We start from the raw sequence: 57,671 nt of genomic DNA on the forward strand, positions 1-57,671 counted from the left end.
CTTGATTTAATTTTGTTAAATATAGATGAAGTCGCTATTGAATTGAATTCTTCTTCTTTTGACGATTTTATAAAAGAATTACAGCCAAATCTGGTTGTTTTTGATCGTTTTATGATGGAAGAACAATTCGGTTGGCGTGTTGCTGAAAATTGTCCACAGGCTATTCGGATTTTAGATACAGAGGATTTACATTCTCTGAGAAAAACAAGACAAGATAAGCTTAAAAAAGGATTAGATTTTAAAGTCGATAATTTGTTGGCTTCCGATATTACTAAACGAGAAATAGCTTCAATTTTACGTTGTGATGTAAGTTTAATTATCTCATCTTTTGAAATGGATTTACTCAAAAATTTGTTTAAAGTTGATGAAAGCCTGTTGTTACATCTTCCTTTTTTATTAAATAAAATTGATGATAAGCAAACAAAAAATTGGCTTCCGTTTGAAGATCGAGAACATTTTGTATTTGTAGGAAACTTTCTTCATGCTCCCAATGTAGATGCTGTTTTACAGTTAAAGCTGATATGGAAATTGATTCGAAAACAACTTCCCAAAATTGAAGTTCATATTTACGGAGCTTATGCAACGCAGCAAATTAATCAGTTACAAAATGAAAAAGAAGGATTTATAGTAAAAGGATTTGTTGAAAATATAGAGGAAGTTATTCGAAAAGCAAAAGTGGTAATAGCACCACTACAATTTGGTGCAGGTATCAAAGGGAAACTTACCGAAGCCATGATTTGTGGAACTCCAAGTATAACGACATCTATTGGTTCTGAAGGAATGCATTACGACTTTCCCTGGAATGGAGTAGTTGAAGATAATTATAATGAGTTTGCAGCAAAAGCTGTTGAATTATATTCTAATAAAACGCTTTGGGTAAACTCTCAAAAAAATGGGATAGAGATTATTAATAAACTATACGATAAAGAAAGATTAGGGAAAACTTTTATTAAAAGAATTGAATCAACACAACAAAACCTAACTGAACATAGAAAACAAAACTTCCTCGGTAGTTTGTTACAACATCAAACATTACAAGCTACAAAATATATGAGTAAGTGGATTGAAGAGAAGAATAAAAGTTAATTTTTAACTGGTTGATAATCCAAAGGAAGCATATTAGCAAAGGATTCAAAACCCCAATAACCTTCGTTGAATAATGAGTTTGGTTTTGCTGGTACTCCTGATTCGTCAATAACTACTTTTCCATTAATTAATACAATATTTGATGTTTGTACTCCTGTGGCCTTTTTATGCTTTCCGAACATACCTACTAAATAATTATTTTCTTCAGGTTCTTTGGTGTAAATAACAGAAAGATGATTTTCAAAGTCTAATAAAAGGTTTTTTCCTTGAGATTTCATCATCTCTTTATATTCAACATTAGTTTTATACAAATAGTCACGATATTTCGGCGCATTACTTTTTTGAATAATAACGATGGCGCTATCTAATGGTGTTATAGGAAGCGATATGTTTTTAGAGAGGTCTATAGGGGTATTATAATTGTGTAATTGAATCAATTCACGAGCCAATTTTATTTTTTCATTGGATGGTCTGTCAGGATTTAAGACTCGTTTAAATTGATTTACAATGAATCCATCATCTTTTAAGCTTTTATTTCTTAAACTACGTAAAAAGTGCATTTGAGAACCGTTGTAAGCTTCTAATCTATTTTTCTTCCATTTGCTTTTGATTGATTTTTTTAGGTTTTCATATCTAGCATAGCCACTAAAAAACAATTTATTTTGGACGAGTGTAAAATCAAGGAGATCGTAGGTTATTAAATAGCCCAAGCTTTTATGTTTTATCTTTAAAGGTTCTTTTGTAGTTGCCGTTAATGCTTGAGTTTTGAAATTATAATTAAAATGAAGTGTTTTTTCATTTAAAATAATACAATCATTCGCTAATTTTGATCTTCCTAAAAAAGCTTGTTTAAAACGAGATAAATTGTATTTCCAATCCTCGTCATATTTTGTTTTTTCAATGACTACTTCATTTAAAAGATTAGTTTCTGGAAGTAATTTAATAACTAAAAACTTGCTTTTTTCACTGGTATTTATTTTAATCTGTTGGGTTTTGAATCCAAGATAAGAAACCACTAAAACGTAATTTCCTTCTTTAATTTTCAATTGAAACTCACCTTTTTCATCAGAAATAGTTCCGAATGTAGTATTGTTTAAAAATACGGAAGCCCCCTCTAGAATTTCACTTTTGGCAGAAATTATTTTTCCTTTAATATTAGTTTGAGCAATTATTTTTCCGAAAGAAAACAAGAAAAGGGGAATAAAAAAATAGACTTTCATTTTCAATTGATTTTGGTTAAAAATAACTACAAAAATGGTTTTAAAAGAATATTAAAAGTTAATGTTAACAAAAAAATGCTTCCTATAAAGAAAGCATTTCGTATTTATATCAACCCAGCACGTTTTAATAGCGCATCTGGTTTTGGTTCTCTTCCTCTAAAACGTTTATAAAGTTCCATAGGTTCTTCAGTCCCACCTTTTGATAAGACGTTCTCTTTAAATTTAGTGGCAACTTCTTTGTTGAAAATTCCTTCTTCTTGAAAGTATTCAAAAGCATCAGCATCTAAAACTTCTGCCCATTTGTATGAGTAATATCCTGCAGAATATCCTCCTTGAAAAATATGAGAAAATGCTGTACTCATACAATTTTCTGCAACATCAGGATATAATTGTGTGTTAGCAAAAGCTTTGGTTTCAAACTCTTTTACATTTTTAATATCTGTGGGATTCCCACCATGCCAAGACATGTCTAATAAACCAAAACTTAACTGGCGTAAAGTTTGCATTCCCTCATGGAAATTAGCTGACTCTTTAATCTTTTCAATATATTCTATCGGAATTGTTTCTCCAGTTTCGTAATGTTTAGCAAACAACTCTAATGCTTCTTTTTCGTAACACCAATTCTCTAAAACCTGACTTGGTAACTCTACAAAATCCCAATACACAGAAGTTCCTGATAGACTTTGATAGGTAGTGTTGGCGAGCATTCCGTGTAAAGCATGACCAAATTCGTGGAATAGGGTGGTAACTTCATTAAACGTTAATAGTGAAGGCTTAGTTTTGGTAGACTTGGTAAAATTACAAACGATAGAAACGTGCGGACGATCGTTTTCACCATCTTTAATTTGTTGGGGCTTATAAGATGTCATCCACGCACCGTTACGTTTTCCTTCTCTCGGATGAAAATCTGCATAGAAATACGATACAAAATTCCCATTTTTGTCGGTTACACTATAGGTTTTTACTTCTTCGTGGTATTTATCAATATTTGAAATCTCTTTAAATTTCAAGTCAAACAATCTACTAGAAACCTCAAATACTCCGTCAATTACATTTTCTAGTTTGAAATATGGCTTTAATAACTCCTGATCTAAATTAAATAACTCTTTCTTTAATTTTTCAGAATAATAAGCACCGTCCCATTTTTGCAACTGATCGATATTATCTAATTTCTTTGCATAACTTTCTAAATTCTTAAATTCACGTTCGGCAGCAGGTTTGGCCTTGGCTAATAAATTATTAGAAAATTCTAACACCTTTTCAGGAGTTTCCGCCATTCGCTCTTCTAAAACAAAATCAGCATGCGATTTGTAACCTAATAATTGCGCTCTTTTGTAACGAAGATTTACAATATCTAAAACAATTTGCTCGTTATTGAATTCGTTTTGTTGAAACCCTTTTTTCCCAAAAGCAATCGATAATTTTTTACGTAACTCTCGATTACTGGCATACGTCATAAACGGAATGTAACTTGGATAGTCTAATGTAAATAACCAACCTTCTTTACCTTTTTGTTTTGCTAATTCTTTTGCAGCTTCTTTGGTGTTTTCTGGTAAACCATCCAAATCTTTTTCATCAGTCAATAACATTTCAAAGTTGTTGGTTTCAGCCAACACATGCTCTCCAAATTGCAATGATAATTTGGCTAACTCAGTATCAATTTTACGTAATTCAGATTTTTTCTCTTCGGATAAATTAGCACCGTTTCGTGAAAAACTTTTGTAGTTTTGATCCAATAACATTGCTTGTTCTGGTGATAAATCTAGATTGTCTTTTTGTTGATAAACTGACTTCACTTTTTCGAACAATTCTTTGTTCAGTGTTATATCATTTTTAAATTCACTTAACCAAGGAGAAATATCTTTTGCGATAGATTGGATTTCTTTATTGGTTTCTGCAGAATTTAAATTGAAAAAAATACTGGTGATTCTCGCTAATTTTTCCCCAGCGTGATCTAATGCAACAATTGTATTTTCGAATGTTGTCGTTTCAGGGTTTGAAACAATTGCATTTATTTCTTTTTTCGCTAATTCGATAGCTTCTTTAATTGCTGGTTTATAGTGCTCTTCCTTAATCTCTGAAAAAGGAGCGGTATTAAAATCTTGTAATAACGGATTCATATTCAATTTAAAAATTTGATAATGAGTTAATTTTTTGTTCGAGTCTATCTGCTTCGAAAATTATTTTTCACACCCTCTGAAGCCTTTTCAACCTTCAGTTTTAACCCTTCTTTGTAGGCTATTATTTTATCTAACACGCATTTATCAGAAGCTCCAATAATTTGCGCTGCTAATATACCTGCATTTTTAGCTCCGTCTAAAGCAACTGTGGCAACAGGAACACCACCTGGCATTTGTAAAATAGACAATACAGAATCCCAACCATCAATAGAATTTCTGCTCTTTACAGGAACCCCAATTACAGGCAATGGACTCATAGAAGCTACCATTCCTGGTAAATGAGCTGCACCACCAGCACCGGCAATAATTACCTGAATGCCTCTTTTATGTGCGTTGTTAGCGTAATCAAATAATTTTTCAGGAGTTCTGTGTGCTGAAACAATATCAACTTCGAGTTGAATATCAAAACTTTCTAAAATATCAATCGCTTCTTGCATGATTGGAAGATCAGAGTCACTTCCCATTATTATTCCTACCATAGTTTATTTACTAATTACTTTAACGGTTTCTTTTACTTTTTGCGCGATCTCTCTTGCTGTACTTATATTTTCGTGAACAATGGTTACATGACCCATTTTACGAAAAGGTTTTGTTTGTTTTTTTCCGTAGATGTGAGGGGTAACACCATCAATTTTCATTATTTCTTCAATATTTTCATATACAACATCGCCAGTAAAACCTTCTTCTCCAACCAAATTTACCATAATTCCGGCAACTTTGCTTTCGGTTTTTCCTAATGGAAGGTTTAAAATGCTGCGTAAGTGTTGTTCAAATTGACTGGTATAACTAGCTTCAATACTATAATGACCAGAATTATGCGTTCTCGGAGCTACTTCATTTACTAAGATTTTATCCTCTTGTGTTTGAAACATTTCTACAGCTAATAAACCGACGAAATCAAAAGCATCTGCAACTTTTAAAGCAATTTCTTGTGCTTTTTGAGCTACTTTTTGATCAATTCTGGCAGGGCAAATCACATATTCTACTTGATTTGCTTCTGGGTGAAATTCCATTTCTACTACTGGATAGGTTTTGGTTTCACCACTCGCATTTCTCGCAACAATTACCGCTAATTCATTTTTAAATGGAATTAGTTTTTCGGTAATACATTCTCCTTCAGGTAGTGATTGTAAGTCTTCAAAAGTTCGAACGATTTTCACCCCTGTTCCGTCGTAACCAAAACGAGCAGATTTCCAAACAAAAGGAAAGTCGACAATATTGTTTTGGTAGGAATGTTTTAATTCTTCGAGATAAGCATAATGTAAAAAATCGGCTGTAGGAATAGTATTATCTACATAAAAGTTTTTTTGACGTGCTTTACTTTGAATGATTCTTAACGTAGCAGGTTTGGGATAAATAGTTAATCCTTCGTCTTCTAATTTATCTAAAGCATCAATGTTTACGTTTTCAATTTCAATGGTAAGTAAATCTACTTTTTTACCAAAATTGTATACATCATCAAAATTTAATAAATCGCCAATATGAAATTCGTTGCAAATTTGAGCACAAGGAGCATCTTTAGAACTATCTAGAATAGCAGTGTAAATATCGAATTTCTGAGTTTCGGCGAGGAGCATTCTTCCTAATTGTCCGCCACCTAAAACGCCTAGTTTAAAATCCGAAGAAAAATAATTTTTCACGTTGTATTGTTTGTGTTGTTAGCACAAAAATAACAATCTTATTGGTTGTAAATATGATTTTATCGAGTAATTTGAAGTGTACTTGAGCTTGTGTGTAATACATTGTATTCTAACGCGAAACAACCTTCTCCATCAATTGGGGATCCGTTTAACGAATTATATTCTTTTTGATCACAAGAACATATTAATTTTAAACCATCAAAAGTCATTGGTGATGAACATTCTCCTTCTGGGCATTGTAAATCGAATACTTTATATTCTGATGAAGTTCTACGAATAATAATAATATTTCTTCCTTGTAATACAGTTGTAGCATGACTTCCAGGAACTTGTAAATCGATAAATTCAGGATTGCTCAAATTTATAGTTTCATTTATTGAGATCCCTAAAAAACAATTATTTACTACAGTTTCACTTCCGCAGTTCATTAGTAAAAAACAACTAAAAATAAAAAGGATTTTTTTCATGGTTAAGAGTATCTTGTGTATAAGTAACGAAGCGAATTTACAAATATTTTGTACATTTGTTATTCGATCTCATTCCGTATGGTTTGAGATTTTTAAATTTTAAAAGTTATGAGTAACGTATCATATTACACAGAAGAAGGGTTAAAAAAACTAAAAGATGAGCTTGCGCAGTTAGAGCAAGTTGAAAGACCGCGTGTATCTCAAGAAATTGCAGACGCGCGAGATAAAGGAGATTTAAGTGAAAATGCTGAATACCATGCTGCTAAAGAAGAGCAATCATTATTGGAAACCAAAATTGCAAAATTAAAGAATGTAGTAGCCAATGCTCGTATTATTGATGAAAGCCAGTTAGATACATCAAAAATCTTAATTCATTCGATTGTAAAGTTGAAAAACATGACAAATGGAATGGATTTTACATATACATTAGTAGCTGATAGTGAGAGTGATGTACGTAACGGTAAACTCTCAGTAAATTCTCCGATTGGTAAAGGTTTATTAGGTAAAAAAGTAGGAGAGATTGCAGAAATTCAAGTTCCTAATGGAATTATGAAGTTTGAGATTTTGGAGATTTCTAGATAATGTTATTAAGAGGAAGAATGACGAAGTAATCTTTTCGATTAACAGATTGCTTCATTTTATTCGCAATGACAGAATAACTTAACTCGCGTTGCTATAGCAACGCGTTTTTTATTTACTTTTACTCAATAAAACTCGAAACCATGGCAAGTATTTTTACCAAAATAGTAAATGGAGAAATTCCGTCGTATAAAGTAGCGGAAGATGATAATTATTTAGCTTTTTTAGATGTAAACCCGAATGCAAAAGGACATACGTTGGTAATTCCCAAGCGCGAAGAAAACAAAATTTTTGATTTATCTAAAGAAGAGTATGATGGATTAATGTCTTTCTCTTACCGTGTGGCTAAAGCGATAGAAAAAACAATTGCTTGTAAGCGTGTAGGAATGAGTGTAATTGGGTTAGAAGTGCCACATGTACATGTGCATTTAATCCCTTTAAATAAAATGGCAGATATTCAGTTTGTTGAGAAAGTAAAATTATCGAAGGAAGAGTTTGTAGCGTTGGCAGAGAAAATATCAGCTAATTTTATCTAGCAAAATCTCAAAACTAGTTCCTTTTCCAATTTCTGATTTTTGTACAAATATTTTTCCTTTGTGGTAATCTTTAATGATGCGCTTAGAGAGAGACAAACCCAATCCCCAACCGCGTTTTTTGGTGGTAAAACCAGGTTTAAATACTTGTTTGAATTGAGATTTTGGAATTCCTTTCCCAGTATCTGAAACGGTAATTTTTACTTTTTTATCAATTTCTTTTATAGATAAACTTACCGATCCTTTTCCTTTCATGGCATCAATGGCATTTTTAATTAGATTCTCGATTACCCAACCAAATAATTCATTGTTTAAGTTCACGTTAATTTTATCTTTATTAGTTGAAAACGAAAAAGAAATTTGTTTCGAACTACGAGATTCTAAATAGTCAAAAGCAGTTTTTGTAATCGCTACAATATCTTGTTTTTTCAACTCGGGTAAGGAGCCAATTTTAGAAAAACGATTTGCTATAACATTTAATCGTTTAACATCTTTTTCAATTTCATCTACATAATTTTCACTTACATTTTCTATACGTAAAATAGCAATCCAACCTAAAAGAGAAGATAATGGAGTTCCTATTTGATGTGCAGTTTCTTTAGCCATTCCTGTCCATAACTTATTTTGTTCGGCAACCTTATTGGTGTTAAAAAATAGGTAAACTACGGTTAAAAATAGACCTAAAATAAGTAGTAAAGCGAGTGGATAATAGGTGAGTTTGTATAATAAGTCTGAGTTGCGATAGTAAATAAACTGCTTTTTGTTTTCTAAATAGTTGATTTCAATAGGAGGATTTTGATCCTTCATTAAAACCAATTGCTTTTTTAAATATTCTTTTTTTAAAGATTTGAGACTGTCTAAATTTTGAGCATCTAAAATATTTCCTTCAGCATCTGTTAAAATTAAAGGGATATTGGTAATGTTTTCAAAAACTTTGTTCTCTAAATTAAAGCTAGCGTTTAAATCTTTATTGGTTTCAAATTCTTTTAAAGCAGTAGCAAAGAGTTCCATTTTAGCACGTTCATCTTGTTTAAAACGTTGAAAGAAAATGTAGGTATTCCATAAGATTAAGGATACAATAATGAAAGAAATCAAAATTGCAATTCGTTTGAACCAAAAAGTATTACTCCAAAAACTCATTTGTCAAATATAAACTATTCTGTACTATAACTTAATTTGCAAAAGCGTAGTATATTTACAATGCAAAAATCAAAATAGAATGTTATCAATTAATCCGAAAGAAATTTCAACAGGTAAATTACATGCATATTTATTAGGAGCTGTTGCTCCAAGACCAATCGCATTTGCGAGTACTATAGATGAAAATGGAAATCCAAATTTATCTCCATTTAGCTTTTTTAACGTGTTTGGAGCAAATCCGCCAATCATGATATTTTCTCCTGCACGAAGTGTACGAGATAATACGACAAAGCATACATTAGATAATGCAGAGGCAACAAAAGAAGTGGTGATTAATGTGGTGAATTATAATATAGTACAACAAATGTCGTTAAGTAGTACGATGTATCCGAAAGGAGTTAATGAGTTTGAAAAAGCTGGATTAACTATGCTACCTTCGGATGTTGTAAAACCATTTAGGGTTGCAGAATCGCCTGTGCAGTTTGAATGTAAAGTAATTAATGTAATTCATACAGGAGCAGAAGGCGGGGCAGGAAATTTAATTGTTTGCGAAGTGGTTAAATTACACATAAATGAAGATGTGTTAGACGCAGAGGGACATATTGACCAATATAAAATAGATTTAGTAGCAAGAGCTGGAGGGAGTTATTATTCTCGTGCTAGAGATGGTTTTTTTGAAATTCCGAAACCAATTTCTTCTCTCGGAATAGGAGTAGACCAAATTCCATCAGAAATTAGAAATAGTACAGTTTTAACAGGGAATAATTTAGGGATGTTAGGAAACGTAGATCAGATTCCAACAAGAGAAAATGTTGATAACTTTGCGAAAGAACACCCCGAATTTGTGGGAGTTTCTGAAGAAAAAAAACATACATTTGCACAAGAATTTTTACAAAAAGAGGATGTAGAAAGCGCATGGAAAGTGCTTTTAATTAAATAGATACGAAATGGAAGTAATAGGGAAAATTAAACTAATTAACGAAACACAAACTTTTGGTAGTAACGGATTTAGAAAACGTGATATGGTAGTAACTACCGACGAACAATATCCGCAAATGATTTTAATTGAATTTATTCAAGATAAATGTGATTTATTAAATACTTACCAAGTTGGCCAAGACGTAAAAGTATCGATCAATTTACGTGGTCGTGAGTGGATTAACCCACAGGGTGAAGCAAAATACTTCAACTCTGTTCAAGGATGGAGAATTGAAAGTTTAGCACAAGGGGCACAAGGAAATGTTCCGCCAGCACAATCATTTGAACCAGCTCCAGATTTATCAGAAAATGAACCAGATGATTTACCTTTCTAAAACAGAGGAAAAATAGATATAAAATAAAAGAGCGCAATTTGCGCTCTTTTATTATTTTTTAGGTTGTGGTTTCTTTTCAGGCATTGGTCCTCGCAGGTGAATAATTAATCCATTTAAGAAATTACGTAAAATTTGATCGCCACATTCCATATACTTCGGATGTTCTTCGTTTCTGAAGAAAGCTCCTAATTCTCCTTTAGTAACTTTAAAATCTACCAAAGCACAAATTTCAATAATATCTGTATCACGTAGTTTGTGTGCTACTCGTAATTTTTTAAAAACATCGTTGTTAGTTAATCCTCCCATAATATAAAGATAGTTGATTTTTAATTGACCATTGAAAATATAGCCCAAGCATAAATTGCAAAACGTAAAAAACGAAATAAACCGAAAGTTAACACACCTTTTAGTGGGTATTTAATCATACCAGCAGTCATACAACTGATTGCAAAAGGTAAAGGTAATAAAGCACCTACTAAGATTAAAATACCACCCCATTTGCTAGTGTTTTTTAAATTTTTAGCCATTTTCACTTCTAAATATTCTCTAATAGCATTAATTTTTAGTGAAGCTCTTCCAATAAAATAAGCTGTTATTCCGCCCAAATAAGATAAGGTTGCTAAGATGGATAAGTTTACCAATGGTTCTGAAGTTTTTTTAGACCAGGCAATAAAAATTTCTGGCGGAACCAATCCTAAGATTGTTTCAGAAATAAAAAAGCTTATTAAAATTCCAGCACGCGAAAACGTTTCTGTCATTTTATGCAATCCGTCATTAATATTGTAAACGTATTTATTAAAAAGAATAAGTCCTATAACAGCAAATACAATAGGTAAAAAAGCTTTCTTTAAGCTCTCCCAAATAAACATATAAAAACCCGTACGATGATAGTAATTATGTAAACGCTCGTAGTGTGGCTTAACATTTTTCTTTTTTTTCTTCTTGCTCATCTTCTAGCAGCTTCCTTTTTGAAGCTGCAAAAATACGAGGTAATTAGAAAATAGACTAAGAAATATATGTTAATTATAAAAGAGTTATGGCAGCTTCCGCACAACGTTCACCGTCCATAGCGGCAGAAATAATTCCGCCAGCATAACCACCACCTTCACCACAAGGGAATAAACCTTGTATTTGAGGATGTTCTAAATTTTCTTTTCTGGGAATATTTACAGGTGATGAAGTACGAGATTCTACTCCAATAATATTTGCTTCTGCCGTGTAATATCCGTGCATTTTTTTTCCGAAGGCGGCAAAACCTTTGCGTAAACTACCTCCAATAAGTTTTGGAAGAATAGAGTGTAGCGGAGATGAATTTAACCCTGGTTGGTACGAGGTTTCATTCAAACTATTAGATAATCGCCCTTCCACAAAGTCGGTTAGCCGTTGCGCTGGTGCAACTTGACTTCTTCCGCCAGCATTAAACGCTAATACTTCTAAATCTTTTTGATACTGTAATCCTTTCAAGACTCCGTATTTCTCATATTTAGGTAAATCTTTATCAACATTGATTTCAACAACTATTCCTGAGTTGGCAAACTTGTTGTTTCTTCGAGAAGGAGACATTCCGTTCACGACAACTTCTCCGTTAGCGGTTGCGGCAGGTACAATAAATCCACCAGGACACATACAGAAAGAATACACACCACGGTTATTTACCTGGTGCACTAAACTATAGGCAGCAGCAGGTAATAACTCATCTCTTACACCTTCGCAACTGTATTGAATTTGATCTATAATTTCTTGTGGATGTTCAACTCGAACACCCATTGCAAATGATTTAGCTTTAAGTAGAATATCTTTTTTGTGTAACAACTGATAAATATCTCTAGAAGAATGTCCTGTCGCTAAAATCACACAATTCACGGTCATTTCACTGCCGTTTTGTAAATGAATAGCGTGTATTTTGTTGTTTTTAATCACAAAGTCTGTAACACGACTTTCAAAATGAATTTCTCCTCCATATTTTAAAATCGTTTCGCGAATATTTTCAATAATCTTCGGTAATTTATTGGTTCCGATATGCGGATGTGCATCAATTAAAATTTGCTCAGTTGCCCCATGATAGACTAAGTTTTCAAAAATACGTCGTACGTCGCCACGTTTTAAACTACGGGTATATAGCTTTCCGTCAGAATAGGTTCCTGCACCACCTTCACCAAAACAATAATTAGAATCTTCATTCACATCATGAAATTGGTTAATAGCCCGTAGATCACGTCTACGATCTTGTACATTTTTTCCGCGTTCCAAAACCACAGGCTTGTAGCCTAATTCAATACAACGAAGCGCTGCATACATACCAGCTGGACCAAAACCAATAATATGAATTTCTCTAGCAGATGAGACATCTTTGTATTCAAAAACATAATTGGGAGCAGTTGGTAATGACTCGTTAATGTACACGGCAACTTTATAGTTGAAAATAGTTTGTTTTTTACGAGCATCAATCGATTTTCTCAAAACTTTAACCGCAGTAATTTCAGAAAGATCAACACCTAATTGTTTCGCTGCTTTTCTTTCTAAGATTGAAGATTGACGTTCTTCAACCAAATTAACTCGGAGTTGTACTTCTTTTACCATGTTGCAAAATTATGCAAATTTCAATTGATACGGTTTCTTTATTTTAGCAAACAAATTAAATGCGATTTGTACTGTTGTTTATTTATTAGAATTAATAATTTTCTAAACGTCATTACGAACGAAGGGTGAGTGAAGTAATCTTTTTGTTTAGGATTATGATGTTACAGGCTGCTTCGTACCTCGCAGTGACGATTTTTATAATATATTAAATGATTTGGTTAAGTAAAAAAATAGAATTCCCACCACACGAGACAGCAACAGATGATGGTATTTTAGCGTTAGGAGGAGATTTATCGGTAGAACGATTAACGTTTGCCTATAAAAACGGAATTTTCCCGTGGTTTAACGAAGGAGAGCCAATTGTTTGGTATTCTCCTTGGGAACGAATGGTGTTGTTTCCTGAAGAGTTGAGGATTTCTAAATCGATGAAGCAACTGATGCGAAAAAATCAGTTTGTTATTACTGAAAATAAAGCATTTGAAGAAGTTATTTTTAATTGCAAGCACACAGATAGAAAAGACCAATTAGGTACTTGGATTACTGATGATATGGAGCAAGCCTACATTAATCTACATAAAAGAGACATTGCAAAATCTATTGAAGTTTGGTTTGAAGATGAATTGGTTGGTGGACTCTACGGAATCGATTTACAAAACGGTGTTTTTTGTGGTGAAAGCATGTTTAGTAAAATGAGTAATACCTCAAAATTAGCTTTTATACATTTAATCCAAAACTGTGGATACAAACTCATAGACTGTCAAGTATATAATGAACATTTAGCAAGTTTAGGAGCGAGAGAAATTGAGCGAAAAGAGTTTTTAAGCATATTACAAAAAAACACGAATAATAATTAAATTATTCGTGTTTTGTAAAGTGTTTTAAAAAGGAAGTTGTTAGATATTAATCTTAATAACCTGAGAATCTTTTTTTCTTTTTCCTAATAAAATCACTTCGTTTTTATGATCAGAAACAATACCATTATTTACTTTGTAGTAAACTTTAGAATCTTTCTTGTCAATTAGTTTTTTAATATCATAAGCCCCATCTCCGTCAATTGAAATAGCGTATAAATTTGAGTTTTTAGCAGAAGTTTGCTTAAACTGAATACGATCGTCTCTTAACTTTTTTAGTTTATCTGAACAGTTAATAAAAAAGTAAGTTTTTTCTCCAACAGAAATAGGAGTAAAAGAACTGTTTTGGTAACCAGTTTGCGCTTTATTAATATTTCTAGCCCATTTTAAGTCTCCTTGGTTGTTAAGTCTCAACGAAATAATATCATCATAATGCTGAACAGTAGTGGTGCTCGTTGTTCCATTAGGACCAAAAGTTGTATGAGTAGTAATGTAATCTTCTTCTGCATTGATTACTAGATCTCCATTCGGCATAGCCTCTATACTTCTAAATTTGATAGCTGTTAATCCTTTTTTCTTTTTACGTTTTTTCTTTCCTTCTCTATCTCCATACTTATCTGATAAAAAAGTTTCTGAAAAAGGATTGTATTTTTCAGCATCTAAAGCTAATGAAGTTGGGTTTAAGTTAAACAAACAAGCTCCATTGTATTTACCTTCGTCTTTATTACCGTAAAAGCCAACACAAGAAATTTTACCGTTGTTTTTTACTAAAGATAATGAGCCAATAAACTTATCAGGGTTTTTAAAACTTGCTATTTTTTCACCATTTTTATTTATTTTACTTAGTTCGAAATGATAATTTGCTTTTCCTTTCTTTTTCTTTTTCGTTGAATTGTTTTCGAATGATTTTCCTAAGAAATAAACAGACCCATCTTGGTCATCGACATCAATACTATTATATTTAAATAAGCGGTCTTTAATGTCTTTAACGATTAGCTTGTCGTAAACCATTTCTAAATTGTCGTTAAACACAAAAATTTTATGAGTTTCTTTTTCTTTGTCTTTAAAGTCGAAATTAATAGCAAAGAATTTGTTGTTTTTAGACATGATAACTTCACCTAAATGGTCACCATCCATTTGATCTACACCGTTATTAAAGAAAACGGTGAAAAGAGAAAAACCAAAATATGTTTTGATATTATCTTCTGAAATAGACAATAATTCTTTCGATTTAAAATTAAAGTTGTTAATATCTGTACTTAGCGCTCTGTAAACAATTTGATCTTCTTTGCTTAAATTTTCAAATTCAATTAAATGTAATTTTCCATCTTTAACAAAAGCATTTTCAATTCTGCTTTTATCAACTTCGTAGTCGAATTCATTTTTTAGTTTAAGATCTTTATCAAAATGCTCAATGTAATAACCTTTAATTTTTTTGAAAGGAAAGCCTCCTAAGTATCTTCTAACCGTAATTAAACCACCATCTTGGTCGTCTATAGCAAAAGATAAGAAACTATGTTTTTTTTTGTCTTTAAAGATTTCACTTTTGGTAATGTTGAAATCTTGAGCAATTGTTAGGGAGCTAATAAATAATAAAATAAGCAGGGTAGTTTTTTTCATTAGTTTTATTTTTTAATTAGCTTCAAATATATAATAATTGATATAAAGCAAAAATGAAGATTAAAATGTTTTGTTTTTAGATATAAAAACTCATCGATTGCTAAGGTTACACTAAGCATGTAGCTAGTTTACGAGTTAGAGAAATATAAAGAGAAGCGTTCTTAAAGTGATAGTGGTAGGAAGTTTCGCTATCGTTTATGTATAAGAATAGTTGCGGTTTTGTGTGCGAGGATTTTCCGCAGGAAAATCAGACGTAACAAAACAGCAACGACCTTTGGTTAAGCATTAATTTAGCAATTATTTTTATACGGTGTTAGCAATTGTATTTTAATTCTTTTCCTAATAGTTTATTAAAAAAATCTTCTGTCACTTTTAATAAATCGTCAATTAGTAATCTGTTCTTAATTATCAATTTTGGTTCTTCTACTAATTCTCCTTTTGGACTGAAGTCAAAATATTTTAATTTATTATTAAAGTCATTAAACACTTTCCAATCCTTTTCTGTTTTCTTTACAAATCCTTGAGAATGGACTAATTTATTCCTAATTCGCTTTATTTTCAAAATAAATTGCCACTCTTTGTCCAAATTTCGGAAATTCACATTGCAAGATTTTTCCAGAAACTGTTTTGCTTTCTCAATATCATTAGTTCCTTTCAAGTCGTTAATAGAATATTTTGTTTGTTTTTCAATTTCGTAATGTTCACAAATTAATTTCAATTCGTGTTCAATAAAAGTTATTATTTGTATTAAAAAAGATGCTCTGAAATTATGAGGAAATAAGGTTGCAATATCTCCACTTCTATAATAATAATCTTGTGCGATTTGATTATATCTTTTATAATCATCTTGGTCTAATTCCGCCAGACTTTTATTATAAGATTCGTCCAATGACTTTTTCTCTTTGTCTAAAAAACTCTCAATTTCAGTTTGGTATTTTTTAAAATCAACCAAAGAAAATTCAATTCCGAATAATAGAAATTCTGCATAATCAATAATCGGTATTTCTGTTGGTTTGGTCATATAATTGCTAACTTTAATGATATGAGTTCGTTTTAATGACTTATATCAGACGATAGCGAAGTTATTGAAAAACAAGTTAAGAATCAAACCAAATATGGGTACTCAAACTTCAACGTTTTATCTTTTACCGATTTTATTTATAAGTTAGTGAAATCAAAAAACAGTTTTGGTTTAATAATGGTATTCTATTCAATCCATCATCAACTAATTTAGGGAGCAAGGTTTTGTTGCCTTTTAACTAGTAAAAACAACCGTTCATCTATACATTTAATTCAATTCATCGATTGTTGTAGTAATAAACGTATTAAATATCTTTACTTTGTAACTACTTAAGAGACGTCTTAAGTTCTTTTTCATAGCAATTTTCCCGCTCAATTTTTTTTGAGCGGGTTTTTTATTTAAATTTTGTTTCTAATACAACATAACTTTATATATCGCTTTATGTGGTAAATAATTTAAAATTTTAATAATTAAAACCTATCTAATTATCTTATAGTAGAGGTTATTTTAAGGTAGAAAACTCAATTGAACTATCGGTAAATATGGTGTGAGTTTGCGTTTTAAAATCTTTCTCATCTGCTTTGTAGATATTTTCTACATAGGTTTGTGGATTTAAATCAATTAGAGGAAACCATGTACTTTGTATTTGAATTTGTAGTTTATGTCCTTTTTTAAAGGTGTGAAAAACGTCTTGTAACTTAATATTTACATCCGTTTTTTTGTTGGGTGTAAATGGTTCAGGGTTTGAAAAACTATTTCTGAAACGACCACGCATCACTTCGCTACGGACCATTAAATGATAATTGCTCAGTTTTAAATGCGTTTGCATTTCTTTATTGTCATTTTTTAAATCTGCAGGATGCACATCAATCACTTTTACAATCCAATCGGCTGCCGTACCTGTAGTAGCTACTTTTAGTTTTGCTAAAATATCACCTGCAAGTGTAAAATCTTCGGTTAATACATCGGTTTCAAAAACCAACACATCAGGTCTTCGAGCAGCAAAACGTTGATCGTCTGTCATGTATTTTCTTGGTGTAAATACGGTTTTAATATCTTCGGAATAAGGAACAGGGCGTTTTAAATTACTGATGAAATTAATTTTTGTTTCTGATTTTTTATCCGAAGTTAATTCTTGATTTTCTGATAAATAAAAAGATTGTTTTTGTGTATTTTGAGGAGGCCAAACATCGTATGATTTCCATTCTTTTTTACCGGTATCAAAAACATAGGCTTCTGGTAATCCACTGTTTTTAGAACCGTCTCCTTTTAAAAAGTGATTGAAGAATTTAGTTTCTACTTCTTTTTGGAATTTTAGTGAAATAGAATCTCCAAAATAATAATTACCTACAGTGTTTTTAACTTTGTTTCTCGACCATCCACCATGATCCCAAGGACCAAGGACCAATGTGTTATAATTTTCTGGTTGATGTTTTTCAATGCCCTTATAAGTCTCTAACGGACCGTATAAATCTTCTGCATCAAAAAAACCGCCAACAATCATGGTTGCCACTGTTGAAGGAACTTTATTTAAATGCTGAATGATTCCTTTGCTTTGCCAAACAGAATCGTAATTAGGATGCTCTACAATTTCTTTCCAAAAGAAGTCATCAATCCTATTTTTACTTTCCGTAGTTTTTACATCCAATCTGTCGTACTGAAAATATTCGTTCAAGTTTTTTAGCGGACCTTTATCTAAGAAAAACTGATACTGATCTTGCGTCTTCATATCAGGAAAAGAATACCAAGCAGAATCTGTTGGTTGATCTTTGTATGTTCCGAATAGTGAAATTGCTTTGAAGTAGCTTAGTAAAAAAGCTCCGTTGTGATGAAAATCATCAAAGAAGAAATCGCCAATGCATGCTTGTGGTGAAGCTGCTTTTAAAGCAGGATGTGCATCGATAGTAGAAACGGTTGCATAATGCCCCGGATAAGAAATTCCCCAAGTACCCACATTCCCGTTGTTGTTTTCTACATTTTTAACTAACCAATCTATGGTGTCATAAGTGTCTGAAACTTCATCAGATTCATTGGTTTTTTTATTCGGAATGTAGGCACGCATGTTGTCATAAACACCTTCACTCATCCAACGTCCGCGAACATCTTGGTATACAATAATATTCCCTTCTTTCATTAAGTTTAAATTAGGTCCAATTTTTGTTCTGAATTCACTTTCACCGTAAGGCTTACAGCTATAAGGGGTTCGTTGTAATAAAATAGGGTAGGTTTTACTTACGTCTTTTGGGGAGTAGATAGTGGTGTGTAGTTTTACACCATCTCTCATGGTAATTGTTACTTCTTTTTTATTGTAATTATCTTGTGTGTACGTGTCTTTTTTTTCAACTTCTTTTTTTGTTGTTTTGGTACAACTTATAATGAAAAAAAGAGCAATAAATGTTAGTTTATAAAATGACTTCATATTTGGTTTGGTAAAATTGAAGCATAAATATAAGCTATTGAATTTTAAAATTATAATAATAAAAAAAGCTGCCATTTGGCAGCTTTATGTTTGTTAAAAAGGTTGTTTTAGTTTTTTAACCAAGCGTTTCTTAATATTGTTTTTGGATTGTTAGCAGGAAGCTCCTCAATAACTAGATTTGTACTCTTAGCTTTAGGTTGTATATATTTTCCTTCTAATTTTATTAATTTCTGATCTCTTGTTACTTCCATAGAAATTGTATCTCCTTCTTTCCATTGCATCGTTTTCCCTATAACAGGACGAATATTTTGGATTGTAACTTTTTCACCATTCACAGATTCTAAAATATCTCCAGCTTTAACACCTAAAGTTTCTAATCCTGTATTTGTTTTTGGCGTAAAGAATATTTTTCGATCGTCATTTACAGAAATAAACGGACGTCCTTTTTTATTTACAAAGTAAGTAGCGTCTTCAACAACAGTCTCATTTTTGACACCTACTTTTTCAAAATATGTATTGTAATCGATAGGAGTAGCTCCTTCTACATGTGTAGTAAAGAATTCACCAATTTTGGGGTTGGTCATTTTAACAATTTCCGCAATAATTTCATCATCTTTAAATGGTTTATGCTTTCCGTATTTGTTAGATAAGTCTTTCATTAGGTTTCTTAAACCGTATTTCCCCTCAGTTTCTTCTTTTAAAATAATATCTAAACACATTCCTATTAATGCACCTTTCATATACACATTAGAATAGTTTGAAGCATATTCTTTATCTAAAATATTTTTACTCATTTCAGTAAAAGACATATCGTCTTTAAAACGCTTTGAAGTCGCAATTTTACCCTCTATGTTTGTGATGAATTCTTGTTCAGAAATTAAACCTTGATTTACTTGAAATAAATGAGCAAAATATTCTGTAATACCTTCATACATCCATAAATGTTTAGACATATTAGGTTCGTTAAAGTTGAAGTTATGAATTTCTTCAGAATGAACAGATAACGGAGTTACAATATGGAAAAACTCATGGGAAACCACATGATTGATCATATTGTCGATCAATTCTTCTTTTTTAAATGCTTCAGGGTATACAACTGTTGTTGAGGTGTTGTGTTCTAATGCTCCAAATATTTGAAAATCATGTATTTCACGATCAAATAAATAGATTAAAATGTTGTACTCTTTAGTTGTATTAAAACCTTTTAAGAAGTTAGATTGCGCTTGCATCATTTTTTGTAAAGGCTCTTTTAAATCTGCTGCAGAATGTACGTTATTTGGTGAGTAAATTGAAAGGGAAACTGCGATTCCGTCCACATTAAAATTAATGGTATTTTCTGGTGCATACATAATCGGGTTATCAGAAATCTCATCGTAACGAGCTGCATAAAAAACATCTTCCGTTTTATTCTCTTTTATTACATTTTTGTTGATTAAAGAAGTAGTTTCAACTAAGTTTTCTGGGTGTTTAACAGTAATTGTGTATGGAGTTTCTTTTTTACCTTTAAAATACCCAACAAATCCAGGTAAGTTTAGTAAAAAGTTTTTGTTTTTTTCAATATTAGTACCAGCCATCACATAAATACCATGGTTAATTTCAGAGTCAAATGTATCATCAACCAAATAAGAGAGTTTGTCCATTTTGGCAGCGTGATTAATTTGCCATGAATTGGTGTCAAGTTTTTCAACAGTTAACTCGTTTCCATCATAATCATAGGCTTTAAAGTTTGTAACAAACTGACCGAAATTACTGATTGCATACGTTCCAGGAACTATTGCAGGAATATTATATACAATAGTATTTTCTGTAATTTTTTGAGGGTTAATGCTAACTTGAACCTTATCATCAACAACATTTGTAAGGTCTATGGTTGTTTCAATTAGAGCTTTGTTTTTAACAGTGTTTTTTACAGAAGAACAACTAGCAAGTATTGCGATAGCTGATACAGCGACAAATATTTTTCTCATGATAAATTTTTAATAGTTATGATATAAGTATAATTAGTAAACGAAATGTTACAGTTTTTGTAACGAGTTTAACAAAATTTTAGGACAATTAAGCAAGTATTAATTTTTGATTGGATTTACTTAAAACGTTGTACCTTTGCAAAATATGAGAATTAGAAGACTTTCAGACTGGTTACCCACTACAAATAAAGAAGTTAAGCTTCGCGGATGGGAAGAACTAGATGTAATTTTGTTTAGTGGAGATGCCTATGTAGATCATCCTGCATTTGGACCTGCTGTAATCGGTCGTATCCTTGAAAGTTATGGCTTACGAGTAGCGATTGTTCCACAACCTAGTGTGAACGATAATTTACAAGACTTTGAAAAGTTAGGAAAGCCACGTATGTTTTTTGGAGTTACAGGCGGATGTATGGATCCAATGGTTAGTAATTATACGGCAAGTAAACGTCGAAGAGATAAAGATGCCTATACGCCAAACGGAGATAAAGGTTTTAGACCCGATTATGCAACCTCTGTATATTCAAAAATATTAAAAGAAAAGTTTCCAGACGTTCCTGTTTTAATTGGGGGTATTGAAGCTTCGCTTCGTAGAGTTACACACTACGATTATTGGTCGGATAAATTATTGCCAACAATTTTAGAAACCTCTAAGGCAGATATGTTGGTTTACGGAATGGGAGAACAACCTCTTAGAGAAATTGTAGAATTGTTGCAAAAAGGGATTCCTTTTTCGAGTTTACGTACAATAAAACAAACAGCAGTTTTATTACCAAAAGAAGAAGAACTTCCAAAGAATAAAAACTGGGAAGATGTAGAGATTAATTCTCATGAAGCCTGTTTAAAAGATAAGAAAACATTTGCATCAAACTTTAAAGTGATTGAGCAAGAGTCTAATAAATTACAAGCACGACGAATTTTTCAAAAAGTAGGTCAGAAGCAGTTGGTAATCAATCCACCGTTTCCTACAATGACAGAAAAAGAAATTGACGGTTCTTTCGATTTACCATATACGCGTTTACCACATCCAAAATATAATAAACGGGGTCCAATTCCTGCGTTTGAAATGATTAAGTTTTCTATAAATGTGCATCGTGGTTGTTTTGGAGGATGTAGTTTTTGTACGATTTCAGCACATCAAGGTAAATTTATTGCCAGTAGAAGTCAAGAATCTGTTTTGAAAGAAGTAGATGCTGTTACAAAAATGGACGATTTTAAAGGATATTTATCCGATATCGGTGGTCCGTCAGCAAACATGTACAAAATGAAAGGTAAAGTACAATCGATTTGCGACAAGTGTGTTGCTCCGAGTTGTATTTCACCAGTAATTTGTAGTAATTTAGATACCTCGCATAAACCATTAACGGAATTGTATAAAGCAGTTGATGCGCATCCGAAGGTTAAAAAATCATTTATTGGAAGTGGAATTCGTCATGATATGTTGGTGCCAGAATTTAACAAAAATGCAGATCCGAAAGAATTAGATGCTTATACGGAAGAAGTGATGACCAATCATGTTTCTGGTCGATTAAAAGTAGCACCAGAGCATACTTCAGACCCAGTATTAAAATTGATGCGCAAGCCGTCGTTTAAATATTTTCATATGTTCAAAGACCGCTTTGATCGTATTAATATGAAGAAGCGACTAAACTTACAGTTGATTCCGTATTTTATTTCGAGTCATCCAGCTTGTGAAGCGGAAGATATGGCAAATTTAGCGGCAGAAACGAAAGATATGGGTTTTCAATTAGAGCAAGTACAAGGATTTACACCAACACCGATGACAGTAGCTACGGTAATTTATTACAGTGGTTATCACCCATATACATTAAAGCCCACAAAAACGCCAAAAACGGCAAAAGAGAAAGAGGATCAACATCGTTTTTTCTTTTGGTATAAAAAAGAAAACCGCCAGTGGATTAAAGATAAATTGACTTCTGTAGGTCGAACAGATTTATTGGTGAAGTTATTACCAAATGATACTTCTTGGCGAAAAAATAAACCACAAAAAGCAAAGCATACTTTTGATGATACTGTGGTTGCTCCAAAAAAAGAATCGAGAAGAAAAAACAAAGGTTTCAAGAAAAAGAGGAGAAGGTAATATTACGTAAATCGTTGTTATTTTATATTTCAGTATTTTAAATGGAAAAATTAGACATATATAAAACAACAACGGTATTTTTTATCTGGAGTAAAAAAGATTATTTATAAACAGTTTTATCGTTTATGATTATTTGTTTTTGAGTTTCGTTATAAGGTTCGACATTTCGTAGATACTTATTAAACCAGTCTAATATTATTTTTACGGATTCTTTGCGATTATTATTTAAAACATGATCATCACCTTCAAAAGATACAAATTTATATGGGAATTCTAGGCTATCGAGTTTTGTAACCAATTGTTTCGCTTCTTCATAATTAACGTTTTTGTCTTTTGTTCCATGTAAAAGCAACAATGGCATTTTATTTAGTTTCTCAGGCCAATAAACAACGGATCTGTCTTTTAAATTTTCGTCACGATTTTCATAGTAGTTAGGTATCACTTCAGAATAAACAAATTGTTCCATTTCAGGTCTATCTCTAATGCTAATAAATTCGTTAGCAGATCCAGCCATTACAACAGCTGTTTTAAAAATGTTTTTATTTTTAATAGCCTTGTATGTCATTAAGCCTCCTCTACTATGACCAAATATTCCGATTTTAGAAATATCTGCCATTGATGTTTTAGATAAAACAGGAATTAAGTTCATAACATCATTAACATCTGCTCCTCCAAATTCTTCTTTCCCTTCACTACCACTATTTCCTCTATAATTAGAAGCAATTACGACGTATCCTTGATTTGCATAAGGGAGCATATACTTGTCAATTTGCCTAAAATTGAGTCTGCCAGCATCTCTATTACCTCCTCGATTGTATATAATACATGGGTAAATACCTTCTTTTTTTGGAGTTAACATAATCCCTGTTATAATTAACCCATCGCTTTTATAAGCAATAGAGTAAATATCTACATTTTGTAAAAGTTTAAATTTCGGAAAAATAATTCCAGAAGATTCTAAAACCCAGTATTTAAAGCCGTTTAGTTTTTCTTTTTTAATTATTTCTGAATCTTTAAAAGATCCAAATTTTGCTTTTGTTTCAGTAATTGTGTTGGTTTGAATTTCTTTATCTATATATATATAACTATAGATTACAGTACCAGTAATTAAACCAATGAACAAAAATAAAACACCTATAAACTTTGCAATTTGTTTAAATAATTTCATAAAATATTAGTTTATTTATAGTAAGACTTGTTTAATAACTATTTGTTACAAAATGTATTTGGTATTGTGGTTCACAAAATATTATTATGCTTTTGATTATAGGAAATTTTATAAAAAGGTTTGGATAAGAATAGTAAGAAATGATTATGGTGTAAGTTTTAGTTACAAACCTTGCAATTTTCCTTTTCCTGAATTTCACCAATGAGTTTTCCGTTTTCGTTAAGAGTGAATCCACAGCAGTTCATAAAACCTTCTGTTATAAGCTTTCGACCACGTTGTATTTGCGATTTTACAGTAGGTAAGGGCAGGTTTAGTTGTTTGGCAACTTGTTCTTGCTTTAATCCTTTAATATCTGATAAAAAAATAGGGGTACGGTATTTTTCGGGTAAATTTTGTAAAATACCACGCAAGCAATCTTTTTGAGTATGTGTATTTTCTAAAAGTTGAATTTCATTTTTAAAATTAGTAATTTCAAAAGTTTGATTCGTTGTTTTGAAATAATCAAGAATAGAATTTCTTGCAATAGTAAACGCCCAAGGTTTTAATTTGGTAATATCTTTTAAAGTATGGAGTTTCATGTGTATTTTAATGAAAGATTCTTGCAAAATGTCATCAGCAATAGTGGTGTCTTTCACTTTGCTGATGATAAATTGTTTTAGGTCTTTAGCATATTTTATCCAAACTTTCTGTGTAGTCATTGTTTAGCAATTACAGTTATTACAGGTGCAGTTTTCGCATGTACAATTGTTACAACTTCCTGTTTTACATCCTTCACAATTACAAGTACATTCATTTTTAAATTTCATTATATTACGTTTTATGGTTTATTAATTAGACGTAAATTATTTGAAAAAGATGCATAGAATAAATAATAATTTATGATAAAGTTTTACAGGCGAAAAACTTTATGATTCATTTTCAAGACGATTGCGTTTCATTTCAAATGCTTCTGTGGCTTGTTTAATAATATCTAATGTTCCGGAAGCTCTTTGCATTACTTTATCTAATTCTTTGTCTAAATCTTTAGATTGAATATCAAATAATTGAACTTCAACTACCCCAATTTTTTGAATTAAACTTTTTTGAGAGTTTTTAATATCTTCCATTTTTACTAAAACGGAATTCATTATTTTAATTCTTTTTTGCGTTTTTTCATCCATAATTTTATCGTTTTTAACTGTAAAACAATAATATAATGAAAAACAATCCAAAAACAAAATAAGTTTTGAGGGTTAGTATTTTGTGGTTAGTTTACTTTTTCACCATTAACATAGGTAGCTATAACTTTTGTTTTTGGAATTTTGTTTTCTTCAATAGTTATGATGTCGTTTTCAAGTATAATAAAATCAGCCAGTTTACCTACTTCAATACTACCTTTTTCATTTTCTTCAAAATTTGCATAGGCATTCCAAATAGTCATTCCTTTTAAAGTATTTTCTCTTGATAATGCATTATTAGTTTGGTAGCCATTTTCTGGATATCCTTTTAAATCTTTTCTAATACTAGCCGCATAAAAAGTGTATAATGGACTTACGTTTTCTATCGGAAAATCTGTACCTAAAGCTATTTTACCGTATTGGTTCAGCAAATCATTGTAGGCATAAGCTCCTTTTATTCGCTCAGAACCTACTCGGTTTTCAGCCCAATACATATCGGATGTAGCATGGGTTGGTTGTACAGAAGGTAAAATATTTTTAAAAAAATCAAAATCTTTTAAATCAATAATCTGAGCGTGTTCAATTCGCCAACGACGGTTTGTATCATTTTGTAAAACTTTATTATAGGTTTTTAGCATTACGTAATTAGCAGAATCTCCAATAGCATGTGTATTCATTTGATACTCAGAATCAGCAATTCTTTTAGCTAAATCTTGAAGATTACTATACGAATTAACTAAAGCTCCAAAATGCCCTTTTTTATCAGAATACTCTTCTTTTAAAACAGCACCTCTAGAGCCTAAGGCTCCATCTGCATATACTTTTACAGAACGAACATTTAACCTGTTTGTTTTAATAATTCCTTTGTTTAGATAATAATCTAAATTTTCTGGGTTGTTACTAATCATAGCATACATGCGCATTTTTAATTCTCCTGTTTTTTGTAAGCTATCAATTAATTCAATCACATTTTTATCTAAACCAGCATCATCGACGGTTGTTAGTCCTAAATCAAAACAAATTTTTTCAGCATCTTTTAAAGCTTGAATTTGTTCTTTTCGAGTAGGTTCAGGTATTTTGACATACCTCATAGCATTATCAATTAAAACCCCGGTTAATTTTCCGTTTTCTTTAATGAATTCACCACCATTAACTTTACAGGTTGCATTGATGTTAGTTAAATTAATAGCAGCTTGATTTATAAGCATAGCATGACCATCAATTCTAGTTATTGCTACAGGTGTTTTTGGGAATAATTCATCTAATTTTTCTTTAGTAGGAAATTGTTTTACTTCCCAGTCATTTTGATCCCAACCTCGACCTGTAATAAAATTTACTTTTTTTTCTTTTTTAAAGTCTAATAAACGTTCTAAAACTTCATCAAAACTCTTAGTACCAACCAAATCTACTTTTTGTTGTTGTAAGCCTAATCCGTAAAAATGGCAATGTGCATCTATAAATCCTGGGTAAATAGCTTGGTTTTTAGCATCTATTATTTCAGAAGAAATATAGTTTTTTTTAATTTCTTTATTACTTCCAACGGCCATAAATTTTCCGTCACGAACAGCAAAGGCTTCTGCTTTTGAAAAACTACTGTCAATTGTGTAGATGTTAGCATTTACAATTATTAAGTCTGCTTTTAGTTTTTTACATTTTGTAAATAGACTTACTAAAAAGAAGAAAAGTAGTAATTTTTTCATCAGAATGTGTATATTAAATAGGCAATAAATAGGAGTAAAAACTGAAGAGGAATTCTTAAAAGAGCTATTTTTTTCGAGCCAATAGCTGGTTTTTCTCTAAAGACATCCCAAACGTGAATGGGTAAAAAAACAAGCATAAGAATAAACATTGCTAAAGCGGCTTTTTTCGATGTTTGATTAAAAACTAAACCAATACCAATGGCTAACTCAAAAAAACCTGCCACAAAATTTATAGCAAGCTTTGGAAGAAAATTAGGTATAAATCGATTAAAAATTTTAGGCTTTATAAAATGCATTATCCCAGCAAAAGCAAAAAACACTCCAAACACGATGCGTAAAATTAACGCTATTTTTTCCATAGGTTTATGGTTTTACTTTGTCTTGTGTGTATAAATATTTATCCATTAAATAAATTAGGCTAGTCATCGATGCACTTCCTAATTCTAATTCTCGTTTGTTTACTTTATCAAAAGTATCGGTTGAGGTATGATGGTAATCAAAATAACGTTGGCTATCCGGACGATAACCTACCAAAGTTACATGTTCATTTTTTAACGGACCAACATCTGCGCCGCTTCCACCTTTAACTAAATCGTGTAAGCCATACGGAGCCAATAATTTGTTCCAGCTTTTAATTAGTTTAGTATTTTCAGGATTAGCATCAATAGAAAAACCTCTTGGAGTATGCCCTCCAGCATCACTTTCTAAACCACCAATATGAAGTTCGTTGTTTAGTTTAGCAAGTCTTGAGTATTCGGTAGCTCCACGTAATCCATTCTCTTCATTCATAAAAAAGACTACACGAAGTGTATTTTTAGGCTTGATATTGTTCTTTTTAAATAAATAAGCAACTTCTAAAGATTGTACAATTCCTGCTCCATCATCGTGAGCACCTTCACCTAAATCCCAAGAATCTAAATGTCCACCTACAACCATTATTTTATCAGGATTTTCAGTTCCTGTTATTTGCCCGACCACATTAAAAGAAGGACTGTCTGGTAAGGTTTCACAATTTTGTTTAAAAAAGAATTTTAAGTTAGGATTCGTTTTTAAATCGTTACTTAAATTTTCTGCAGCTCTAGAACTTATTGCTGCAGCAGGGATATATTGTTCCTGTGAAATTTCACCGTAACCCATAGATCCTGTATGTGGATAATCGTCAATTCCATTGGTCATAGAACGTACAATTACACCTTTAGCACCAAGTACGCCAACGGTTGCGGCACCTGAAAAACGTTGCCCAACACAACCTCCATAAGCTTGAAAGGTATTGATAAGTGTATTGTCGAAAGCACCATTAAAAAAGACAATTTTACCGCTGGCTTTGTTTCCTAACTTTTTTGCTTCCTCTATACTTTTTACCTCAATAACTTCAGCAGTAATCCCGTTTTTTGGTGTTGCAATTGAAAAGCCTAAAGCACAAACAGGAACATTTTTGGTTACACCGTTTATGGTATAGTTTGCAACTTCTTTTTCACCACGAACCCAATGTGGTACCATCACAGGTTGTAGCCAAACACTATCTAAACCAACTTCTTTCATCAGTTTTTCTCCCCAAACAACTGCTTTTTCGGCTTCATGAGATCCAGATAAACGCCCACCAATATTTTGAGTTAAATCTCGTAGCCATTCGTACGATTTTCCTTCAGTTAGTACAGTGTTAAAAAAATGTTTAACATGTGTGCTGTCTATTTTTTCTTCGGATGAAAGTCCGTTATTAACAATCGTAGTTTTTTCTTTCTGTTCATTGCATGAAATTAAAAATGTGGCAACAGAAAGTAGGGTAATTAGTTTTTTCATTGTAGTTGGATTAAGCCTTAAATCTACGAAAAAACTTTTTTAAAATAATGTATCAAACTTCCAAATAATACCTCCTAGTACTTGAAAACCTTGTGTGTTAAAGTTGGTAAACTTCTGATAGCTGTTATTAGTGATGTTATTCGCTTTTAAAAACACTGAAAAAATATCGCTAAAATGGTAACCTCCATTAAGGTTTACATCAACATAACTTTCTAAATCAACAGGAATAATAGTGTCATTATCGTAGTCATATAAAACTCCTTTTCTGCTACCTACAAAATATATATTAGCTCCAGCGTACCATTTTTCAGTTTTATATTTTCCGAAGATGTCTCCTTTTATTTTAGGTAAATTCCATGCTTCTTGTTGATTTTCTAATGAGTATGTGTTAAACTCTCCGTTTAAACCTAGAGATATTTGTTTGCTAAAATCGTAATTAATTTCCCCTATAAACGAAACTGTTTTTACATTATCATACACAACATTAAAAGAATTTCCGTACTCATAACCTTTAAACAAAAAACCATTTGTTTCTGCTGTTTTTATTCCGTCATCAGATTTTGAGTAGTTAAGAATATATAAAGGTTTTGCTTCTTCATTTTTATAACCTCCTTTTACATTGTAATTTACATTGTCAGCTAAAACCCCTTTCAATCCACCAAATAAATTATACGTTTCACTAGTTTGAGTGATGTTAATTGTCGGTGAAATATATGGATTTCTCTCTGATAAGCTTTTGAAAGAATTGTTATGTAAATCCCCTGATGCACCTACGTATAAATTTGCAAATTTAGGAATGATAGGGTAGCTTACCTTTATATCTGGATACACAAAAAACTGGTTTTTACTATTTTCTGTATCCATAGAAAAATAGGCTTTTGCTCCAATTTTTATATCAAAATTATAAAAAACATAATCATACGAAGGATGTATACCAGCCGTAATAAAACTATGATTTATTTCTTCATTCACATCGTTATAAGATTTTGCAAAACTACCAGACAAATAATTAAGAGAAGCGCCTATTTGAAGATCTTCTAAGTTTAGACCAAACCTTCCCAGTGGAAAAGCAAAGGAAGAATTGAGATCTACGTTAATTTCACTGCTATCTAAAATATCAGAAAAATACCCAATGCTAGCAGATCCTTTTTTTATGTAAGAATCATCAAATTCAATTTCTCCGTATACTTTATAATTTTTATAAGTTTGTTCTTCTTCAATAGCATTAATGGCTTGTTCGGTATAATTAATGTTCGTTGGCAAGCCATACCAATTGTATTTGTTTCTTTGTAAATTAAAGCCCATTTTCCAATCGAAATAACGTTCTTCTTGTTTGTAAAACATATCTAAATCGATATTGTAAAAACTACTGCTTAGTTCTGTGTTTTCTACAGGATCGGAAGTGGAGGTGAATTTTAAACTGATACCATATTCACTATCAAAAGGGGTATTTTGATGCACAAACCCTTCAAAGAAAGGAGTAGTATTATTACCAAAACCTACGGATAAATAATTATCGAATAAAAGTTCTTTTTTACCAACATCAATTCCTTTTAAGGTACCACTTGCAGGAATAAATGTAGAAGCAACAGGAACCGAAATAATTTGGTAGTTTAATGCCTTTTTTTCTACATCTTTTGAAAGTGTAATTACAGGTTTTCTTTTTATTTTAAAAGCATCGGTAACTTTTGGGGCGTAGGAGGTTATTACTTCTACAACTTCAGTTTTTATACTATCTTTTGCTTTTTCTGATGATGGGTCTTGTGCCAGTAAAACAGTACTAACAAACATCAATAACAATAGGATTATATACTTTTTCATTAATTTACTTTTGAGTAGTGTTTACCGATTCGTTTGTTTTGGCTTCTTTATTTTTTATGGTGCTCAATTCATTTTTAGCTTCTTCTATCAAGTCTTTAAATTGTGAGAAGTTTTTAATAATATTTTCTAAAATATAAGTTGCTTGGTATGCATCTTTTAAGGCATAATAATTTTTTGCCATAACGATGTAACTCTTAACTCCCCAATACTTATAAGTGGAATAATTTGCTATTAAGTTTTGAACTTCCTTATTAGAATCTTCGTAAGCTTTGGCTTCGTTCAAGAAAAACGCTTTATAATACAAAGTTTCTGCTTTAAGTTCACCTGTTGCAGTTTGATCTACTGCATTATAATATTCTTCGGCAGTAAGAAAATCATTTGTTTTAATAGCAGAGCGAGCAATAATTATCTTAGCATCTTCTTCTACTACTTGTCCTATTTTATCGCTTGCTAAAACCTTTTCAGCATACTCAACAGCTTTTGAATATTCTTTGTTTAGGTAATACCCTTTCATTAAATTACTTTGAGCAAAAATGATGTTCTGCGGATAGTTAGCTTCTTTTTCTAAACGCTCTAACAAAATCATTCCTTTGTTCCAATCATCTATTTCTAAATAGATCTGAGATAATTTAGATAAAGATTCTTCACTAAATTCATTTTTTTCCTGACTAACTACATAGCTATAATGCGGAATAGATTTTTCTTTCTCATTATTTTTAATGAAGGATTGTGCTAAGTAAAAATGAGCCTTTAAAGCATTTAACCCATTAGAAAAATTATTTAGGTAAGTATTAAAACCTTCTATAGCTTTAGGGGTATTGTTTTCTAAAAACTTATTTTCTGCAGCTTCATAAGTGGTATTGTCAATATCGCTATTGGTAACATTCACGAATTTGATGTCTTTTACCCAATTTGCGTATTCATCAACTTTACCTATATCAACATACACATTTCTTGCATTAGTAACGGCTTGTTTTGCTTCGTTAGAATTAGGATATTTAGTTACAATATCTTTAAAATTCGTCAAAGCTTTTTGATTATTTCCTCCTTTGTAATACAATAGTCCCCGACGTAATAAAACACTAGGAATATAATTGCTTTTTGAATGCTCTTCTAAGAGACGGTTATAAGCATTATTAGCTTTTGTAGTTCTACCTAAAGAAGTGTATGTATTTGCTAGCTCAAAAAGCGCATCATCTTTTAATTTTGAAGTTCCATAATTATTAACGACTGCTAATAAATCGTTTATTTTATCTTCATTTTTACCCGAAAGGCCGTTGCTCATTGCTTTTTGATACTGTGCATAATCAGATCCTACACCTCCTTGATTAATTACGTTTTCGTAAGCGGTAATTGCACTTGCATAATTTTTAGTAGCGTAAAAAGAATCGCCTAATCGGTTGGAAGCATCATCATTTAAATCATTATCTTCTAAATTTTGTTCTAAGAATTTTTGAAAATATAAAGCAGAATTTTCATAGTCTTTTAGTTTAAAATAAGAGTAAGCAATGTTGTAGTTAATGTTTTTAATTTCTTCTATGTCGAAGTTGTTTACAGATAAAAATTCGTTTAATGAGTTTTTATATTTACCCAATAAATAGTCTGTTTCTGCCATCCAATAACGCGCTTTGTTCTTAATAGTTTCATTCACAGCGTCTGAAGCGATTAAAAAATGCGAATTTGCTTCTTTTAATTTTTGTTGATTAAATAATTGAATTCCTCGGTATAAAGAAATTTCATTAGCTAAAATATCATTTGTAGGATTTTTATTTGCTCTTAAATAATTAATGGCTCCTTGGTAATCTTGTTGATGTAAATATGAAGTAACTAGTAATTCACTTATTTCTTGTTTATGAGGCGATTCAGGATACTTTATTAGATATTCTGTTAATACTTCAGGAACACTTTTATATGGGTTTCCTTCCTCGTAACTTAATTTAGCATAATTAAAATCAGCATCGGCAGTAATGGTTTCATCAAAGTTCATTTCAGAAGCATTTCTAAAAGCATTTAAAGCTTCTACTTTTTTATTGGTTTGTAAGTAACACTCGGCTAAATGATAATAGGCATTTTGTGCAATTTTATTATTACCTCCAATAATTTTATTGAAGTTTTGCACGGCACTTCCATAGTCTTTTTGTTTGTAAAAAGCATAACCTAGGTAATAATAATCAGTATTATTCCAACGCCCTTTTTTACCTTTATATTGTTGCAAATAGGGAATTGCTTTTTCGTATTCTCCAATGTTAAAGTAACTTTCTCCAATAACTTTTGAAATATCAGAAACTTGTTTTTTTTCTGCTGTTGGTAATATTTTTTCACCAATTTGAATAGCTTTTTCAAATTTACCTCCTTTAAAAGCAATGTCTAACAAATAATAATTAGCTTTCGATTTGTAAGTGGCATCATCAGCTAACTGACTTAAGTTATCTTCCGCCTCTCCAAAATTTTCTTGTTTGTAAGAAATATAACCGTAGTAATAACGAGCATCGTTTCCGTAAAGAGGATTTCCTAAAAGTGTTTCAAATTTTTCTTTGGCACCAGTAAAATAATTAGAAACCAAAAGAGCATATCCCATTTTATAATTTAACTCATCTTTATCAGCAACACTTAATAACTTCGGATTTACTTTTTGATACCATTTCAACGCATGGGAAGCTTTTCTGTTAGCAAAATAATAATTACCAACATTCATGTATGCTTTTTCTTTTTTGCTGTTATACGGATGGTTTTTTACAAATGCTAAAACTTTATCATCTGCATTAGACTGATTTAATTTAATAGCACACATAGCATCATAATAATCAGCGTCTGTTTTTATGTTTTGATAGTTATCTGTATTGTTTGAAACTTCAGTAAATAATTTCTGAGCTCCTGCATAGGCTTTATTGTTGTATAAAGTGATTGCATTATGGAATTTTGAATCAAAATTACTTTGCATCTCGGTTTTTTGTGCCCAAGAACTCACTAGCCAAAAGCAGCAAAAAAGGATTAAAACACTTTTAATAAAAGCGGTTTTTTTCATAGTAGTAGTCGTTATAATGTTTAAATAACGTGGTTTTTTTTGATTTGTTGGATTAACCGCTTCAAAAATAAAAAATGTAGTGGATAATCAATAATAAATAATAGATTTGTAGAAATCTACTTTTATGGAAAACGCAGTACTACATCTAGACAATGCAGATATTTATCAACGAGATAATTTGGTGTTATCAAAAGTGAATTTCACTCTTAATAAAGGTGATTTTTATTATTTGATAGGAAAAACAGGAAGTGGTAAAAGTAGTTTATTGAAAACTTTGTATGGAGATTTACGTTTACAACGTGGATTGGGGTCTATTGTTGGGTTCGATTTAAAGAAAATGAAGGAAAAAGACATTCCTTTTTTGCGTAGAAAACTTGGAATTGTTTTTCAAGATTTTAAATTGTTGAATGATAGAAATGTGTTTGATAATTTAGAGTTTGTTTTAAAAGCAACAGGTTGGAAAGACAAAAACGAACGTAAAGAAAAAATACACGAAGTTTTAGATAAAGTGGGGATGAAAGAGAAGTACTACAAACAAACTTTCGAACTTTCTGGCGGGGAGCAGCAACGTGTAGCAATTGCAAGAGCGCTTTTAAATGATCCTGAATTAATTTTAGCAGATGAGCCAACGGGTAATTTAGACCCGAGAACATCTTTAGAAGTGATGGAATTATTAAATGAAATTCACCAAAGTGGTAAAACGATTTTAATGGCTACTCACGATTATCAATTAATCGTAAAATTCAAACAAAAAACAGTAAAGTGTGAAGATGGTAAGTTGTTTGAAGTAATGCAGCAATCTAAAGTGTAAAAATTGTTTCTATAATTTTTTTTGCTGAATTTTTAGGGTCGAAATCAGTCAACACTAATTTTCTTTTTCCAATAATATTGGAGGTGAAATTATGATCAAAAAGCTCTTTGGTTTTAATTAATATTTCGTCTTTAGTATTGGCTAATTCACATAATTTTTCTAAGCCTGTATCTTCTATCATATTACTATTAGCTATAATAAATTTTCCTTTGTATAGTGAGTTTAAAAGCTTGAGTTTTATTCCGGTTTTTTGATAAGTTAATAAAACATTTACATGAGCATTTTCAAATAAATTACCTAAATCACGATCACTTTTTAAGTTAACAAAATCAATATTTTTAGTTTTTTTTATTTTATTTATAATAGATGTATTTTCTTTACTACTAGCAATTTTTAGACTAAAATTTGATTTTTTGAAGACATTAATTAAAAATAGGGCTGCTTTAATATTGTCAGATACACGTAAATCTCCATGCCATAACACATATTTACCTTTTATTGTTTTATGTTTTTTAAAGGAAGCATCATGAAAAGCAGGTACATATATAGATTTGTTTCCGTATTTTTTTTTAAAATAGACTTGTTCGTTTTTAGAGATTGAAAAAACACCATCAACTTTTTTTAAGATTTTTTCGTAAGGGTCTAATTTTTTTGTTTCAGAATAAAAAAATATTTTTTTTAAAAAATTCGTTTCACTTTTTGCTAGCCCATAATAAAAATTGTGCTCAATATTATGGGTTCTAACATATGTTTTGTTTATTACTTTTTTTTGATAAAAAGTAGTATGTAAACCTTCAAAAAGGATTGGGAAATTACTTTTTTGTATGTTTTGTAGAAGTTTTTTGTTTTTTCTACTTAGAACAATGAAAGGTGTTTTTGAGAAAAAAAGAAAAGGAGACATGTTTCGTTTGTAATAGGTTACAGATTCGCAAATATTTTCTAATTCTTTATGTTTTCCACGTCCATATTCAAAAGTGTGAAGATGAATTTTTACACCAAAGTTGTGTAACTCTTTTAATTTGTAAAAAACATCAATCACTCCACCGTAATTTGGCGGATAAGGAACATCAAACGAAACTATATTTAAGTTTTTATCCAAAATTTTTAAAAATTGAAATTAATTTTTCTTCATCTGTTTTCCAAATCAATTCATTTTTCGCTAATTGTAATGCTTTTGAAAAATCTTTTTCCAGTAAGTTTTCAATTTGATTTGCTAACATTTCAGGATTCCTGTCTAAAACTATTTCACCTACGCTATAATTAGTGACAACTTTTCTCATTTCTGGTAAATTGGAAACTAAAACAGGAACATTAGCTTGTATGTAATCGAAAATTTTATTGGGTAAAGCATATCTGTAATTCAACCCTAAATCTTCTTCTAAGGAAATTCCTAAAATAGCGTTAGGAGTAATTTTTTGTAATTCATCGGGAGTTACTTTTCCATAAAAATAAACTTTACCTTCTAGTTTATCTCGTTCTACTTTTTTTTGTAAATCATCTATAATATCTCCAGAACCAACAATTAAAAATAAATGATTATCCAAATATTTCATGGTGTTTATCATTAACTCTAATCCGCGTCCAAGATTTATGGCACCTTGGTAAATAATAATTTTTTTATTGGTTTTAAAAGGAAGTTTTAAAATTATAACATCATTTTTTACGGGTAAATTTCTAATAACTTCAAAGTTTGTATTGTATTTTTCTTTGTAATAATTAGCAATACTTAGACAAACAGTATAGTTGTTTTGTAATTTAGGAATTAAAGACTTTTCTAATTGAACCCAAACACTTTTTATAAATTTTTTATTGACTAATTCAGGAACTTCAGAAAATAGCTCATGACTATCAAAAACCAATTTTTTCCGTTGAATTCTACTTGCTAAAAAGTTAGGTAAAAGCGTATCTAGATCGTTAGCAAGTAAAATGTCTTTTTTTGTAAATAATAAGATGAAAAATAAACGAATGTTGTATTCAGCATAAAAGAGAAAACCTTTGTTAAAGAGTAAACGAATTCTTTTTGTTTTATAAGTTCTGTTTAGCATTTCGGATAATTTTCTCGGATAATTACGTCCAATTAATAGAACATCAAACCCATTTAGAAAAAGAGTATTGCAAACTTTGTCAACTCGTTGGTCGGTGACTAAATTATTAGAAACTGAAATAACAACTTTTTTCAAAAAATATTTTTTTTCGAAGATAAAAAAGAAAACCCGCTTCAAGAATTGAAGCGGGAAAATTGCTATGAAAAACTATGAAAAAGAAACACAAGAAGTGTTTCTCTATTTTGTAGACGATTGAAAATCAGTAAACTTACATAGTGAGTTGAATTTTAACATTTTTTACATAAATTTATTATTTATTAACAAATTTATGTAAGCTTTAAAGGTTAAAAGTAATTTAAATTTCTTTTAGCATCCAGATATTACAAGTTGTATGGCCAGATTCACCTAAAGGTTTTACTAACCTTTCAAAGCCTAATTTTTCATACATCCCGACTGCTTTTGAAAAAACGGGTAAACTTTCTAGGTAAATTTGATTATAACCGAGTTCTTTAGCAGATTCTACACTTTTTTGCATTAACTGTTTTCCAATTCCTTTTCCTCGAGCATCTTCCGATAAATAAAACTTTACCAATTCCACACAATCTTTTTCTAAACCAATAGTAGGGTAAATTCCGCAACAACCAATAGCTTTACTATTTACTTCTGCTACCCATAAAATTGATTTAGGAGTTCTAAATAATTCGTATAAATTATTAGTGGTTGGATCTGTGTAAACTGTACCTTCTTTAGGAGCGTTGTGTTGCTCAAAAACAGTGCGTATCATATTAGCTAATGAAGCATTGTCTTTTTGTTCTATTTGTCGAATCGTTACTTTCAAAATATATAAATTGGATTAAGGTTAAATTTAAATGAATTAGGCTTATGTTCAAAATAAAAAGCAACCTCTTTCGAGATTGCTTTTTGTAAAGTAATATAAGTTGTTATATTATAATTCTAATGCTTTATTGTTGTTTTTAACAGCTTCAGCAGATGCTTGTAAATGTTCTTTTTCAGCATCATTTAAATTAATTTTTACAATGCTCTCAATTCCTTTTTTGCCTAATACAACAGGAACACCTATACATAAGTCTGATAAGCCATATTCACTGTCTAATAAAGCAGAACAAGGAAATATTTTTTTGGTATCACAAGCAATTGCTTGAACCATACCAGAAACAGCTGCACCTGGTGCGTACCAAGCAGAAGTACCTAATAAACCAGTTAAGGTTGCCCCACCAACTTTGGTGTCTTCTTTTACTTGGTTTAATCTTTCTTCTGATATAAACTCAGAAACAGGAACCGAATTGCGAGTTGCTAAACGAGTTAATGGCACCATGCCTTTATCAGAGTGACCTCCAATAACCATTCCATCAACATCAGAAATAGGAGCTCCTAGCGCTTCAGCTAAACGATATTTGAAACGAGCAGAATCTAATGCACCACCCATTCCGATAATTCTATTTTTTGGTAATCCAGTTGCTTTGTGTACTAAGTATGTCATCGTATCCATTGGGTTAGATACAACAATGATAATTGTGTTAGGAGAATTTTCTACTAAACTTTTAGCTACCATTTTAACGATACCTGCGTTTATTCCTAATAACTCATCACGAGACATTCCTGGTTTACGAGCAATACCAGAAGTAATTACACAAATATCAGAGCCTGCAGTTTTACTATAATCTCCAGTAGTACCTGTAATTTTAGTATCAAAACCATTTAATGAAGCGGTTTGCATTAAATCCATTGCTTTACCTTCGGCAAAACCTTCTTTAATATCGACTAAAACAACTTCTGAGGCGAAATTTTTAATAGCAATGTACTCAGCACAACTTGCGCCCACAGCACCTGCTCCTACAACTGTTACTTTCATTTTATATATTTTTTATTGAAAATTATTAATAAGATACACAAAAATAGGGATTTGGGTATGGATAAAAAAGTAAAACCTCATTGAAATTTCAATGAGGTTTATATACTAATTATAATGATTATTTTTAACTCTTTTATTTTGTAAAATAGGAGTTAGAATTTATGAGCTGAAATCATATGGTTTTTTTCATTTAAGAAAACCACATTGTCTATTTCATCTATAACATAATTTGGTATTTTGTCTAACAATTCTATTTGAGTGTCAACATTTCCCGTTTTTTTGTTAATCATTAATATTTTATGAATAGATGGCAAGTCTTGTCTTTTTATTTTGGTTACAATGAATTGATTATTTTTTATTCTTTTTGAGTTGAAAAACCTTTTTGAAGTAACACTAAAAACTTCCTTCATGTTTTGTTCGTCAGGACCAACATATAAACCTACAATTTCTGAACTTTCTGACGTTCCATCAGTTTGATCTTTAGAGGTTCTATATGCGCCGTTAGATAAACTGCTTAGCATCGTTATATTGTCCATAGATCCTTTTATATCTAAATCTACACCAGCAAAAGCTAACCCGAGTTGTGCTACGCCAACTAAACCTTCAACTGATGAAGCAGGTTTGTAGTAACTTGTGTATTTTACTTTTCCATTCGGACTAAGTAAAGACATGTGTTGATCTGTATATAGTAAATAACCTTCATCTTTGATGTACTCTGCAACTAAAGGTGTTTTTCTTTTCACCTCTTTTAACTCAATGTCTTCTGCAAAAAGATCAATAACTCCAGTTTCTAAATCAAACTTATATCCTTTTTCATTTTCAAATAATACAACTTTGTTTTCTTTTTCATCAAAAGTAACAGCAGGTATTGACTTAAATTTTACATCTCTTTTCCAAACATCTTTTCCTTTTTCATAATCAAGAATATTTGATCTTTCTGTAGAAATATATAATACTCCTTTTGAGGTTGGAGTTATGTAGTAGGCGTATCCATCTACATTAGTATCCCATATTTTTTCACCTTCATTTGAAACCAAAGCTATAGATCCTTTTTTTTCATCTTTACCAATTGCGATCATTCCTTTTTCATGAGGAATAACTTGGTCTAAAAAATCTATCTTAAAGCTTTTTTTCCATTTAAATAGGTTTGTTTTCGGATCTATAATGTTAAACCCTTCTGTTTCGACTAAAATAAGGTCGCCAGTTTCATCTGGCATAACATCTATTAATGTACCTCTTAATTTTAATTTGCCAGGAGTAATATCTTCTCCACTGTTAGGGTTTAATACTAATAGTTTATTAGATTTTTTTATCCCTACATATAAACTATTATTATTATTTGAATACACTAAAGCTTTTATTTTCTTTTTAGTTTCGTGTTTCCATATTATTTTTCCGTCGCTAAAATTAATAGCATAAATTTCGTCTTTCAGACCAATTATATAATTGTTTTCTCCAATAAAGAAAGGTCCGTGATTGATAAATGATGATCCAAGTAGTTTTGTTAACAAACCTCCAACTTCACCTAAATCAATAATCCAATTGGTTTTGTTTGTTTTAAGATCAAAACTCATTAATTTACGATTTTTGTTTTGTAAAAGTTGAAATAGTACTATACCTCTATCATGTAAAACGGTATAGTTTTTAATTCTATAGCCTTCATCTTTTGTGTCAAAAACAATATCTCCATTGTTTGAATTCATAATCAAACCTCTTGTTTTTCCTGCTAGAGGGCTATATTCTATATAAATGAAGGGAAGGCCTTCAATGCTTAAAAAGGTATTTTTATCAACAGCTTTTAATTCTTTATTGTGCCATATAATATCACCATTTGTACTATTTATAGCTAATAAACCTTTTGCTCCTGAAGCAATAATGTTTCCTTCGTTGGATTGTTTAATCCAACCGACTTGATATAATTCACTTTTCAAATCTCGTTCCCAAAGCTTGTTTTGCGCATGGCCTAAAAAAGTAGTTAAAATAAATAATAAGAGGATTTTTGTTTTCATTTGAATTTTTTTGTGGATTATAAAATTGTTTAAAGGAGCTAAAAATAGGAAAAATATATTTAGTGATTTATAAGTGTTATAACTAGAAAACCCAACGAATTTCGTTGGGTTCTTAATATTATATTTTTTTATAATATTATCTAAAGCTAAAAGCGATACCTGCATTTACACTATTGTATTCTTGAAGTGTATAATCGGCAAAAATTTTAAAGAAACCTAAGCTTAATCTTGCTCCAAGAGTAGTTCTAAAACCGCTTGCATCAAAATCTAAATTTAGTGGATCTACTAATTCTCTCTGTGATACTGATAAGTTGTAATCAACGGTATATGTTCCTAACATTTTTAATGATGAGTTGCCGCCAGTGTAACCAAGACCTCCATAAAGGTTTATAATAGGGAAATTAAGTGACGCAATAGCTTGTACAGTATATGCGTTTAAATTGAAATCTACAAAACCATCTTGTATATCAAAATTGTCATTAGGGTTTTCGTCAACTATAGTATAGTCTACCCCCATAGTAGTATAAGTAGCTAACAGCGATACGTGAAGTGGAGTTTTGCCTAAAGGACCAAACCAATCAGTAATTTCCTTTTTAAGACCAATTCCAAACAATCCGCCTTTAACATCATCACTTCCTACTTTGGGTACATAACGTAATATTATATCAGACTTAAAAGGGAGTCCCATACTTGCTTGTATAACAGGGGTAGGAACAGCGTTTAATGGAAGGTCTTCTTTGATACCTCCAGGCATTTCGAAGGTTCCTGAGTAATTATATGTTACTCCGTTTATGTCTTCATCAAAATTAACAGTTGCTAAAGCGCCATCATTTTCTGATCCTGCAATTGTTGCAGATGTAATGCTTCCTCCTGTAGTATTTTGATTAACTGAAGTTAAATTAGAAAGTGAAAACATTTCATCTTTAGACGGTATTAAAGATGCGTTTAAGTTTATTGAAAAATCAAATCCAAATTTCTTATGAACTTTTGCGGTATGATACCATCCGTTGTTCATTCCATAAATTAATCCTTTCATAGCAGGGTTCATATAAGCTTGAGTTAATCTATTTGCATCTTGAGTGCTAGCAAATAAAATCCCTTCAGGTCCATTTTGAGCATTTAGGTTAATTGCTAAAACGACTGAAAATAAAAATAATAATAAGTTGTTTTTCATAATATGAGGATTGTTTGTTAAATGGCTAAAATAAAAAAGTCTTACCAATTTGGTAAGACTTTTAAATATATTATTCAATTTGGCTTATGCATCGATATTCGCATACTTCGCATTTTTTTCAATAAACTCTCTACGTGGCGGAACTTCGTCTCCCATTAACATAGAGAATACTCTGTCGGCTTCAGTACCGCTATCTATTACTACTTGGCGAAGTGTTCTAAACTCAGGGTTCATGGTAGTGTCCCATAATTGTTCAGCATTCATCTCCCCAAGACCTTTATATCGTTGAATGTTAACTCCTCCCCCCATTTTTTGAGCGATTAAATCACGTTGATTATCATCCCAAGCATATTCGCGTTTTTGTCCTTTTTTAACTAAATATAAAGGAGGTGTAGCGATATAGATATATCCTTGCTCAACCATTTCACGCATGTATCTAAAGAAGAATGTTAAAATTAAAGTGGCAATGTGAGAACCATCTACATCGGCATCACACATAATAACTACTTTATGGTAACGCAATTTAGATAAGTTTAATTCTCGCGGATCGTCTTCTGTACCGATTGAAACACCTAGTGCAGTGAACATGTTTTTAATCTCTTCATTTTCAAACACCTTATGTTGCATCGCTTTTTCAACATTTAAGATTTTTCCTCTTAAAGGAAGAATAGCTTGAAAATTACGATCACGACCTTGTTTTGCAGTACCACCTGCCGAGTCTCCCTCAACTAAGAAAATTTCACATTGAGCAGGATCCGTTTCAGAACAATCAGATAATTTACCAGGTAAACCTCCAATACTCATCACCGTTTTACGTTGTACCATTTCACGAGCTTTACGTGCGGCATGACGGGCTTGGGCTGCTAAAATTACTTTTTGTACAATCGTTTTAGCATCATTAGGGTTTTCTTCTAAATAATCTGTTAACATTTCAGAAACAGCTTGAGATACTGCGGAAGTAACTTCACGGTTCCCTAATTTAGTTTTAGTTTGTCCTTCAAACTGAGGTTCTCCAACTTTTACAGAAATAATTGCTGTTAGTCCTTCACGGAAGTCGTCTCCTGCTATTTCGAATTTTACGTTTTTTAACAAGCCAGATTCATCTGCATATTTCTTTAATGTACTTGTTAATCCACGGCGGAAACCAGATAAATGTGTTCCTCCCTCATGCGTATTAATGTTGTTAACGTATGAGTGTAAGTTTTCAGAATATGAAGTGTTGTATACCATGGCTACTTCCACAGGGATTCCGTTTTTCTCACCTTCCATTGCAATTACCCCAGCGGTTAGCTGTTCGCGAGTGCTATCTAAATATTTTACAAATTCAGATAAACCTTCCGTACTATGAAAAGTTTCGCAAGCATCATTCCCTTCATCATCTTTATTGCGCTTATCTGTTAGAGTGATCGTAATACCCTTATTTAGATAGGCTAATTCACGCATACGTGTAGCTAAGGTATCGTAGTTGTATTCAGTAGTTTGTTGAAAGATAGATTTGTCTGGTAAAAAAGTAACAATAGTTCCATTAAAATCTGTTTCTCCAATAGTTTTAACAGGATATAAAGTTTTACCTTTCTCGTATTCTTGCTGCCATATTTTTCCATCTTTATGAACAGTTGCAGTTAAATGATCAGAAAGTGCGTTAACACACGAAACTCCTACACCGTGTAAACCTCCAGAAACTTTGTATGAATCTTTATCGAATTTACCACCCGCACCAATTTTGGTCATTACAACTTCAAGAGCAGAAACACCTTCTTTTTTGTGAATTCCTACAGGAATACCACGTCCGTTATCTTTGGTAGTAATGGAGTTATCTTCATTAATGGTAACATCAATTCTATCACAGTGACCTGCTAATGCCTCATCAATAGAGTTGTCTACAACCTCATATACTAAATGGTGTAAACCACGCACACCAACATCACCAATATACATGGATGGACGCATACGTACATGCTCCATTCCTTCTAACGCCTGAATACTATCGGCTGAATAATTATGTTTTTTTTCTTCGCTCATTTTATAAGAGAATTAATAGTTTCATTTAGAAAAAACAATCACCTTTGAGGTGATTGTTGTCTTTACAAATTTACGATTTTAAAGCCTTAAATAAAAGTTTTTAAGGAATTGTGGTCGAAAATTATCAACATTTGTTGATTTAAAAAAAGTGTCTTAAAACGCTTAAAAATCATTTTAAAGATAAAAACATATAGTTTTTAGTTGGTTAATAAGAACACAAAAGCAAAAATTGGCTTAGAAACGATAAAATAAAGACTTTTATTTTTGCAATTTTTGTAAAAAAGGGTTTATTGGGACTTAAAAACGTTTTATATTTGTAATAAATGTTTAGTAAGCAAATCAATAAAAAAATTACTTGTCAGTGTTGTTTCTTTAATAAGAAGCAGTTGTTGGCTATTTAGTATATTATAAATTCAAAAAAATATATAAAAACCACTTCTGTAACTATAGAGGTGGTTTTTTAGTATAAAAAAATCGAATGAAAGAAAATAATTTTAAAACTCAGTTTTTATCTTCAATAATTGAAAATAAATGTTTTATAGTAAAAAATAAAGCAGAGCAATTTATACAGAAGTTGTATGATGTCTTGTTTCAAATAGGAGATGTAAGAATAACTTCAGAAAAAGATTTTGAAAATGTTTTTTCAGCTTTAAAAGCTCATTTAAAGGAAGTTTTGTGTGATGTTTCTATTCCTAATGATGAAATTTTAAAAATTCAAGAAGCGTTTTTTAAAGCTTTACCATTAATATATGCAACATTAAAGGAGGATGCGGAATTTATGCTTGAGTACGATCCAGCAGCCAAATCAGTAAGAGAAATACAAATAGCATATCCAGGTTTTTTTGCAATTGCTATTTATCGTTTTTCTCACGAATTACACAAGTTATATATTCCAATTATACCAAGAGTTTTATCGGAATATGCACATAGTAAAACAGGAATTGATATTCACCCGGGAGCAAAAATCGGAAATCGTTTTGTAATTGATCATGGAACAGGTGTAGTAATCGGGGAAACAACAATAATAGGAAATAATGTAAAGATTTTTCAAGGGGTAACTCTAGGGGCAATTTCAGTGTCAAGAGATGTAAAAGGGCAAAAAAGACATCCTACTATAGAAGATAATGTGGTGGTTTATTCAGGAACAACCATTTTGGGAGGAGATACAATAATTGGAGAGAATAGTGTGATAGGAGGGAATGTATGGTTAACTGAAAGCGTTGAGCCAGAATCGAGGGTATTTCATAAAAGTCAAATTATTGTAAAAGGAAAAAAAATAAAACACCAACCTATAAATTTTGTTATATAACATGAAAAGTTACAACATTTTAGAAACCATTGGAAATACTCCAGAAGTGAGAATTAACCATCTTTTTAATAAAAATATAAATGTATGGGTGAAATTAGAAAGAGCAAACCCTGGCGGCAGTATTAAAGACAGAATAGCCTTAGCTATGATTGAAGATGCTGAAGAAAAAGGTTTATTAAATAAAGAAACTTTAATTATTGAGCCTACCTCTGGAAATACTGGGGTAGGTTTGGCTATGGTAGCGGCAGTTAAAGGATATAAATTGAAGTTGGTAATGCCAGAATCAATGAGTATCGAAAGACGTAAAATAATGACGGCTTATGGAGCGGAATTAGTTTTAACATCAAAAGAGGAAGGAATGAAAGGAGCTATTTCTAAAGCAGCAGCGCTTAATGAAGAGATCGTTAATTCATGGATGCCTCAGCAATTTAATAATATGGCAAATCCTGAAATTCATAAAAAAACAACAGCTCAAGAAATTTTAAAATCTTTTCCTGATGGGGTGGATTATTTTGTAACAGGTGTTGGAACTGGAGGGCACATTTCTGGAGTTTCAGAAATATTGAAACAACATTTCCCTAATATAAAAACCTATGCGGTAGAGCCTGCTTTATCTCCAGTATTAAGTGGAGGTGAACCAGGAGGGCATCCGTTACAAGGAATAGGTGCTGGGTTTATACCAGATACTTATAATGCTAAATTTGTAGATAGTGTAATTACAGTTGAAAAAGAAGAAGCTTTTCAGTTTGCGAAAGAACTTGCAAGAAAAGAAGGGATTTTAGCAGGTATTTCTACTGGAGCTTCATTAGCGGCTTTGGCTAAAATTGAAAAAGAGATACCGAAAGGATCTACAGTTTTAACCTTTAACTACGATACAGGAGAGCGTTATTGGTCGGTAGATGGGTTGTTTTCAGAATAAAGAGTAAAATCAAAAATCCCGCTTTATGCGGGATTTTTTTACAACTAAAAATTTAAAAAAAAACAAAGATCCTTCTTAATAAGCATCTTCGTGTACTGCTTTAATCGCTCTTCCGCTTGGTTCGTTTACATTTTGAAAACTTGCATCCCAAGCTAAAGCGGTTGGTGAACTACAGGCAATCGATGGAACCGAAGGGACTGTTAAGGCTGCTGTATCACTTGGAAAGTGCTCTTCAAAAATTGAGCGATAATAATATTCTTCTTTTGCTCTTGGAGTTTGAATAGGAAAACGGTGTTCTGCGTTGGCTAACATTTCGTCGGTAACTTCCGATTCTACCACTTCTTTTAATGTGTCTATCCAGCTATAACCAACTCCGTCAGAAAATTGTTCTTTTTGTCTCCAGGCAACACTTTCTGGTAAATAACTTTCAAATGCTTTACGTAATACCCATTTCTCCATTCGCTCACCGTTAATCATTTTGTCTTGTGGGTTGATGCGCATAGCCACATCCATAAATTCTTTATCTAAAAACGGAACACGACCTTCAATTCCCCAAGCCATTAAGCTTTTGTTGGCGCGTAAACAATCGTATTGATATAGTTTATCTAGCTTACGAACATTCTCTTTGTGAAACTCTTCAGCGTTGGGAGCTTTATGGAAATATAAATAGCCTCCAAAAAGTTCGTCAGCACCTTCACCAGATAAAACCATTTTAATTCCCATAGACTTAATAACGCGTGCTAATAAGTACATTGGAGTAGAGGCTCTAATTGTCGTGATATCGTAGGTTTCTAGGTTGTAAATTACATCTCTAATAGCGTCTAATCCTTCTTGAATAGTAAATACAACTTCATGATGTATGGTTCCGATGTGTTCAGAAACTTTTTTAGCTGCTTCTAAATCTGGAGAGCCTTCTAGTCCGATAGAGAAAGAGTGTAACTGTGGGTACCAAGCTTCATCTTTATCTCCAGACTCTACACGTTTTGCTGCATATTTTTTAGCAATTGCAGAGGTTATTGATGAGTCTAATCCACCAGAAAGTAAAACCCCGTAAGGAACATCGCTCATCAATTGACGATGAACAGCTGCTTCTAAAGCGTCATGTAATTCGTCAATATTTGTTTGGTTTTCTTTAACAGCTTCATATTCCATCCAGTCTCGAGAATACCATTTTTGTAATCCGCCCTCACGAGTATAGTAGTGTCCCGGAGGAAATACTTCAATTTTATTACAATAACCTTCCAGAGCTTTTAATTCTGAAGCCACATAAAAAGTTCCTTTTTTATCCCATCCCATATATAGTGGTATGATTCCCATATGATCTCGGGCAACTAAGTATTCATTTGTTTTGGCATCGTATACAGCAAAACCAAAAATTCCATTTAAATCATCTAAAAATTCCGTTCCTTTTTCTTGGTATAAAGCTAAAATTACTTCACAATCAGATTTTGTTTGAAACTCATATTTACCTTCAAATTGTTTGCGCAGTTCTTGGTGGTTGTATATTTCTCCATTAGCAGCTAAGACAAAACGTTTGTCTTTACTTAATAAAGGTTGTTGCCCAGAAGTGGGATCTACAATCGCTAAACGCTCGTGCGCTAAAATAGCTTTGTCATCACTATAAATACCACTCCAGTCTGGACCACGATGTCTTATTTTTTTTGACATCTCTAATATTTGAGGTCTTAAAGCTTCAGATTCTTCTTTTAAGTCAAACGCACATACAATTCCACACATAATATTTTATTTAAATTCTTAGTTTTTGTTTTAATTATTTTACAAATAACCGAATTATGTTTATTTTTGAAAACAAAAAATCAATTATTGGTTATTAAATTTATATTTTAAGTTCATTTTGATTTTAAATTGTAATTATTCTTTATGTGAATTGACTATAAAACCTATGTTTTGTTAATTCTTTTTAAAATTTGTAATAAAAGTTTGCTCAATATAAAATCACTTTATACATTTGTTGCATAATGATGAACAAACAAAATAACTGGTGGTGGAAAACTCTTAACTTACGTTAGTGAGACCATCTTGTTATGTATATAATAAACGAAAAGGCTTATCTCATGATAAGCCTTTTTTTATTGTCCATATTTAAGGAATAGAATGAAAAAGTTACAATTTACAACGATTAGCAAACAAAAAATTTCAGACACGGTTACTCCTGTAGGTTTGTATTTGCGTTTGCGCGACAAATATTCGAATACATTATTATTGGAAAGTTCAGATTATCATAGTAAAGAAGAGAGTTATTCATTTATCTGTATTGAGCCTATTGTTTCTATGAAAGCAGATAAGAATGAATTTTCCGTTTCGTTGAGAGGAGAGAAAATTAGTTCTCAAGCAATTGATCGAAATTTTAATCAATTATTTAATGATTTTACGCAAACGATCGATTTAGATTGTGGTGCAAGCATTAAACCTTTTAACGGACTGTACGGTTACACAACTTACGATAGTGTTCAGTATTTTGAAACGATTAAATTCAATGTAAAAGAAGCTCCGTCTGCGATACCGATGATGCAGTATAGTTTTTATAAGTTCATTATTGCAATTAATCATTTTAATGATGAAATGCAGTTGGTAGAAAATATTGAAAACGGAGAAACTTCTAGAATTCACGAGATAGAAACAATTATAGAAGCACAGGCTTTTAATACGCAAAAGTTTGAAATTACTGGAGAAGAAACTTCTAATTGTACAGATGAAGATTTTAAAGAATATGTGCAAAAAGCGAAAGCACATTGTAAACGAGGAGATGTTTTTCAGTTAGTGCTATCACGTCAATTTCAACAAAAATTTAAAGGAGATGAGTTTAACGTGTATCGCGCGTTACGTTCAATTAATCCATCACCGTATTTGTTTTATTTTGATTACGGAAGTTTTAAGTTAATGGGATCTTCACCTGAAGCGCAAATCAAAATCAATAACGGAAAAGCGATTATTAATCCAATTGCAGGAACGTTCAGAAGAACGGGAGATATGGCAGAAGATATTAAACTGGGTAAAAAGCTTTCCGAAGATAAAAAGGAAACAGCTGAGCATGTAATGTTGGTTGATTTGGCGCGTAACGATTTAAGTAAACATGCCGAAAATGTAACGGTTGAGGTGTTTAAGGAAATCCAGTATTTTAGTCATGTAATACATTTAGTTTCAACCGTGCAAGGACACATAAAAGGAGATCCTATTAAAATTGTTGGAGATACTTTTCCTGCAGGAACCTTAAGTGGTGCGCCTAAATACAAAGCAATGCAATTGATTGATAAATATGAAAATCAATCTCGTGGATTTTACGGTGGAGCTGTAGGAATTATTGGTCTTGATGGTTCGGTAAATTTAGCCATCGCAATTCGCTCGTTTGTGAGTAAAAACAATGTGTTATATTATCAAGCAGGAGCAGGAATTGTAATTCATTCTAACGAAGAAAACGAATTACAAGAAGTAAATAACAAGTTAGCAGCTTTGAAAAAAGCATTAATCTTAGCAGAAAATATTTAAGATGAAGATATTAATTTTAGATAATTACGATTCGTTCACTTACAATCTGGTGCACATGGTAGAAAAAATTACCGATAAGATGCCAGATGTTTATCGTAACGATGAGATTTCGATAGAAGAAGTAGGAGGATATGATTTATTAATTCTATCTCCTGGTCCGGGAATTCCAGAAGAAGCAGGAATTTTAAAAGATGTCATTAAAAGGTATGCGGGCAAGATTCCGATTTTTGGTGTGTGTTTAGGTTTGCAGGCAATTACCGAGGTTTTCGGCGGGAAAATCATTAATATGAATGAAGTTTTTCATGGTGTTGCTACGGATATGAAAGTAACCCAAAAAGAGGCTAAAATATTTCAAAATATTCCTGAAGTATTTGAAGCAGCACGTTATCATTCTTGGATTGCTTCTAACGAAGATTTTCCTGAGGAATTAGAAGTAACAGCAATTGATGAAGATGGTGGAATTATGGCACTTCGTCATAAAATGTATAATATAAGTGCGGTTCAGTTTCATCCTGAAAGTATTTTAACGGAAGTAGGAGAGCAAATTGTGAAGAATTTCATTCATAATATGAAGTAATAATGAAAGATATTTTAAACGAATTATATCAACATAAACGCTTATCACAAGAACAGGCGAAAGAAATTTTGATGTCAATTGCTCGTGAAAAATATAACGAAGCGCATTTGGCTTCTTTTCTCACCGTTTTTATGATGCGCCCAATTACAGTTGATGAACTTTCAGGATTTAGAGAAGCCTTAAAAGAATTGGCAATTAAAGTCGATTTGTCTGATTACAATACGATTGATATTGTCGGTACAGGAGGGGATGGAAAAGACACCTTTAATATTTCAACGTTAACCTCTATTGTGGTTGCAGGAACTGGACAAAAAGTAGCAAAACACGGTAATTATAGTGTTTCGTCAAAATCGGGTTCGTCGGATATGTTAGAAAGCTTTGGATATGAATTTACGAATGATGAAGCAACGTTAAAATCACAGTTAGAGAAAGCCAATATTTGTTTTTTACATGCGCCAAAATTTCATCCAGCGATGAAAGCAGTTGGACCAACTCGAAAAGAATTGAAGTTAAAAACATTTTTTAATATGTTGGGGCCGCTGGTGAATCCGAGTTCGCCTCAAAATCAATTGTTAGGAACTTACAATTTAGAAGTGGCGCGTCTATATAATTATATTTTACAAGAAGAAAACTCGAATTACGGAATTGTTCATGCACTTGATGGTTATGATGAAATTTCATTAACTGGTGGATTTAAATTGTTCAGTAAAAATGGAGAGCAATTAATTACTCCACAAGATTTAGGGCAAAAAACGTTGTTACAATCAGATATTTACGGAGGGAACTCAGTTGAGGAAGCAGCAAAAATATTCCAAACCATTTTAAATGGTGAAGGAACCCAAGCGCAAAATAATGTGGTATTAACCAATGCAGCTTTTGCGTTAACAATTATTGATGAAAAAAAATCTTTTGAAGACGCTTTTGATGAAGCAAAATCTTCTTTATTAGGATTAAAAGCAAAAGAATGTTTACAGAAATTAATTAAATAAACTGTCACCTCGAGCGCAGTCGAGAGATTTTAATAGATCTCCACTGCGCTCGATCAGACAAAATAGAATATAAATGACAATACTAGATAAAATCGTAGCTTTTAAAAAGCAAGAAATAGCAAAAATAAAAGCAGAAGTACCAATTAAGAGATTGGTAGAAAGTCCGAATTTTAAAAGAACACCCATTTCATTAAAAGAATCCTTAACAGATAAATATTCAACAGGGATTATTGCTGAGTTTAAACGACAATCTCCATCTAAAGGAATTATCAACGATAAAGCCTCAATTTCTGATGTAACTACGGGTTATTTAGAGGCTAATGTTGCGGCGCAATCCATTTTAACAGATATTTCTTTTTTTGGAGGGTCGATGGCCGATTTAATGGAAGCAAGAACGATTAATTCAACGAAACCAATTCTTAGAAAAGATTTTATTGTTGACGGATTTCAAATTGTGGAAGCCAAAGCGATTGGAGCAGATGTTGTGCTTTTAATCGCTGCTTATTTAACAAAAGAACAGCTTAAAAATTATGGTCAACTAGCAAAAGATTTAGGATTGGAAGTTTTATATGAAGTTCACACACAGGAAGATTTAGATAAGGTTTCTGATTTAGACAATAAGATTATCGGAATTAACAATCGAGATTTAAAAACGTTTAAAGTTGATTTAGAATATTCTATAGAATTAGCAAGTCAAATTCCTGATACAGCAATCAAAGTTTCAGAAAGCGGAATTAGTAATCCGAGAATTGTAACTGGATTAAAAGAGTATGGGTTTCAAGGATTTTTAATTGGTGAGACTTTTATGAGTCAGGAAAATCCTGGATTAGCGTGTCAAGAATTTATCAGTCAGATCAGATAATTTGTTACGATGGAAAAGTCATTTGATCCAATTTTAGGAGTGCAGCCCAAAGTTTTAATTTTAGGATCACTACCAGGAAAAGAATCGTTACGAATACAACAATATTATGGTAATGTAAGGAATGCTTTTTGGAAGATTCTTTTTTCGTTGTTTGATGAGGAATTAGAAGGGAATTACACAGCTAAAAAGGAATTTTTAATCAAGAATAAAATAGCGTTATGGGATGTGTGCAGGCTTGCAGAGAGAAAATCAAGTTTAGATTCTGATATAAAAAATGAGTTGCCAAATAGTATTGAAAATTTGATTAAATCTAATCCAAGTATTAAAATAATTGGGTTTAATGGTAGAAAAACAGAACAGCTTTATGATAAGTATTTTAACAGATTTGAAGAAGTAAGTTATTATACCTTGTTATCTACTAGTCCTGCAAATGCGAGGTATTCATTTGAAGAAAAATTAAATAATTGGAAATCAATTTTAAAATAATATGAAGCTGAAAGTTTGCGGAATGAAATACCCGGATAATATCCTCAAAATAGCAGAGTTACAACCTGACTATTTAGGATTTATTTTCTACGAAAAATCGAAAAGAAATTTTGAAGGAATTATTCCTGAGTTGCCAAAATCAATTAAAAAAGTTGGAGTTTTTGTTAATGAGTATATAGAAATTTTAGTGTCGTTAGTAGAAGAATATAAACTCAATGTAGTTCAGTTACATGGTGATGAATCTGTTGAATACGTTGAAAAACTAAAAGAGTATTTACCGAAAGTTGAAATTATCAAAGTTTTCGGAATTAAAGATGAGTTTAATTTTGAGATTTTAAAGCCATATGAAGAATTGGTTGACTTTTTTTTGTTCGATACCAAAGGAGAAGAACGAGGAGGTAACGGAGTAACTTTTAACTGGAAGGTTTTAGAAAATTACAAATCAACAAAACCATTTTTTTTAAGTGGTGGAATTGGTTTGGAGCAAGCTAAAGAGTTAATGTCGTTCCTGCGTAGGCAAGAATCAAAATTTTGTTACGCTTTGGATGTGAATAGCAAGTTTGAAACTAAACCAGGATTAAAATCCGTAGAAAAAATACAACAGTTTAAAAAACTCGTCATTACGAACGAAGTGAAGTAATCTTTTCTTAGAGAAGATTGCCACGTCATTTCATCTCTCGCAATGACATAATGTAATAAAAATGAAATATAATCCAGATAAAAACGGTTATTATGGACAATTCGGAGGAGCTTTTATTCCAGAGTTGTTACATCCAAACGTGCAAGAATTAGAAGATAATTACACTGATATTATAGAGTCTGAATCGTTTCAAAAAGAATATAAAAACCTTTTAAAAGACTATGTTGGGCGTCCTAGCCCGTTGTATTTTGCAAAGAGGTTATCAAATAAGTACGGTGTAAATATCTACTTAAAGCGAGAGGATTTAAACCATACAGGGGCTCATAAAGTGAATAATACCATTGGTCAAATTTTAATAGCAAAACGTTTAGGAAAGACTAAAATTATTGCAGAAACTGGGGCAGGACAACATGGTGTGGCTACGGCAACCGTTTGTGCGTTGATGGATTTAGAGTGTGTTGTTTTTATGGGCGAAAAAGATATTCAACGTCAGGCACCTAATGTAGCTCGTATGAAAATGTTAGGAGCTAAAGTAGTTCCAGCAACTAGTGGAAGCAAAACGTTAAAAGATGCAACCAACGAAGCAATTCGTTATTGGATTCAAAATCCAGATACTTATTATTTAATTGGTTCTGTGGTGGGGCCGCATCCGTATCCAGATATGGTGGCACGTTTACAAGCGATTATTTCAGAAGAAATGAAATGGCAATTAAAAGAACATACAGGTAAAGAAAATCCTGACACCATTATAGCCTGTGTTGGTGGAGGAAGTAATGCAGCGGGTGCTTTTTATCATTATTTAGACGATGAAGAAGTGGAGCTAATTGCTGTGGAAGCTGCCGGTTTAGGAGTAGATTCTGGAGAAAGTGCTGCCACCTCTCAGTTAGGAGAAGTTGGTGTAATTCATGGAAGTAAAACTATTTTAATGCAAGATGAATACGGACAAATTGTGGAGCCATATTCAATTTCTGCCGGATTAGATTATCCAGGTGTTGGACCATTACACGCGTTTTTATTCGATGAAAAACGAGCAAAGTTTATGAATGCTACAGATAAAGAAGCATTAAATGCTGCCTATGAATTAACACGTTTAGAAGGGATAATTCCCGCTTTAGAAAGTGCACATGCCTTGGCTGTTTTACCGAAAATGAAATTTGAGAAAGACCAAACAATAGTTATTAATTTATCCGGTAGAGGAGATAAAGATTTGGAAACGTATATAAAACATTTGAAATAAGCGTCATTCCGAACGAAGTGAAAGAAAATCTCTTGATAGAGATTGCCACGTCATTTCATTCCTCGCAATGACAACTCATGAATGTCATTCTCGCGAAGGCGGGAATCTCATCAAAATTTAACAGATTCCTGCTTTCGCAGGAATGACAACAAAGAAATTATGAATTCAATTCAACAATTATTTCAGCAAAAAGATAAAAATCTATTATCTATATTTTTTACAGCAGGTTTTCCTAAACTGGAAGATACCACTGCTATTATTTCAGAATTAAGTGCTAATGGAGTAGATTTTATTGAGGTAGGCTTACCATATTCTGATCCGTTGGCAGACGGACCAACCATTCAACATAGCAGTTCGGTAGCGTTACAAAACGGAATGAATCTCGATGTGGTTTTTGAGCAGTTACAATCAATAAAAGAAACCAATAAAACACCTTTGGTATTGATGGGCTATGTAAATCAGCTAATTAAATATGGTGAAGATAAATTTTGTCAACAAGTAAAAGACTGTGGAATTGATACGGTTATTATTCCAGATTTACCCATGGTAGAGTATGAGAATCATTATCAAGCATTATTTAAAAAATACGGAATTACCAATGTGTTTTTAATCACGCCACATACTTCAGAAGAACGCATTCGAAAAATTGATAGTTTAACCGAAGCTTTTATTTATGTAGTGGCTTCTTCATCTATTACAGGGATAAAAGGAGAAATTTCTCAACAGCAAATCGATTATTTTGAACGAATTAATACTATGAACTTACAAAGTAAATTGATTGTTGGTTTTGGTATTTCTGACCAAAAAACATTTGCCACAGCCTGTCAATATGCTAACGGAGCTATTATTGGTTCAGCATTTATTAAGGCTTTAGATAAAGAAGGTGTTGGAGGTATTGGTGATTTTGTCAACTTCGTTAAAAGTTAGTTTCTATTATAATTTTTATGCACTTTCGTGGTCTTAAATTTTAAAAAGACTATGAAAAGAACAAAAATGCTATTGTTTATAGCTGGACTAATTTTCTCAAATTTTATAATAGCTCAAGGAAAATTGAAATTAGGAATAAATGCTGGAGTAAATTATTCTTCTATAAGAGAAAGTGATAATATATTCGGTGAAACAGATTCAGATTTTGCTCATTTAACAGGTGTTAAATTTGAATATATTCTTAATGAGAATATTTCGATAATTACAGATATTAATTATGAAGTTAAAAAAACTAGTTACGATGTAACAATTGCTAGTAGTCAAGATGACCTTTGGTTTCCGTATACAAATTTAAAGATAAAAACAAACCAAAATTATTTAACTTTACCATTAATGTTAAAATTTAAATTTGGTAATTCAAAATCTTTCTTTTTTAATGGAGGCCCTTTTTTAAGTTATTTATTAAGTGTAAAAAGTTATGCAAAAGGTTCTGCATCAGTAGATGAAACCCCTAAATTCAAAAAAATGGATTTTGGTGTTTCATTTGGAATTGGAAAAATAATTGCACTTGATGAAAAAAATGAACTAATAATTGAGTTGAGGGATAATTTTGGTTTAATTGATATTAATAGTAATTTATACAATGATTTCAATAAAATAAAAACTAACTCATTAAATCTAACAGTTGGTTGGAGATTTGATTTATAAAACTTAGTTGCATGAACCTAAAAAAACACTTCACTTGGTCTAATCTAATTTTTGTTATAGTTGTAGCGTTAATGTTATATAAACCTACAAGAGTTTGGTTTATTCGTCAAGTATCTTTTTCTCCATCAGTTTCATCGGTAGAGAAAAGTCAAAAAATAACCGATTATAATTGGCCTTTGTATGGTTTAAATACCGAAAGTGTTAACTTTTCACAGTTTGAAAATAAAGTAGTTTTCTTAAATTTTTGGGCTACTTGGTGTCCGCCTTGTATTGCGGAGTTTCCTTTTATTCAGGAACTTTATAAAGATTACAAAGACAACGTGGCTTTTGTATTTGTAACCAATGAAAATTGGCAAGAGGTTGAGGCTTTCTTTCAGAAAAATAACTATGATTTTCCAACATATCAGTCATCTGCAAGTTATCCAAAAGGATTACCATCGGTAAGTTCAATTCCTACAACCTTTATCATCGATAAAAAAGGAAATATCAGAGTTAAAAAAACAGGTTCTGCTGATTGGAATAGTGAAAGTTTTAGAAAAGCTGTAGATGAAATGTTGAGAGAGTAAGTGTTAAAAAATCTTAAAAAATTTAGCAACTTTCTTTAAAGGGTTAACTTCGTTTGTTAGTAAAATCAAACGAAATGTATTTAAAAAAGCTCCTTACGGTTGCAACACTTTGTATTGTTGGTGTTGCGGTTTCTCAAAACACACTTATTCGTAAACCTGCTATTAGTCCGGATGCTTCTCAAATGGCGTTTAGCTATGACGGAGATATTTGGATGTATAATTTCAATACACAACAAACCAGGAGATTAACTATTCATGAGGCTTATGAAAGTGATCCGGTTTGGAAGAGTGACGGAAAAACCTTGGCATTTTCATCTAATAGAAAAAGAAATACAAATGTATTTATAACTTCGGAAGATGGAGGTTTACCAAAGCAATTAACCTATTATCCAACGGCTAATACACCAACAAGTTGGGATGCAAACGGAAATGTTATTTTTTCAACTAAAAGAGTGATAGCAGGACCAGAGTGGGACGCTCAAATATACTCTGTGAATGAAAATGGAGGAACACCTGAGCGATTACTTACTGCTTATGGTTCAATGGCATCGGTTTCTCCAAACGGTAAGTTTGTTGCTTATGTAAAAGGAGCGTGTAGAACTGCGCGTGAAGATTATTCGGGGTCTGCGCAACGTGATGTTTGGATCTATAACACGCAAACCAAACAATATCATCAAATAACAACGAGTAATAAAAATGATCATTCTCCGGTTTGGGATGCTCAAAACAATCTGTATTATATAGGTGCTGAAAGTGGTCGATATAATATTTATAAGCAAGCAATTTCTGACAACGGAATAGCTTCCGGAACAGCTCAAAAATTAACTAATCAAAAGGTTGATGGAGTGCTTTCATTCTCGGTAAGTAACAACGGAACAATTGTATATACCGCTGGAATAGATACTTATAAATTAGAAAATGGTTCAACAAAAAAACTAGATTTCAATCTAGCTTCAGATAATCGTTTCAATTTAGAAGAAACAAAAACGGTAAGTAACGGAATTAGCGAATTTGCTATTTCACCTAACGGAAAGAGTGTTGCTTTTGCTGTTAACGGAGAAATCTTTGTAAAAGAAAACGACAAAGAGAAAAAACGCTCAAACAATGTAAGTAAAGATTTCTTTAGAGATAAAAATCCGGGATGGATCAATGATAAAGCAGTTGTGTTCTTATCAGATAGAGAAGGAAAGTTTCAGTTATACAGCGTAACTTCTGCAGATGATAAGGTTGGCTTACACAGAACCTTAAAAACAAAAATAACCAAGTTAACTAATGAGAAGGAAGATGTTGATTTATTTATCATTTCTCCAGACAATAAAAAAATAGCATATCAAGTTGGAAGAGGAAAATTGATGGTTGCTGATATTGACGAAGGAAAGTTAAAAAATGAGCAAGTTTTTTCTGATTCTTGGGCAGCAGCAGAAGATGTGTCTTGGAGTCCGGACAGTAAATGGATTGCTTATTCACAAGAAGATTTGAATTTTGACAGCGAGATTTTCATTCAATCTGTACAAGATAAAAACAAAAAGATGAACATCAGTATGCATCCAAGAAGTGATATGAGTCCGGTTTGGAGCGAAGATGGAAAAAAGTTAGCGTTTTTATCAAACAGAAGCGGAATTAAC

50 protein-coding genes (2 of these 50 cut by a window edge) are annotated in these 57,671 nt (G+C 31.7%); 21 read left to right on the forward strand and 29 right to left on the reverse strand.

Annotated features, from left to right (window positions below):
* Nucleotides 1-1,086: the 3' portion of a glycosyltransferase gene (locus C7447_RS09260; protein WP_246143052.1), read on the forward strand. It extends 147 nt beyond the left edge of the window; the window shows 1,086 of its 1,233 coding nt (coding positions 148-1,233); the start codon falls outside the window, past its left edge; it ends in the stop codon at nucleotides 1,084-1,086.
* Here the strand turns inward: C7447_RS09260 and C7447_RS09265 are convergent.
* From C7447_RS09265 to C7447_RS09285, 5 genes are all read right to left on the reverse strand, one after another.
* Nucleotides 1,083-2,306, reverse strand: coding sequence for a carboxypeptidase-like regulatory domain-containing protein (locus C7447_RS09265; RefSeq protein WP_148870239.1), 1,224 nt, complete (start codon nucleotides 2,304-2,306; stop codon nucleotides 1,083-1,085). The genes C7447_RS09260 and C7447_RS09265 overlap by 4 nt on opposite strands.
* A gap of 104 nt (nucleotides 2,307-2,410) precedes the next feature.
* Entirely contained in the window at nucleotides 2,411-4,426 is a 2,016-nt protein-coding gene (locus tag C7447_RS09270; RefSeq protein WP_148870240.1) for a M3 family metallopeptidase, read from the reverse strand.
* Between the two features lie 44 nt (nucleotides 4,427-4,470).
* A complete protein-coding gene (gene purE, locus C7447_RS09275; protein ID WP_148870241.1) occupies nucleotides 4,471-4,965 on the reverse strand; it encodes a 5-(carboxyamino)imidazole ribonucleotide mutase in 495 nt (164 codons plus the stop codon).
* Between the two features lie 3 nt (nucleotides 4,966-4,968).
* Complete coding sequence (locus C7447_RS09280) at nucleotides 4,969-6,126, reverse strand: 5-(carboxyamino)imidazole ribonucleotide synthase (RefSeq protein ID WP_148870242.1); 1,158 nt, start codon at nucleotides 6,124-6,126, stop codon at nucleotides 4,969-4,971.
* A 59-nt stretch (nucleotides 6,127-6,185) separates the two neighbouring features.
* Nucleotides 6,186-6,593: a Rieske (2Fe-2S) protein gene (locus C7447_RS09285; RefSeq protein WP_148870243.1), complete on the reverse strand. Its 408-nt coding sequence runs from the start codon at nucleotides 6,591-6,593 to the stop codon at nucleotides 6,186-6,188.
* Between the two features lie 108 nt (nucleotides 6,594-6,701).
* Between C7447_RS09285 and greA the strand changes: the two genes are divergently transcribed.
* Both greA and C7447_RS09295 read left to right on the forward strand, forming a co-directional pair.
* Nucleotides 6,702-7,175, forward strand: coding sequence for a transcription elongation factor GreA (gene greA / locus C7447_RS09290; RefSeq protein WP_148870244.1), 474 nt, complete (start codon nucleotides 6,702-6,704; stop codon nucleotides 7,173-7,175).
* A 140-nt stretch (nucleotides 7,176-7,315) separates the two neighbouring features.
* Nucleotides 7,316-7,708, forward strand: coding sequence for an HIT family protein (locus C7447_RS09295; RefSeq protein WP_148870245.1), 393 nt, complete (start codon nucleotides 7,316-7,318; stop codon nucleotides 7,706-7,708).
* On the opposite strand, the gene C7447_RS09300 is transcribed toward C7447_RS09295, so the two are convergent.
* Nucleotides 7,691-8,845: a sensor histidine kinase gene (locus C7447_RS09300; protein WP_148870246.1), complete on the reverse strand. Its 1,155-nt coding sequence runs from the start codon at nucleotides 8,843-8,845 to the stop codon at nucleotides 7,691-7,693. The two genes, C7447_RS09295 and C7447_RS09300, sit on opposite strands and share 18 nt — an antisense overlap.
* A 79-nt stretch (nucleotides 8,846-8,924) precedes the next feature.
* Here C7447_RS09300 and C7447_RS09305 point away from each other — a divergent pair, with 79 nt between their 5' ends.
* Both C7447_RS09305 and C7447_RS09310 read left to right on the forward strand, forming a co-directional pair.
* Entirely contained in the window at nucleotides 8,925-9,785 is an 861-nt protein-coding gene (locus tag C7447_RS09305) for a flavin reductase family protein (protein ID WP_148870247.1), read from the forward strand.
* 7 nt (nucleotides 9,786-9,792) lie between these two features.
* Nucleotides 9,793-10,158, forward strand: coding sequence for a DUF3127 domain-containing protein (locus C7447_RS09310; protein ID WP_148870248.1), 366 nt, complete (start codon nucleotides 9,793-9,795; stop codon nucleotides 10,156-10,158).
* Nucleotides 10,159-10,209: 51 nt separating this feature from the next.
* Here the strand turns inward: C7447_RS09310 and C7447_RS09315 are convergent, their stop codons facing one another.
* The 3 genes from C7447_RS09315 to C7447_RS09325 all read right to left on the reverse strand — a co-directional run bounded on the left by C7447_RS09315 (nucleotide 10,210) and on the right by C7447_RS09325 (nucleotide 12,738).
* Nucleotides 10,210-10,464: a DUF1456 family protein gene (locus C7447_RS09315; RefSeq protein WP_148870249.1), complete on the reverse strand. Its 255-nt coding sequence runs from the start codon at nucleotides 10,462-10,464 to the stop codon at nucleotides 10,210-10,212.
* 20 nt (nucleotides 10,465-10,484) lie between these two features.
* Nucleotides 10,485-11,108, reverse strand: coding sequence for a YqaA family protein (locus C7447_RS09320; RefSeq protein WP_148870250.1), 624 nt, complete (start codon nucleotides 11,106-11,108; stop codon nucleotides 10,485-10,487).
* A gap of 73 nt (nucleotides 11,109-11,181) precedes the next feature.
* Nucleotides 11,182-12,738 carry an NAD(P)/FAD-dependent oxidoreductase gene (locus tag C7447_RS09325; protein ID WP_148870251.1) on the reverse strand — a complete coding sequence of 519 codons (1,557 nt, stop codon included), beginning with the start codon at nucleotides 12,736-12,738 and terminating at the stop codon, nucleotides 11,182-11,184.
* A 209-nt stretch (nucleotides 12,739-12,947) separates the two neighbouring features.
* Between C7447_RS09325 and aat the strand changes: the two genes are divergently transcribed.
* Nucleotides 12,948-13,592 (forward strand): leucyl/phenylalanyl-tRNA--protein transferase, encoded by a 645-nt coding sequence (aat, locus tag C7447_RS09330; protein WP_148870252.1) that lies wholly within the window; start codon nucleotides 12,948-12,950, stop codon nucleotides 13,590-13,592.
* Between the two features lie 39 nt (nucleotides 13,593-13,631).
* On the opposite strand, the gene C7447_RS09335 is transcribed toward aat, so the two are convergent.
* The 4 genes from C7447_RS09335 to C7447_RS09350 all read right to left on the reverse strand — a co-directional run bounded on the left by C7447_RS09335 (nucleotide 13,632) and on the right by C7447_RS09350 (nucleotide 20,616).
* Nucleotides 13,632-15,209, reverse strand: coding sequence for a hypothetical protein (locus C7447_RS09335; RefSeq protein ID WP_148870253.1), 1,578 nt, complete (start codon nucleotides 15,207-15,209; stop codon nucleotides 13,632-13,634).
* A gap of 313 nt (nucleotides 15,210-15,522) precedes the next feature.
* Nucleotides 15,523-16,230: a hypothetical protein gene (locus C7447_RS09340; protein ID WP_148870254.1), complete on the reverse strand. Its 708-nt coding sequence runs from the start codon at nucleotides 16,228-16,230 to the stop codon at nucleotides 15,523-15,525.
* Nucleotides 16,231-16,732: 502 nt separating this feature from the next.
* Nucleotides 16,733-18,649 (reverse strand): CocE/NonD family hydrolase, encoded by a 1,917-nt coding sequence (locus tag C7447_RS09345; RefSeq protein WP_148870255.1) that lies wholly within the window; start codon nucleotides 18,647-18,649, stop codon nucleotides 16,733-16,735.
* Nucleotides 18,650-18,756: 107 nt separating this feature from the next.
* Nucleotides 18,757-20,616 (reverse strand): M61 family metallopeptidase, encoded by a 1,860-nt coding sequence (locus C7447_RS09350; RefSeq protein WP_148870256.1) that lies wholly within the window; start codon nucleotides 20,614-20,616, stop codon nucleotides 18,757-18,759.
* Nucleotides 20,617-20,761: 145 nt separating this feature from the next.
* On the opposite strand from C7447_RS09350, the gene C7447_RS09355 reads away from it, so the two are divergent.
* Complete coding sequence (locus C7447_RS09355; RefSeq protein WP_148870257.1) at nucleotides 20,762-22,714, forward strand: YgiQ family radical SAM protein; 1,953 nt, start codon at nucleotides 20,762-20,764, stop codon at nucleotides 22,712-22,714.
* A 100-nt stretch (nucleotides 22,715-22,814) separates the two neighbouring features.
* Here the strand turns inward: C7447_RS09355 and C7447_RS09360 are convergent, their stop codons facing one another.
* The 8 genes from C7447_RS09360 to C7447_RS09395 form a co-directional block, all read right to left on the reverse strand.
* Nucleotides 22,815-23,882 (reverse strand): alpha/beta hydrolase family protein, encoded by a 1,068-nt coding sequence (locus C7447_RS09360; RefSeq protein WP_148870258.1) that lies wholly within the window; start codon nucleotides 23,880-23,882, stop codon nucleotides 22,815-22,817.
* A 158-nt stretch (nucleotides 23,883-24,040) separates the two neighbouring features.
* A complete protein-coding gene (locus C7447_RS09365; protein WP_148870259.1) occupies nucleotides 24,041-24,580 on the reverse strand; it encodes a sigma-70 family RNA polymerase sigma factor in 540 nt (179 codons plus the stop codon).
* Nucleotides 24,581-24,787: 207 nt separating this feature from the next.
* Nucleotides 24,788-25,042 carry a hypothetical protein gene (locus C7447_RS09370; protein ID WP_148870260.1) on the reverse strand — a complete coding sequence of 85 codons (255 nt, stop codon included), beginning with the start codon at nucleotides 25,040-25,042 and terminating at the stop codon, nucleotides 24,788-24,790.
* A gap of 86 nt (nucleotides 25,043-25,128) precedes the next feature.
* The gene (locus C7447_RS09375; protein WP_148870261.1) at nucleotides 25,129-26,739 is read right to left on the reverse strand and encodes an amidohydrolase; all 1,611 of its coding nucleotides are present in this window, start codon (nucleotides 26,737-26,739) and stop codon (nucleotides 25,129-25,131) included.
* Entirely contained in the window at nucleotides 26,739-27,098 is a 360-nt protein-coding gene (locus tag C7447_RS09380; RefSeq protein WP_148870262.1) for a DoxX family protein, read from the reverse strand. Before C7447_RS09380 ends, C7447_RS09375 begins: the two co-directional genes overlap by 1 nt.
* Nucleotides 27,099-27,102: 4 nt before the next feature.
* Entirely contained in the window at nucleotides 27,103-28,539 is a 1,437-nt protein-coding gene (locus tag C7447_RS09385) for a M20/M25/M40 family metallo-hydrolase (RefSeq protein WP_148870263.1), read from the reverse strand.
* A gap of 39 nt (nucleotides 28,540-28,578) precedes the next feature.
* A complete protein-coding gene (locus tag C7447_RS09390; protein WP_148870264.1) occupies nucleotides 28,579-30,360 on the reverse strand; it encodes a TonB-dependent receptor in 1,782 nt (593 codons plus the stop codon).
* Between the two features lie 4 nt (nucleotides 30,361-30,364).
* Entirely contained in the window at nucleotides 30,365-33,301 is a 2,937-nt protein-coding gene (locus tag C7447_RS09395; RefSeq protein ID WP_246143053.1) for a tetratricopeptide repeat protein, read from the reverse strand.
* A gap of 208 nt (nucleotides 33,302-33,509) precedes the next feature.
* Between C7447_RS09395 and C7447_RS09400 the strand changes: the two genes are divergently transcribed.
* Entirely contained in the window at nucleotides 33,510-34,196 is a 687-nt protein-coding gene (locus tag C7447_RS09400) for a cell division ATP-binding protein FtsE (protein ID WP_148870266.1), read from the forward strand.
* Here the strand turns inward: C7447_RS09400 and C7447_RS14980 are convergent.
* The 7 genes from C7447_RS14980 to gyrB all read right to left on the reverse strand — a co-directional run bounded on the left by C7447_RS14980 (nucleotide 34,186) and on the right by gyrB (nucleotide 43,319).
* Nucleotides 34,186-35,295 (reverse strand): glycosyltransferase family protein, encoded by a 1,110-nt coding sequence (locus C7447_RS14980; RefSeq protein WP_246143054.1) that lies wholly within the window; start codon nucleotides 35,293-35,295, stop codon nucleotides 34,186-34,188. The genes C7447_RS09400 and C7447_RS14980 overlap by 11 nt on opposite strands.
* Entirely contained in the window at nucleotides 35,288-36,376 is a 1,089-nt protein-coding gene (locus C7447_RS09410) for a glycosyltransferase (protein WP_148870267.1), read from the reverse strand. Before C7447_RS09410 ends, C7447_RS14980 begins: the two co-directional genes overlap by 8 nt.
* A gap of 220 nt (nucleotides 36,377-36,596) precedes the next feature.
* Nucleotides 36,597-37,079, reverse strand: a complete 483-nt coding sequence (locus C7447_RS09415) for a GNAT family N-acetyltransferase (protein ID WP_148870268.1) — start codon at nucleotides 37,077-37,079, stop codon at nucleotides 36,597-36,599.
* 108 nt (nucleotides 37,080-37,187) lie between these two features.
* Entirely contained in the window at nucleotides 37,188-38,114 is a 927-nt protein-coding gene (mdh, locus tag C7447_RS09420) for a malate dehydrogenase (protein WP_148870269.1), read from the reverse strand.
* Nucleotides 38,115-38,266: 152 nt separating this feature from the next.
* On the reverse strand, nucleotides 38,267-40,123 hold the full coding sequence (locus tag C7447_RS09425) for a PQQ-binding-like beta-propeller repeat protein (RefSeq protein ID WP_148870270.1): 1,857 nt from the start codon (nucleotides 40,121-40,123) through the stop codon (nucleotides 38,267-38,269).
* Between the two features lie 136 nt (nucleotides 40,124-40,259).
* A complete protein-coding gene (locus tag C7447_RS09430; RefSeq protein WP_148870271.1) occupies nucleotides 40,260-41,297 on the reverse strand; it encodes a DUF6588 family protein in 1,038 nt (345 codons plus the stop codon).
* An 84-nt stretch (nucleotides 41,298-41,381) separates the two neighbouring features.
* Complete coding sequence (gyrB, locus tag C7447_RS09435) at nucleotides 41,382-43,319, reverse strand: DNA topoisomerase (ATP-hydrolyzing) subunit B (protein WP_148870272.1); 1,938 nt, start codon at nucleotides 43,317-43,319, stop codon at nucleotides 41,382-41,384.
* A gap of 478 nt (nucleotides 43,320-43,797) precedes the next feature.
* On the opposite strand from gyrB, the gene C7447_RS09440 reads away from it, so the two are divergent.
* Both C7447_RS09440 and cysK read left to right on the forward strand, forming a co-directional pair.
* Nucleotides 43,798-44,628 carry a serine O-acetyltransferase gene (locus C7447_RS09440; protein WP_148870273.1) on the forward strand — a complete coding sequence of 277 codons (831 nt, stop codon included), beginning with the start codon at nucleotides 43,798-43,800 and terminating at the stop codon, nucleotides 44,626-44,628.
* A gap of 1 nt (nucleotide 44,629) precedes the next feature.
* Nucleotides 44,630-45,547: a cysteine synthase A gene (gene cysK, locus C7447_RS09445; RefSeq protein ID WP_148870274.1), complete on the forward strand. Its 918-nt coding sequence runs from the start codon at nucleotides 44,630-44,632 to the stop codon at nucleotides 45,545-45,547.
* Between the two features lie 75 nt (nucleotides 45,548-45,622).
* Here the strand turns inward: cysK and asnB are convergent, their stop codons facing one another.
* On the reverse strand, nucleotides 45,623-47,284 hold the full coding sequence (gene asnB / locus C7447_RS09450) for an asparagine synthase B (RefSeq protein WP_148870275.1): 1,662 nt from the start codon (nucleotides 47,282-47,284) through the stop codon (nucleotides 45,623-45,625).
* Nucleotides 47,285-47,662: 378 nt separating this feature from the next.
* On the opposite strand from asnB, the gene C7447_RS09455 reads away from it, so the two are divergent.
* The 11 genes from C7447_RS09455 to C7447_RS09505 form a co-directional block, all read left to right on the forward strand.
* Complete coding sequence (locus C7447_RS09455) at nucleotides 47,663-49,054, forward strand: anthranilate synthase component I family protein (RefSeq protein ID WP_148870276.1); 1,392 nt, start codon at nucleotides 47,663-47,665, stop codon at nucleotides 49,052-49,054.
* A 1-nt stretch (nucleotide 49,055) separates the two neighbouring features.
* Nucleotides 49,056-49,631, forward strand: coding sequence for an anthranilate synthase component II (locus C7447_RS09460; protein WP_148870277.1), 576 nt, complete (start codon nucleotides 49,056-49,058; stop codon nucleotides 49,629-49,631).
* A 2-nt stretch (nucleotides 49,632-49,633) separates the two neighbouring features.
* Complete coding sequence (gene trpD / locus C7447_RS09465) at nucleotides 49,634-50,620, forward strand: anthranilate phosphoribosyltransferase (RefSeq protein WP_148870278.1); 987 nt, start codon at nucleotides 49,634-49,636, stop codon at nucleotides 50,618-50,620.
* A 73-nt stretch (nucleotides 50,621-50,693) separates the two neighbouring features.
* On the forward strand, nucleotides 50,694-51,482 hold the full coding sequence (gene trpC, locus C7447_RS09470; RefSeq protein WP_148870279.1) for an indole-3-glycerol phosphate synthase TrpC: 789 nt from the start codon (nucleotides 50,694-50,696) through the stop codon (nucleotides 51,480-51,482).
* Between the two features lie 9 nt (nucleotides 51,483-51,491).
* Nucleotides 51,492-51,968, forward strand: coding sequence for a DNA-deoxyinosine glycosylase (locus C7447_RS09475; RefSeq protein ID WP_148870280.1), 477 nt, complete (start codon nucleotides 51,492-51,494; stop codon nucleotides 51,966-51,968).
* Nucleotide 51,969: 1 nt separating this feature from the next.
* Entirely contained in the window at nucleotides 51,970-52,608 is a 639-nt protein-coding gene (locus C7447_RS09480; RefSeq protein WP_148870281.1) for a phosphoribosylanthranilate isomerase, read from the forward strand.
* A 61-nt stretch (nucleotides 52,609-52,669) separates the two neighbouring features.
* On the forward strand, nucleotides 52,670-53,845 hold the full coding sequence (gene trpB / locus C7447_RS09485) for a tryptophan synthase subunit beta (RefSeq protein ID WP_211354911.1): 1,176 nt from the start codon (nucleotides 52,670-52,672) through the stop codon (nucleotides 53,843-53,845).
* A gap of 159 nt (nucleotides 53,846-54,004) precedes the next feature.
* A complete protein-coding gene (gene trpA / locus C7447_RS09490) occupies nucleotides 54,005-54,772 on the forward strand; it encodes a tryptophan synthase subunit alpha (RefSeq protein ID WP_148870283.1) in 768 nt (255 codons plus the stop codon).
* Between the two features lie 51 nt (nucleotides 54,773-54,823).
* A complete protein-coding gene (locus tag C7447_RS09495) occupies nucleotides 54,824-55,480 on the forward strand; it encodes a porin family protein (protein ID WP_148870284.1) in 657 nt (218 codons plus the stop codon).
* Between the two features lie 11 nt (nucleotides 55,481-55,491).
* On the forward strand, nucleotides 55,492-56,046 hold the full coding sequence (locus tag C7447_RS09500) for a TlpA family protein disulfide reductase (RefSeq protein WP_148870285.1): 555 nt from the start codon (nucleotides 55,492-55,494) through the stop codon (nucleotides 56,044-56,046).
* 74 nt (nucleotides 56,047-56,120) lie between these two features.
* Nucleotides 56,121-57,671: the start of a S41 family peptidase gene (locus tag C7447_RS09505; protein ID WP_148870286.1), read on the forward strand. It continues 1,629 nt past the right edge of the window; 1,551 of the gene's 3,180 nt are visible here — the first part of the coding sequence; the start codon lies at nucleotides 56,121-56,123; its stop codon lies beyond the right edge, outside the window.

The sequence above is a fragment of the Tenacibaculum adriaticum genome (genome assembly GCF_008124875.1).
GTDB lineage: Bacteria > Bacteroidota > Bacteroidia > Flavobacteriales > Flavobacteriaceae > Polaribacter > Polaribacter adriaticus.

Bases quoted from the DNA above. Each gene is read 5' to 3' on its own strand.
- C7447_RS09265 (WP_148870239.1), bottom strand. From the start codon at position 2,306: ATGAAAGTCTATTTTTTTATTCCCCTTTTCTTGTTTTCTTTCGGAAAA.
- C7447_RS09270 (WP_148870240.1), bottom strand. From the start codon at position 4,426: ATGAATCCGTTATTACAAGATTTTAATACCGCTCCTTTTTCAGAGATT.
- purE (WP_148870241.1), bottom strand. From the start codon at position 4,965: ATGGTAGGAATAATAATGGGAAGTGACTCTGATCTTCCAATCATGCAA.
- C7447_RS09285 (WP_148870243.1), bottom strand. From the start codon at position 6,593: ATGAAAAAAATCCTTTTTATTTTTAGTTGTTTTTTACTAATGAACTGC.
- greA (WP_148870244.1), top strand. From the start codon at position 6,702: ATGAGTAACGTATCATATTACACAGAAGAAGGGTTAAAAAAACTAAAA.
- C7447_RS09295 (WP_148870245.1), top strand. From the start codon at position 7,316: ATGGCAAGTATTTTTACCAAAATAGTAAATGGAGAAATTCCGTCGTAT.
- C7447_RS09300 (WP_148870246.1), bottom strand. From the start codon at position 8,845: ATGAGTTTTTGGAGTAATACTTTTTGGTTCAAACGAATTGCAATTTTG.
- C7447_RS09305 (WP_148870247.1), top strand. From the start codon at position 8,925: ATGTTATCAATTAATCCGAAAGAAATTTCAACAGGTAAATTACATGCA.
- C7447_RS09310 (WP_148870248.1), top strand. From the start codon at position 9,793: ATGGAAGTAATAGGGAAAATTAAACTAATTAACGAAACACAAACTTTT.
- C7447_RS09315 (WP_148870249.1), bottom strand. From the start codon at position 10,464: ATGGGAGGATTAACTAACAACGATGTTTTTAAAAAATTACGAGTAGCA.
- C7447_RS09320 (WP_148870250.1), bottom strand. From the start codon at position 11,108: ATGAGCAAGAAGAAAAAAAAGAAAAATGTTAAGCCACACTACGAGCGT.
- C7447_RS09325 (WP_148870251.1), bottom strand. From the start codon at position 12,738: ATGGTAAAAGAAGTACAACTCCGAGTTAATTTGGTTGAAGAACGTCAA.
- aat (WP_148870252.1), top strand. From the start codon at position 12,948: ATGATTTGGTTAAGTAAAAAAATAGAATTCCCACCACACGAGACAGCA.
- C7447_RS09335 (WP_148870253.1), bottom strand. From the start codon at position 15,209: ATGAAAAAAACTACCCTGCTTATTTTATTATTTATTAGCTCCCTAACA.
- C7447_RS09340 (WP_148870254.1), bottom strand. From the start codon at position 16,230: ATGACCAAACCAACAGAAATACCGATTATTGATTATGCAGAATTTCTA.
- C7447_RS09345 (WP_148870255.1), bottom strand. From the start codon at position 18,649: ATGAAGTCATTTTATAAACTAACATTTATTGCTCTTTTTTTCATTATA.
- C7447_RS09350 (WP_148870256.1), bottom strand. From the start codon at position 20,616: ATGAGAAAAATATTTGTCGCTGTATCAGCTATCGCAATACTTGCTAGT.
- C7447_RS09355 (WP_148870257.1), top strand. From the start codon at position 20,762: ATGAGAATTAGAAGACTTTCAGACTGGTTACCCACTACAAATAAAGAA.
- C7447_RS09360 (WP_148870258.1), bottom strand. From the start codon at position 23,882: ATGAAATTATTTAAACAAATTGCAAAGTTTATAGGTGTTTTATTTTTG.
- C7447_RS09365 (WP_148870259.1), bottom strand. From the start codon at position 24,580: ATGACTACACAGAAAGTTTGGATAAAATATGCTAAAGACCTAAAACAA.
- C7447_RS09370 (WP_148870260.1), bottom strand. From the start codon at position 25,042: ATGGATGAAAAAACGCAAAAAAGAATTAAAATAATGAATTCCGTTTTA.
- C7447_RS09375 (WP_148870261.1), bottom strand. From the start codon at position 26,739: ATGAAAAAATTACTACTTTTCTTCTTTTTAGTAAGTCTATTTACAAAA.
- C7447_RS09380 (WP_148870262.1), bottom strand. From the start codon at position 27,098: ATGGAAAAAATAGCGTTAATTTTACGCATCGTGTTTGGAGTGTTTTTT.
- C7447_RS09385 (WP_148870263.1), bottom strand. From the start codon at position 28,539: ATGAAAAAACTAATTACCCTACTTTCTGTTGCCACATTTTTAATTTCA.
- C7447_RS09390 (WP_148870264.1), bottom strand. From the start codon at position 30,360: ATGAAAAAGTATATAATCCTATTGTTATTGATGTTTGTTAGTACTGTT.
- C7447_RS09395 (WP_246143053.1), bottom strand. From the start codon at position 33,301: ATGCAAAGTAATTTTGATTCAAAATTCCATAATGCAATCACTTTATAC.
- C7447_RS09400 (WP_148870266.1), top strand. From the start codon at position 33,510: ATGGAAAACGCAGTACTACATCTAGACAATGCAGATATTTATCAACGA.
- mdh (WP_148870269.1), bottom strand. From the start codon at position 38,114: ATGAAAGTAACAGTTGTAGGAGCAGGTGCTGTGGGCGCAAGTTGTGCT.
- C7447_RS09425 (WP_148870270.1), bottom strand. From the start codon at position 40,123: ATGAAAACAAAAATCCTCTTATTATTTATTTTAACTACTTTTTTAGGC.
- C7447_RS09430 (WP_148870271.1), bottom strand. From the start codon at position 41,297: ATGAAAAACAACTTATTATTATTTTTATTTTCAGTCGTTTTAGCAATT.
- gyrB (WP_148870272.1), bottom strand. From the start codon at position 43,319: ATGAGCGAAGAAAAAAAACATAATTATTCAGCCGATAGTATTCAGGCG.
- C7447_RS09440 (WP_148870273.1), top strand. From the start codon at position 43,798: ATGAAAGAAAATAATTTTAAAACTCAGTTTTTATCTTCAATAATTGAA.
- cysK (WP_148870274.1), top strand. From the start codon at position 44,630: ATGAAAAGTTACAACATTTTAGAAACCATTGGAAATACTCCAGAAGTG.
- asnB (WP_148870275.1), bottom strand. From the start codon at position 47,284: ATGTGTGGAATTGTATGTGCGTTTGACTTAAAAGAAGAATCTGAAGCT.
- C7447_RS09455 (WP_148870276.1), top strand. From the start codon at position 47,663: ATGAAAAAGTTACAATTTACAACGATTAGCAAACAAAAAATTTCAGAC.
- C7447_RS09460 (WP_148870277.1), top strand. From the start codon at position 49,056: ATGAAGATATTAATTTTAGATAATTACGATTCGTTCACTTACAATCTG.
- trpD (WP_148870278.1), top strand. From the start codon at position 49,634: ATGAAAGATATTTTAAACGAATTATATCAACATAAACGCTTATCACAA.
- trpC (WP_148870279.1), top strand. From the start codon at position 50,694: ATGACAATACTAGATAAAATCGTAGCTTTTAAAAAGCAAGAAATAGCA.
- C7447_RS09475 (WP_148870280.1), top strand. From the start codon at position 51,492: ATGGAAAAGTCATTTGATCCAATTTTAGGAGTGCAGCCCAAAGTTTTA.
- C7447_RS09480 (WP_148870281.1), top strand. From the start codon at position 51,970: ATGAAGCTGAAAGTTTGCGGAATGAAATACCCGGATAATATCCTCAAA.
- trpB (WP_211354911.1), top strand. From the start codon at position 52,670: ATGAAATATAATCCAGATAAAAACGGTTATTATGGACAATTCGGAGGA.
- trpA (WP_148870283.1), top strand. From the start codon at position 54,005: ATGAATTCAATTCAACAATTATTTCAGCAAAAAGATAAAAATCTATTA.
- C7447_RS09495 (WP_148870284.1), top strand. From the start codon at position 54,824: ATGAAAAGAACAAAAATGCTATTGTTTATAGCTGGACTAATTTTCTCA.
- C7447_RS09500 (WP_148870285.1), top strand. From the start codon at position 55,492: ATGAACCTAAAAAAACACTTCACTTGGTCTAATCTAATTTTTGTTATA.